Consider the following 47,156-nt stretch of genomic DNA (forward strand, 5'->3'; position numbering starts at 1 on the left):
AATCAACAGTAAAACTATTATCGTGGACGCTACACATACGAAAGCACGCTATAATCAAAAATCACCAAAAGAGTTTTTAATGGAGAAATCGAAAATTGTACGAAAAGCTGTGTATCAATTTGATGAATCGATGAAGGGGAAATTCCCACCTAAATCCACTTCTAACGAAATTGTAGATGAATTAACGTATTGCGAAGAAGTCATTTCAATAATTGAAAAAGAATCTAACCTAGTCAATTTTCCAGCGATCAAAGAAAAGTTAAATGTATTGAAAGAAGTCGTAGAAGACTATACAGAACAGCTCGATTACTCTGCTGATCCAGACGCACGGGTTGGTCATAAGACAGAAGACTCTTCTTTCTTCGGCTATAAAACGCATATCGCAATGAATGACGAACGATTAATCACAGCCGCAATCGTGACAACGGGTGAACAAAGTGATGGAAAATATCTACAAGACTTAATTGAAAAAAGCTTGGAAACAGGTATGGAAATTAAAACAGTACTTGGGGATACAGCTTATTCAGAAAAAGGGAATATTCGTTATGCAAAGGACAATCAACTTGAACTTATCTCCAAATTAAATCCGGTGATTACGCATGGTCATCGTACAAAGGAAGAAGAATTTGAGTTTAATAAAGATGCAGGTATGTATGTGTGTAAAGCTGGTCATATGGCATTTCGAAAAGAAAGTGATGGAAGACGGGGCAGACGAGAGAAAGGGAAGAATTCTAGAATAAAGTATTTTTTTGATATTGAAAAATGCAAGGTCTGTCCGTTTCAAAAAGGTTGTTATAAGGACGGTGCAAAAAGCAAGTCCTATTCCGTGACAATTAAATCGACTGAACATAAAGATCAAGAGGCGTTTCAAAATAGCGAAGAATTTAAAAAGAAGGCAAAAGCCCGCTATAAAATTGAGGCGAAGAATAGTGAATTGAAACATAGACACGGGTATGATGTAGCCACGTCCGCGGGTCTATTTGGCATGCAAATACAAGGAGCGATGGCTATATTTGCAGTTAATCTAAAAAGAATTAGGACATTGATGAGGGAATCGGAGTAAGAAATATGAAGGAAAAAGACGCTATTTTGTTCGAATCGAACAAAATAGCGTCTTTTTTAATTTACGTTCGCCAATGGGATATAAAAAACGCAAGTTTTTCAGTGCCCTCTTCAATTGAATAGGGGGTGTTTTGGTTTCTTATGAATTGTAAGTACCCAAATGACGCTTCGGGAACTTAAAACCAATAAAATCCACTTGTGGTAGTATTAAAGTGACTTTTTTAATAATATTAAATGGGGTGGAATTTTTGAAAAAATATTTTTACATAAGCATTTTATTAGGTTCATTGGTTTTATCAGGTTGTATTAATGATGAAGCTGATAACACAGAACCTACAGCAGAATCGTTGGTTACTGAACGTTCCAAAATAATTAACGAAGAGGATAATACTAAAATGACAGAAGAAGTAAAAGAAGTTGGAAAAAAGGAACCTGTTATCTTAGATGTCACGGATATGGAGAAAGTAGCACCAATAAGAGGTTTTTATCCTATTGCGATTGATTCAGAGATAACGTCACCTATAGGTCAAAGTGAATCTTATTTTACTCATTTGGGTGATAGTCCATTTAAAATAACCTTATCAAATATTGGTACTGAAAGTTTTTTATACAAAATTCAAAATCTAGATAAAGAAACAAATGTAGCAAGGGGTATTTTAAAAAGTAATGAAAGTTATGAGAAGATATTTGACGGATTCGCTGAAGGCGCTTATCTCATATCTTACCTAGTGGAAGAAGAAGGGTATCCTATGGATATAAAACTAAAGGTAAAGGTAAAGGTAGAGTTTCTTTACTAACTAATTTGGTTTTTAAGATGAAAATACAAAATTTTGTTCAACTAACTGTAGCATTAGTGAAACAAGGTTTTATAAAGTATACATAACTAAACCTAATAACGTTCCCAAACGCAAGCTTGGTAACATTTCAAACAGCGACAAACACTGATTTAACAGTGTTTGTCGCTGTTTTTATTAGAAAATAACGCTCTGAGACGCTGCGAAAAATAATTTTAAAGAAGACTGTTCGATCCAATTGTTCTGAATGGCTGTAACATATAAATAGACTCTCAATGAAATGTTACCAAAGGACGCTTTGGGAATGTTTATAAAGGGATTTAAGAGTGTTTTATTGAAAAGTATAGTTAGTAACAACCAAAATATTGAAAGTTAATATTTATAGAGGGAGTAAATATGAATAATATTAATGAATTAGAAGAAAGAATTAAGTATATTGAGAAAAAAGTTAATCACATTGATCGGCTTGATAGAACAGCCTATGAATTACAGCAAAAGTTAAATAAAACAACAGAATTATTAATTAGAATTATTGAGATGAACGAACAGATTGATAAAAATGATTTAGATTATCTACTTCTAAAATTAAGTGTAGATCCTATGAAATACCATGAAATCCCTTTATTAATCACTAAAACAGGAAGTACGTATAAATATACTGGCAAATATCCAAACTTCTACGAATTCCACCAAAACCTAACGGATACACTTTCTCTAACCGAAGAAGATAAAAAAGACTTTTCAATTGAAGTAACGGAAAACCTGTTAAAAAAATTTATGAAAATTGAAGTTGAAGGTAACTTTCTACTCTTACCAGTATGTGAAAAAATTCTTTTAACAAAATGATTTGGATTGTGGAGATTTCGACTCATTTACAGAATATACAAAAGAAGAGGTTTAGTTAGATTGTGAAACATTGCACTTAAACTAACGGGGGCTTTACTTCAAGAAGGGGTAAAGCCTTTTTTCTTATTGAACTAAAGGAGCAGGTTAGTTTAATAAGGACGATTCCAAGTTTGTATAGAACTAAGATGTTTAAGGTGCTAGATTATTAAAATCAACTGGAAAGTGCGTTTAAAACACAAGCTGTAAAGACAAGGACCAAGATGACTTAATTGTCATCTTGGTCCTATGCTACGTTATACTGAATTAACAATACGATCGCAAAACGTATAATAAAAGAGTCTCTAAATTATCTAACTAGCAGGGAAGACATATATCACCATTTAGTGTGTAGAGGAGTAGGCCCTGCATGCGATGGGAAGAGCGGTAGTACTTCCTCTGCCAACTCTTGAATCACATCAGCAGGTGGTCGGCTCGAAAACTGAATTCCGAGCGCTGCGTGGTTGACACCAACTGCCTCCCATTCTTTCAAAAGTTCAATCAAACCCTTTCGGCCTGTCCGTAAAATATATCCGCCACGGATCGGTGTTCTTGGATAATCGGGATCTTCCACAAGATCAATCCATTCATTAGTCATGTGCGGCTTGAATAATCCGTCTGGTATTTTTTTACGCCAGGAGTCTATTTTTTCCGAGAGCCTCTGGGGACCAGATGCATCTGCTGTTGCTCCAGGATAAGTGAGCCAACCATCGCTATTTTCCGCGATCCAGCCAACCGATTGTTGGCTGGATCCTGTAACAATAAGTGGAATATCACCGGTTGCAGGTTTAGGAAGCATTTCTACCCCCTTAACTTGCCCAAGCGACGATTGAATTGAAGGTCGCTGATGTCGAATGAGATTGCGGAAAAATTCAACTGTCTCCCGAAACCGCACATCACGGTGGTTAGCATCGATTCCGTAAGCCGGAAATTCTATTGATCGGTCACCTGAAGCAATTCCAAGAATAAGACGCCCACCGGACAGCACATCGATAGATGATGCTGATTTTGCCAAGTCCATGGGATGGCGTAGCGTGAAAATTGCACTTCCTGTTGCTAAGGATACATTCTTTGTCCTCGCAGCAAGATATGCTAAATAGACAAATGGATCGAAGACCTGTCCAGCATCCCCAAAATTAGGATCGAACAGGGGTACATCCCGTACCCAAATTGATGCAAAGTTCAGTTGATCGATCATTTCCACGATATCAGCTTGACCTTTTAAGTCATCCATCTGACCTGTATAGAACTTAATCGGCAGGAAAATACCGATTGTGAGTTTATTTGGGGCGAACATCCGGCGATAGCCTGGGTGTTCGTTGAACTTTCCTAATGTTAAAGTTGATTGCTGTCTCTCATGATGAGATTCTTTATTCTTTGATTTTGTTTCCAATTCATTCTCCTCCTAAACATTGGGTAAACCAATCATCAGATACAGGCACGCTGTTCCTTTACCATACGAGAGTTAACTACAGTCGTATATTTCTCTGGTAATGATATAATTGTAATAATCAACTGGAACTGTGAGTAGTGACAAATCTAAATGTAATTATGGGGTCAGTTTAGAGAGTAAAAGGAGGCTATCATGATCGAAATTACGTTATTACTAAAGGAAAAGTCTGAAGAGCCGTTATATTTCCAATTATATCAGCACATCAAAAAAGATATTATAAGAGGCAAACTGTCAGCTAAGACACGATTGCCTTCTATCCGTGCGCTTTCATCACATCTCCATATTAGCCGCAATACAGTAGAATCGGCCTATCACAGATTGATAGACGAAGGATATGTTCAAAGTAGACCAAGGAGTGGTTTATATGTAGTCGAATTGGAGTTGGACAAGTTACCTACGCTGTATTCAAATAGAAAAAAGCCTGTTAAATTAATCGAACTGGACATTGCTCCAATTCAATATGATTTTAGATATGGTGATGTGGATATTGCACACTTTCCGATTGCTACTTGGCGCAAGTTATCTAATCTAAGCTTACAACCCGAACAAGTGGAGTTGTTCTCTTATGGGAATCCTCAAGGGGAACAAGGTCTTCGTGTAGAAATTGCTAAATATCTGTATGATTCCAGGGGGGTAAACTGCTCACCTGATCAAGTTATTATAGGAGCAGGCATTCAGTATCTGCTTAGCATGTTATCTAGTTTAATGGGAAGTAATAACAACAACATTGCGATTGAGGAACCAGGCTACGATGGAGTTCGTACGATTTTTCGAAATAATGGATTCAGTATCAATCCTATACTTTTAGATAAGGATGGTCTTAACATTGACAAGTTATATGAGAGCAAATCTAGGATTGTCTATATTACCCCATCTCACCAGTTTCCATACGGAATGGTCATGCCAATCGCCAAAAGAATACAATTACTTAAATGGGCGCAAGACCTAGATGGCATTATCATTGAAGATGATTATGATAGCGAGTTTAGATATGTCGGGAAACCAATTCCTTCTCTCCAGAGTCTAGATGCAAATCAACGTACTGTCTATCTTGGAACATTCTCCAAATGTCTTCTGCCCTCTCTGCGCATCGCTTATATGATACTGCCTCCAGACTTAATGGCACTTTATAATAAGCAAGATTATAGATTGTATGATCAAACAGTATCATGGTTTCATCAGAAGACGCTAGAACTGTTTATGAGTAAAGGGCATTGGGAAGCTCACATTCGTAAAATGCGGAATGTATATCATAAAAAACAATCCAATCTGATTGAGACGATTCGGGAGTTAATGGGTGAAAAGGTTACGGTAATAGGAGAGAATGCTGGGCTGCATATTTTATTGCGTGTACATAACGGTATGGATGAAAAGGAGTTAATTAGAGCGGCAGCTCAAAAAGGAGTAAAGGTTTATCCTGTATCCCTCTATTGGGAGAATCAAACCCAGGCTGAGGCGTCAATGGTGCAAATCGGTTTTGGCGGATTAAGCAATGAAGATATCGTTTTGGGGATTCATTCTCTTTTCCGAGCTTGGTTTTAACCAGTCAATACTAGCCATCTTGGTAGATAAAAAACCAAATAAAGTATGCAAAGTAAAAAGGGCATTTAGAGCAAATTGATAATTTATAAAACGAATGGTTGAAAATTAGAAATACAATTTTTGCATTAGAAGATTAAACCGTACTTCGACCAAAATGTGCAATAGAAAAAAAGGACTTCTTCAACTAACGGGGGCTTTAGTTGAATAAGGATTGCTGATGTAGCCTTTTAATTAAGATTGATAATTTACAACAAAGTTCGATAATATATAATAAAGATTGATTACAATCATCTCCCCTCTAGAAATTTTTTAGTTGGGAGATGATTTTTTGAATTATGCTATTACAAGATATTGAGTTATTGGGAGTTAGAAGATGAAAAATAAAAAAAAAGAAAAGCAGGATGGTTTTTTTAAAGAAATTCTAAGTCAGCTTGGGGGCTATATCTTAATAGAAATCGTTTGGAACATTATTTGGAACATCATACTATTCATTCCAAGAATGGTAATTCGCCTAATAAAGAGTATTTGGTGAAGAGTTAGTGAAAATAGCGCTACCGGGGGCTTTAGTGAAAGTCCGTTGAGCTGCTTAAGCGTCTTTTTTTCTTCTTCAACTAACGAAGCAGTTTAGTTGATCAAGAATGAAACGAAATAGATGTCTAAACGAATAATTAGGTAGAGGGGGCATAATTTTGAAGTACTTTCTACTTGGAATAGGTTTATCACTAATCGGAATTTTAATATCAATATTTCTTTGGGGAATTGATAAAGCATATTTAGTTACAGGAAGTATAGGTTTCATCTTTATCGGTATATCGATGGTAATGTCAGGTTCAATTGCTAGTGGAGACAGAATGAGGGCAAATTTCGCTAATGAATCAGCAGAAGACAGAAAGGAAAGAACCAGAATAACATTAACCTCGATGCTTCTCGGTTTACCCAGCGTTTTAACAGCCGTTTTACTTTATTATTTAATTACCTAAAATTTGAGGTTTTCGATTATGCTTTTCAAATAGGGAGAACTTTTCGTTATTAAGCTACCGGGGGCTTTTCTTGAAAATCATTGAGTTGCTTTTGCAGCTCTTTTTTTCCTTAATGAACTAACGCAGCAGGTTAGTTGAATAAGACAAAAACAATTCTGATTTATAACAGTCTTACAAGAGAATAAAAAGGAGATGTGTTTATGAAACCATTTATGTTACATCATAAATTTGCTTGGCTGCCTACCAAATTACAGTACCGCAAAACCTATTCGATAGGATTTAAAGGTGTAGCACACGAAAGTTTTACCTTTAAGCTAACGAAGAATAGTACGCACGTTATTTTTAAAAATAACAGTAGGGAGATTGTTGTTAGTAAACGAGAACTGAAGAGTTATTTTAAAGATGGATGTTTAGAATTTTTAGCTGTTCAATATGAGTAATTTTAAATATAGGGTATTCCACTAATTACTAGTAATAAACAAAAAAAATCATACTTAAACTAACGGGGGCTTTAGTTTAACAAGTCCATCATTTCGATGGTCTATTTTTACGTCCAAAACATTAATGATCTATTGTGAAATGTTCAACTTAATCTAACGATGTAGGTTAGCTTTACAAGTTTTAAATTCAATGGTTTAAAGTTATAGAGCATTTCTTTGAATGAGGAATGCTTTTTATTTTTCGCTTAAAATATAAATTATCAATAAAAATTTCTTATTTATTAACAAAAATTTATTGATATTCGATAAAATATGTATTAAAATCAAAATAAGATTAAATAAGTGAGGTGTTTTTTATGGAAAAAGTAACAACGTTGTTTTTAAAAATAGCTGTCATTCTTTTAGGAGTCCCAGTTCTTGCTCTGTGCATCTTTTTGGTACCGGAGATAGCGAATCTTGCAGAAGAATTGGTTCCAGAGTTTGCTTTTATAAAATATCTCGTTTTCATCGTTTTTGATGCATCGGCTATCCCATTTTACTTTGCTTTGTATCAGGCTTTCAAACTCTTACGCTATATTGACAAAAATGAAGCTTTCTCCGATTTATCTGTAAAAGCTTTAAAGAAAATCAAATACTGTGCCATCACTATCAGTACTTTGCATGTGCTAGTTTGGCCGCTCTACTATATCTTTGCGGAAGTAGACGACGCACCAGGAGTTATATTAGTCGGATTGGTTGTTCCTTTTGCTTCGATGGTTATCGCAGTCTTTGCGGCTGTTCTCCAAAAACTTTTACAAGAAGCAATTACTATCAAATCTGAAAATGATTTAACGGTCTGAGGTGAATAACAATGGCAATTATAATCAATATTGATGTGATGTTAGCAAAAAGGAAAATGAGCGTAACAGAACTTACAGAGAAGGTTGGAATAACAATGGCGAACCTTTCTATATTGAAAAATGGAAAGGCAAAAGCGATTCGATTCTCCACTTTAGAGGCAATTTGTAAGGCTTTAGAATGTCAGCCTGGAGATATTTTAGAATACAAAAGTGACGAGGACAGTTAAACATTTTGGAGGAAACTTAATATAACAATTATTAAGGGAGGTATAACTATGGACATTAACAATTTGATTATTGAAAATATTGATAACCCTCATGAGCTGGAGAGAATGTATAGAAAAGACCCGAAAGCTTTTAAAAATTCATTCTCACACGCATGGGAACAAAATCCTGATTCTCAGGTTCTTCGTGTTTGGTATGAAAGATTGCATTGCGAGGATACGGCAAATACAGAAAAATCTTCTTTACTTCAAAAAGGATTCTTATTCATGGGCATTTTAGCCATTTTGGCCGGGGTAAGCACTAGGATCATTTTCCATTTTGTCGAACAGGAAGCAATTGCTCCAATTAACCTGGCTTTTGGTGTAATTCCTTTTATTACTGCTTATTTTGTTTACACTAATAGGCCGAAAAAAAGTGTTATTTATTCCATTGCAGCATTGTTCCTAATTTCCGGGATTTATCTTAATATGCTGCCATTTAATTATAAAGACAGTATTATTCTTGCTTATTTACACCTTCCCATTTTCTTATGGGTATTGGTAGGGCTTGCATTTGCAGGGAATGACTATTCAAAGGGCAGTACAAGATTAGCCTATATTAAATTTAATTTGGAATATGGTATTCTCTACGCCAGCATGGCAGTTAGCGGAATGGTACTCGCAGCATTAACTATGCAGTTATTTAGCTTTGTTGGCCTGGATATAGAAGAATTCTATTTTAGTAATGTCGTTTTATTTGGTGCTGCCGCCCTCGCTATTGTGGCTGCCTACCTGGTATCAATGAACCTTAAACTTGCTAAAAATATTACACCATATATAGCTAAAATTTTTAGTCCTCTTGTTCTAATCACATTGTTGGTCTATCTTATAACGGTTATATGGGTCGGTAAAAATCCATTCTTGGACCGCAATTTCTTGATAGCCTTCAACGGAATACTCCTTGGTGTATTGGCCGTAACCATATTTTCCATTACCGAAAGCGACTCAGACAAGAAAAAGAACATTTCAGATTATATAAATTTTGCCTTAATTGTTCTTGCGCTTATCATTGACAGTGTGGCTTTGTCAGCCATCGTGTTCAGACTTTCTTCTTATGGAATTACGCCTAATAGACTTGCTGTTTTAGGAGTAAACATACTAATCTGGGCAAATCTCATTTGGATTATGCTTTCCTATAAGCGTTTTCTACAAAACAAATCCGGACCTTCAACGATCCAAGATGCAGTTACTAAGTATTTGCCGGTCTACGGGCTTTGGGCAGCGTTCGTAATATTTACTTTTCCCATAATTTATTAATACGAAAGGTATTGTAAACGTAATGAGGAGCTAATCGTATATAACATATAAAAACCTTAGAGCTGATAGTATGCAACTTTTTATACAGAGTTGCATACTATCGGTTTATTTTCATTACTAAAGTTAAAAAGAAGTATTCAAAATAGAAGACATATTTTATTGTTGTAACGGGATTTCTTTAAAAAATGTCCAGTTTCATGTGCCAAAAGAATACGAAATGTATAGATTTTAGAAATTATTAATGGGATTGTTTTTGGCTTTCACATTAAAGGGGTGCATCGGGAGATAAGATGATTACTCTCCACGCGATGTTACAATTTTTACTGTATCAGCAAGCACGAATGAGCAATCACTCACAATTTCATAAATAGGTCAGATTCAAACGTTATCCTTTTTTATTCCAATTGGCAAGTAATAGGATAAATTGTTCGTAATCATCCCACCAATACGTAAACCAATACCACCTGGCTTTCCGCTAATTAAAAAGCTGCCAACCAACATTTCTCCTATTTGTTTGCCTTTTTCACTATGGAATGTTGTTTTTGGTTGTTCGATATATTGTTGATACACCTTTGTATACTGCTGATACGATTTTTGTACATCTTCCTTTAGCAAATGTCCATCTGCTTCATAAATCTCAATTGTATCGCCTTCACGACCGAATACAGGTTTTTTTACATAGCGCAGCCCTTTTTTGATAAACGGGTGTTCTTCTAAATAGGTCGGTAACAAATATTCGGCAATCCACTCATGCTCTTCCGCTGTAAAAAATGCATTTCCTTCCTCGTGTAAGCCCCAAATGACAGCCTGTACCGCTTTATTTTGTAGTAAAAAAGCAGAGGGTGGGTTAATAATCGTTAATAAATTTTGTTCAACGAGCTCTAATAGCCATAAGCCGATTTTATTTTGTGCTTCGTCTTCGTCTTGAATTAAATTTTCAATCGGGAAAGTTTGACGATACAGGACATCAATTTTCTTCCCATCCTCATCAAACAGCCCGACACCTCTTTGGATATGTAATTGATGTAACGGAGTAAATTTTGCTCCAGGTACAAATTGCATTAAGTAAAGCGATGTATAGTAGTCTTCTATATTTTGTTCATGCGCAGTAAAGACGATATGTGTTTTTTGAGAAAATTTACTATGTGTAATGCTTTCTTGAACCAGATCTTTTAAAACTTGCTCCGCTTTAGCATTCGGATTTTCCATTGCGAACGCATGGCAAATACGTTCGTTGACAAAAAATAATTCCTTAATAAACGTCGGTGTATCTGCATTCATTTCAATACATTTATAGCTGCCGTTATGTGGAATAAAGTCAAAGCGCGCAATGACACTTTCAGTCTCTAACGTTTTTAAACGAAGAAAACGGAGCGTTTCTTCTGGATAACCCATTTCAAGTAATGTCTCATTCGATACATTGCGTAATAATTGGGCTGTTTTAAAAAAAACTTTGCCTGTGCGTTCTGTCGCCAATCGGATTTTTTGAACTTCTTCCTCTGTTATTTCATATATATCATAGAGTGCATATTCTTCGCCGTATAAATCTGCCCAAAATTGTTCTATTTGCGCATAAAACTGTTGGCGCTCGCTTTTATACATGAAAATATTCAGCTCACTTTCAAATCAGTTACATAAATTACATAAACGCCACGGTCCTCATCAATTTCAGTAGAAGTAACAAGCATTTGTCCAATTTCAGGAATATCTACAACATTCTTTAATAAATAACGGATAACTTCAATATGCGTCTCACAAGGAATACGTAAGAGCAATCGATAATTTTCACGTTCATTTGGGCTTCTAAATTCGATATGAATGCCTTGTTCACGAAAGTTTCGCTCGTCCTCACCGGATAAATTACGCCCGATCTCTTTTAGTACGAGCACTTCCATATTCCCATCCATCTCATTCGATATTAGCTCATATTGTGTACCTCGCACGATAAAATAGGTACAAAGTTGTCGCGCATAAAATTCATCTAAACCAACATTGGTTTCCATATATTCATAAAACGGCTCAAAATGTCCATTTCCTTTATCGATATAATAAATTAACTGCTTCAGAGCTACTCCCTCCTCGAACTAATAAGATAAACATTTCGCAACTATCCATCCAACTGCTAATGACAGCGATAATAAAATCGTTCCGACTGCACGATTGTCTTCTTCAATTGCTTTTTGAATGCTAAAACGAATTGTTATTAATTCTGCTATGAAAAATACAACGACTTGCGCTACAATTCCAATTGCACCCCAAATGGCCATATCTACTAATGAAATCGAATACTCGGCAGCAGCGCCTAATACGATCGCTAGACCCATTACTTTACCACCTAATAGCATAGCAGCTGATACATTTTTTTGTGCGATTAATTGGAACTCTTTAATTTTTGGTGTACTTAACGTAAATAGCAACATACCGATTACTAATAAACTAATTGATACACCTAGATATGATAAAAAATTTAAATACACATTCATGTTTTTCCGCCTCTCTTATCCACCAAAACTTTTTGAGCCACTGCCAAACCCTGAGCTGGATTGACCTGTTTTAAAGCTGGTACTACTTTTATAATTTTTGTAGTCACTGCTACTCTGTAATTTTGACTTGGTGTTATAATATTTTCCCCCGTAATAGTAGGCTCCGTAATGCCCTGAACGACTTTCATCACATTGCCATACGCCATCTTCCTCTGACCAATCCCAATCGTTACAGCTTACATCTGTTGGCTGTGGTGGTAAGCTATTTGCTGTTGAGTTACAGCCAGCTAAGCTAAACGTTAATGCTGTTGCTGATATACCAACCATCAATTTCTTCGTTTTCTCCATTTCTATAATCCTCCATTTCCTTTCCTACTTTAATGTACGATAAAACAGAAGTAAAGATTCAAAAAATTTAATATCGAATACGCTATTGGAAATAAAACGCCATTCTTAAACTCCGACTTTACTTCAATAAAGAAAACGAGCTGCCAAATTGTTTGTTCTGCAGCTCTAAGCTTGCGATGCGGTGGAAACCTACAACAAAACACCGCAAACTAAGAGCTGAATTTTTGCCAAATCCCTCAACTACATGAATTAATGATATTCAACTCATACTAACCTATATAATTGATTTGAAAGTGAGGTCATGAAACGAAAAATAGTAATCGTGCTTATTATCTTTATTGTCATCTGTATTGGTCCTGTATTAGCAATTTCTATATCTCCAATAAAAGAGGTGGAAGAGATCACAATAAATTCAACAAAGAAACCCATTATACTAATAATTGTAGATTCATTAATGAGTGAACCATTACAAAAAGCAGTAAAAGAAGGAAAAGCACCAGCCTTTGCATTTTTGATAAACAATGGACATCTTAATGAGGAAATGATTAGCTCTTACCCGACGATGTCTGTCACCATTGATAGTACGTTACTAACCGGTACGTATCCAGATCAACATAAAGTTCCAGGATTGATTTGGTTTAAAGAAGATGAATATCGAATGATTAGTTATGGAAGTGGGATCAGTGAAATATGGAATAATGGGGTGAGAAATGTTGCGCTGGACAGTGTTGTACATTTTAATAAAAACCATTTAAGTAAAGAGGTTCAAACTATTCATGAAGAGCTAGCGCATCGTCAACTTTCATCTGCTTCGATTAATGGCCTTTTATACCGTGGAAGTTTTGAACATCAACTAAAAGTCCCAAAACTTGTTTCAATGGCCAATCTTTTGCCAAAAGAAATTGAAATAAATGGACCAACACTGTTTTCACTTGGTACGTTATCCAAATATAGTCCAGAGAATAATCGTTATAAATTTATATGGAACCGAATGGGGGTCAATAATAAATTCACTCAAAATGAGTTGAAATACTTAATCGAACAAAATAAGTTGCCTTCCTTTACACTGGTCTATTTACCAGATGCGGATGCTTCCGTACACTTACATGGCCCGGAAGATTTAAAGGGTATTGAAAAAACAGATCAGGCGCTTCAAAACATATTAAATAGCTTTTCGTCTTGGGAAGAATCAATTCAAGAGGTTACCTTGATTGTACTAGGAGATAGCGGCCAATCACTCGTAAATAAAGATAAAGAAACTTCTTTAATTGATTTAAATAATTCATTGAAGAGTTATACGTTTTGGAAAAGAAAAAAAAAGAATGCCCAACTGGCTATCGCGATTAATGAGCGAATGGCATACATTTACGTCAACGATCCAAACGTTGAATTATCTGAAATTGTGAACACTTTAAAAGAGGACGAGCGTATTGGTTTTATCGCATGGAAAGATGAACATACAAACTACGTTGTAAGCCCACTAAGTGATGAGGGATTAACATTTTCACCATATGGTACGTATGTTGATGATTATGAACAATCGTGGCGAATTGCTGGGAATGAAGCAGTCTTAGATTTGAAGGTAACTACTGGAAGACGCATTCAGTATCGAGATTATCCAGATGCCCTTGCAAGGCTACACGGAGCGCTTCATTCACATGAAGGGCGTGTCATTATCGTGGATGCCAAGCCCGCTTATGAGTTTATAGAAGCGCATAGTTACGACCATGCGGGTGGCGGAGCGCATGGTTCTCTTCATAAAGTAGATTCCATTGTTCCGATAATTATTACTGGAACGAATGAATTCCCTGAATTTAATCGACTTGTTGATGTGAAAAAGTGGCTTCTTCAACTATTGGGCGGTTCATAATTATGAACTGCTCAATTTTAATTATGTGGAATTATTAATTAAAAGGTGTATTATCGGAAGAGTAACCTACCTTAGACTAAAATTGAAGTAATAAATAGTACAGATTAAATTAAATCGCCATTAGAAGTTTAAAGTTAAGTTGTTTTGTTTACATTCGTCAATTTATGAAAGGTTAAAAGAATATGACTTGTCTGAGATAGGTAGAATATTTGAACAAAAAGGTTCAGAAGAAGGGTTGTCTATAACATTTCCCGATATTTAGTTCAAGCAATTGTTAAATTCTTTACCAACATACCTTCGTTAATAAGGAGTTAATATATTTTATTTTAGGGTTCACTTTATTAACAAAGTGAATCCTTTATTTGTATAGGAAAACTTGCAAGTTATCATTTTGATCGATTGTCGCTAATATGACATCTTTAATGTCAACGTTATATGTTGATGTAAGATTATTTTTTAGCCAATCCATAGAAAACTTAGATTTGTTTAACTCATGGTAATCAATTTTACCTTCTTTAATGAGTACAGAAGGGAGAGAAAAAGGCTCAGGTACTATTTTTATATCTGCCCGCGTTGGAGTTTGGTGTTGTGGATAAAGAAAACTTGAAATAGATCCGTCTGGTTCCCATAATGCGAGAGCGATTTTTTGAATATCTTCCATTTTTTCTTTTCTTAACTCTGATAAAAGAAAATCAACAGAAATTCTTGCCTTTCGTAAGTTTGCGGAAACAATTTGCCCATTTTTAATAAGTGGTATCGGAGGTGGGTCTATAAAATGTCGAAACGGTATCCATTTCAAACTCAAAAATACTCCGAGCATATATAAAATAATTAAAACCGACATAGTAATCATTGAACCCTTTAAACCTAATCCTTCATCAGACAAGGGATGCGCGATGATATTACCAAGAGTTATAGCCATAGCAAAATCGAGTAATCCCAACTGAGCAATAGAACGCTGTCCCATAATTTTTGTCGCGATGAGTAAAAATAAAAAAGTAATGATCGCTCTCAGAATCCATTGAATTTCTGTAAGTGATTCCTGACCATAAAAGAAATCCACAATGATACATCCCTTCCCATTAAATCTATATTTATTAACTCCTATAACATCATTATTATGTGTTTTTCTCAAAAGGCTATTCGCGGCAAAAAAATTTGTGAAGAAGCTATCGTAGATTTTTTATGGTAACCCTAAAACCTATGAATATTGGGGTGAAATGGATAGAAAATACAAAACAGCTAAGAGGCTATTTCCTACTTAATCTTCTATAATAATTGAATTTACATTAGCTATTCAAGAAGGCTTTTAAACACATTAAGAATCAATAATTATTTCAAAACTACAGTTGGTTAAGAAGTTTCTGATTTTATACTTTTAGTTATGAATGCAGTTGTTATTAAGAAATCCATGAAGCAAATAAAACTAAAAGGAATTTTAATTATTCGTTCGATAGAACATAAAGGTTTAATGAGTGTATGAAGGATCTACTTAAATATTTTGTTTAAGTAGTTACTGGAATCAGCTTTCGCGATTTGATAAGCTTACGATAATAGCAAACCATCACGATTGAACTACAGAGTTTAACGCGTTTTCAAAAGGGGGATTTACATGACAGCTTCAACTTTAGCACAGTGGATGTTGCAGTCCAATTCAACGCTCATATTAACGGGAGCGGGGATGTCTACTGAATCGGGGATTCCTGATTTCCGCTCGCGCAAAGGCTGGTGGAAAAATACCGATCCGCGAACGGTTGCAACGGTAGAAAGCTTGCAGCAAAATTACGAGCTGTTTCGTGAATTTTATCAAATGCGGATACAAAGCTTAATGGACTTTGAACCACATCGCGGACATGAAATTTTAGCAAATTGGGAAGCGCGGGGGCACCTATCACTCATTGCGACTCAAAATGTGGATCGTTTTCATCAGCAAGCAGGGAATCATGCAGTAGCGGAACTGCATGGCAATATTGTCACGATTCGTTGTCAGTCTTGTGGGAAACCACTGCCACTCGGGCACTTTGTAGATAATGCTGTGTGTACATATTGCAAAGGCAAGCTTCGTCCAAACGTCGTGCTTTTTGGTGAAACATTGCCACAAGAGGCATGGAATCGTTCGTTAAAGGAAATCCAAGGTGCGGATTTAGTCATTGTCATTGGGACGAGTTTGGAAGTGTACCCGGTCAATCAATTACCGGCGATGTGTAAAGGGAGACTCGTGTATATCAATCTTGATGTAGCTGGCAATAGCAGAAATTTTGATTTAGTCATTCAAGGAACCGCTGGAGAAGTACTTGCCGAGGTAGACAAGTATTTACAGGAACCTATTGTTGAATAGTGCTTATTAACTTTTCAGCAGCGTAAATTTTGTAAATCGTATTTGTATCGTTCACATTCATAATGGTCGCCGTATTATCCTGGTTTATCCACAAGTAATAGTTGTTTTCACCTAACTCTAATTGATAATGTGGGTCGGCTATGTCAGGTTTACCAGCCATTTTTTTCGCGGAATTTATCGCATTTGTAATAATTAAAATATCCTCTTCATTTGAAATTACTTGAAGGGTATTTGGCTTTTGTTCAGAAAAGCGAATCATTTCATGAATTTCAATTGGTTGAAGATTAATTGTTAAGAGTTCAATACTTTTACAAGTAGCTAGGTTGAATGAACAATGTATTGCTATGAAAAGAATTATGAATTTCAATTTTTCACCTCGTATGAGATTAGACGCGGGAAGAGCTGTGAGGTTACATTTTATTAAAATTGCCAAAGGAATTGTCGGAGCAGCTACAGCAAGAGATGCGAGCGGAAATACGAAAGGACGACGAAATCATGTTGGAGTCATTTAAAGGGAATTTACCACCAACACTTGCGGGTATTTTAGAGATGGAGCGAAAAGAAGGAATTGATTTGGGAATTGAGCGTGGTATTAAGCAAGTAGCAAAAAAAATAATGGCTAAAAGGAAAAGCAATGAAGATATTATGGATGCTACGGATTTAACTTTTGAAGAAATAGAAGCGTTAAGAACATCCGATTGAAAACATATCACATCGGACACACAATATGTTAAAAGCGACTAAATTGAATGAACAGAAGTTTGCTTCTTATTCCTTAACATCAATTTAACATTCATCCATGTATAATAGGGACAACGAGGTGATTTTTAAAATGAGAATTTTAGTTGCTGAAGATGAGTTGGATTTGCAGGAAGCGATTGCTGAGGGACTTCGAATGGAAGGCTATGCAGTGGATACTTGCGATAATGGAGAAGATGCCTATGAACTGGCGTTTGTTGAAAAGTATGACTTAATTATCCTAGACTTAAATCTTCCGAAAATGGACGGATTACATGTATTAGAAAAGATAAGAGAAGAAAATAAGGATGTAAAAATATTAGTATTAAGTGCTAGAAGTAGTGTTAATGACAAAGTAAAAGGATTAGATATGGGTGCGAACGATTATTTAACGAAGCCATTTGATTTTGCGGAATTGGAAGCAAGAATAAGAAATTTAATAAGGCGGAAATTTGTGCAGGAAAATAACTTGTTAACTTGCGGAAACCTCAATATGGATTTAACAAAACGCATTTCATGTGTGGGGGAACAGGAATTACTTTTAACTAAAAAGGAATTTGCATTGCTTGAATACTTCTTGCTTCACCAAGAACAAGTAGTTAGCCAAGAAGAATTAATGGGACATGTTTGGGATCAAAATGCCGATAGTTTTAGTGGTGTGATTCGCGTTCATATTGCATCATTGCGAAAAAAATTAAAGGCGCTTTTACAGGACGATCCGATACGCACAAAGATAGGTGAGGGCTATTATATTACGAACAATGAAGGTGACGCGTAATGTTTAAAAAAATGCCCATTCGGCTGAGACTTACTGCAATGATGGTCCTATTATTAACGATTTGCTGTGTAGGACTTACCGTCATTTTAAACTTCTCTGCTGGCATCATGGCAACACGAATTGATGCCGTTGCGGTAATGCCCGCACTAGAGGTCGGTGAGAAACCCCGAGTTAATAGTAATATCCAATCGCCGCCAACTCACGCCATGATGACTACACCATCTGAAGGGGCACAACAAGCAAAAACGGCTTTTCGATTAGAAAGTGTTATTTATTTACTTTTAATTATTGTTTGTGGTGGTGCATTGACCTACTATGTTTCTGGTAAGGTGCTAAAACCACTAGATACATTAAATAGTCAAATTAAAAATCGGACGGTGCATAATTTAGCGGAAACGATGGACATTCCTCCAACGAATGATGAAATCGCGGAGCTCACGCATTCTTTTAATGAAATGACAGATAAGTTAAATGATGCTTTTATGATGCAAAGCCGCTTTACTGCCAATGCAGCCCATGAACTTCGAACGCCACTTGCCGTTTTAAAAACTAAGGTAGATGTATTTAAAAAGAAACATGTCCATTCAACCGATGAATATGATGCACTCATTACCGTTTTTGAAAAGCAAATACAACGGTTATCCGAGCTTGTTATTGCTCTTTTAGAGATGACGAATATGAATGATGAATTTGAGCATGAACCGATTTGTTTGAAGGATGTTTTACAAGAAATGATTTCTGAGCTTACTCCAATTGCCAATGAAAAAGATGTTCAATTATATTTGGATTGTGATAATAGTATTGTTTACGGCAATCCAAACTTACTTTATCGTACATTTTATAACCTTGTTGAAAATGGCATTAACTACAATATAGCTGGTGGAAACGTAAAGATTGAAGTGAAATCGAATGACAAGCAAATCATAGTTGCCATTAAAGATACTGGTATTGGGATCCCCGATGAATTGAAAAAGACGATATTTGAGCCGTTTTACCGAGTAGATACCTCACGCTCTCGTGAGACTGGTGGTGTAGGATTGGGACTATCCATTGTGCAAAGCATCCTAAAAAAACATAACGGAATGATCGCCGTGACGGATAATGAAAACGGTGGTACATGTTTCGAACTTACATTTAGTAATACAAAATAAACAATTGAAAAAGGTTTTAAAATAGCAATAGTAGATTATTAAAGTTTGCAAAAAAATCGTTTTTGTAAAGTGATTGTTAGTTCCACAATCGGACCAGATGATGTTTCAGTAGTAATAAATAGGTATTCTCTGACGTAACAAATGACAAATTTGATTTTAGAAATCAATAATCCTTTATTCGACTAACGGGCACTTTTCTGGAGTAACTAAAAAATCCAATTTCTCAATTTTTAATATTGAGAAATTGGATTTTTTAATATTATAATTTGCTTAAAGCTGGAGTAGCTAAAAATCATGTGGAATATTTCTTTACAAACAAATTTTTTTGCATTAAAAGCAACTATTTAAGCGGCTCGTGTAGTAGAACTGGGATTAGCACCAATTATCTATTTTAGGAACGGATAGTTGAATATTTGAAAGGTGACAGGTTCTAAACTAGTCAAAATTCGATAAGAACCTGGCACTCATAGAAGTATTATAGGAACTTAACTTTATCCTCTATTGGAAGGCGTGTTGTCTGATAGGCTGGTACGTTTTCTTTGCCTAGCGTAATCAGTACAATTGGGAAATAACGGTCAGTTATATTGAAGCGCTCCGAGAACTTAACTTTATCAAAGCCGCCCATAGGTCCTGTAGCATATCCCCGTTCCTTAGCGATTAACATAAATTGCATTGCAGCCAGTCCGGAATCGAATGTTGCTAAGTTCTTGCGTGCCTCTTCAGGTGCAATTGGATAGACTTTTTTTGCATTGCCCACTAGTACTTCTTTGCTGGCGTCATTAATATAACCTCTTTGAGACATACTATCATAAACAGAATCTATATTTTTATAAAATTCTTTATCTCCTAAAACTGCGATGACTGCTGAAGCCGTTTCAATCTGTTCCTGATTGTACGCAATCGCTCTCAAGTCTTTTCTCACTTCAGGATTTTGGAAAACAATAAATTCCCACGGCTGCAAATTGCTTGTGGAAGGTGCAAATGTAGCCTCTTTTAACATTTCTAGAATTTCTTCTTTCTCAATTTTAAAGTTGGGATCGTACTTTCTCACTGAACGGCGTTCTTGAATTAATGTAGAAATCTTTTCAGACAATTAAATTCCTCCTAATATTTGAACTAATCTTTAGTAAGTACAACTTCAGCGTACTTTTAGTAAGTGCAAACTGTCAAGTGTTTTGTAAAATATGGTATTATGAAAAAAGAGAATTGAGGTTTTGGCTAATGAACAGGTATGAAATAGAACGGGAGCCAAGCAATGAATCATCGTGCCGAACGTATCGGCTAGTGATTGAATTTATCGGGAAACGCTGGACCGGGATTATTATTTATCAATTATTCGAAGGACCGAAGCGTTATCACGAATTGCTTAATTCCATTGACGGTATTTCGGACAGACTGCTGTCGGAGCGATTGAAGGAATTGGAATTAGAAGGTTTGCTTAGGAAGAATGTCATTGCAGAAGCCCCGAAAAAGGTGGAGTATGAACTAACACCCCCGGGTTATGAATTCATAGAAGTATTTAAAGCGATTATGAACTGGGCGAGGAAAAAAGAAGTATTTTTGAAAGGCGAAAAGTAAGCAAAAGAGAGGTGCCGAGTCTTAGAAATAACCACCCTACGTATCAAACTATAAGTGTTTGTCACTATAGATTTCGCATTTGGCAAGCTAACAGTTAAATTCATGGGCTTGAGATATTTCAGTGACAAATAAAAGGTGATCACAAAGGGATAATGTAGTCCTAATTTTAATAAGTGTTGATTAACCTGTTCCTCCCTTAAAGGTGACATCATATATTGAAAATTATCTAAAAATTTGAAATACTATTAAAATATATATTTTTAATGAAGGGGGAACTAGTTTGACAAAAATAGCAATTATTTCAGATATTCATGGTAATTTAACTGCATTAGAAGCGGTGCTAAAGGATATTGAAAAACGTGGTGTGAACCAAATATATTGTTTAGGAGATTTGGTAGGCAAGGGGCCACGTGGTTCGGAATGTATAAAACTTGTTAGAAATCATTGCGATAAAGTCATCTATGGGAATTGGGAAGTGTTTATCCGAGATGAGACGGATAATGAAACTATTAAGTGGTTTCAAAGTCAGCTAAATGAAGATGATTTTAACTACTTGACTTCTTTACCTTTTCATATTGAATTTGAGTTAAATGGGAAACTAATTCGTTGTTTTCATGCATCACCGAGGAGTGTTTTCGAGCGAATTGCACCTGAGTATCATCCAATAGAAAAGTGTTTGTCACTTTTTGAAAATAGTGAAGAAACCGAATCTCTTCACTTAAAGCGTACGCCAGATATTGTTTTTTATGGCGATATTCACTTAACTTTTTTAAGAACTTATGAAATCGGTATCCTCTGCAATGTGGGTAGTGTAGGTTTAGATGTAATTGATGCTACATATGTGATTGTGGATGGTTCGTATGGAACTAATTCGATTAATTTTATACGTGTTCCATATGATAGAGAAGCTGAGCTTAGCGCTGCAAGGGAACTAGGAATGGTTGGGTATGAGCAATATTATAAAGAGATTATGTACGATCAATTTATGGAAACGAAATAATAATAACGGAAATATGCTGTCTAGTAGGACATGGATTTGATAGGGAAAGTTAATATGAAGCGTTTATTTTTAATTATGGCGGTAATTATGTTGATTTTATTAGCTATGTGGAATTTAACTACAGTGTCACCAAGATAGCATGTTTTCGGTTCGTTAAACTATTCAGCTCGATTATAGGGCAACACAAATATAAAATGAGGAACCTTTTTAATAAAACTAAAACTGAAATCACTAGATAAGAATCCATTTTGATTATTTTTATTCAAAACGGATTCTTTTTATTTATCTTGAACTATGGGTTTCTGAGGTGATTTTGAGCATACTTTACTTCATAGCAAGAGCTGAAACCGTTGATTCAAAGCTTTTTCCATGGAGATTTTCAAGAAAAATTTCCCTTAACATGGATTTAACATGGCTTGTTATACACTGGAGTCATCCAATAGGGGCGATACATTATTGTTTCTAAACATCATTGGATAGAAGATAAAACATTTTAGGAGGAATTTATTATGAAGAGAAAATTAACAATTACATCAGTGATTCTAGGGTTAAGCGTGGTTGCTGGATCGGCCTATGCGGCGAGCAATACCAACAGTGAGGAAGCGGGCAAAACGATTTTAGCAAGTTCAATTGAAACAATCAGTAAAGAAGAAGCAGCGAAATTGGGAATAGACATTACAGACTACGAACAAATGGCGAAAGAAAAAGGAATTACAGTAGAGAAGTTATTTGAACAACTTGAAAAAGAAGGCAAAATGACAAAAGCAGTTCAAACTACGGAAGCAGTAAATGGTGAGAACACAAAAGAATCAATGGAATTCACAGATTCTAGTGAACCGGTAAACTTAGAAGAAATGGCAAAAGAAAAAGGAATCACAGTAGAGAAGTTAATTGCACAGCTTGAAAAAGAAGGTAAGTTAACAAAAGCCGCTAAAACTACGGAAGCCGTAAAATCAGACAATACGGTTAACTTAGACGAAATGGCGAAAGAAAAAGGAATCACAGTAGAGAAACTAATTGCGCAACTTGAAAAAGAAGGTAAGTTAACAAAAGCTGCAGACTTAACAGAAGCAACAGAAGCAGTACCAGCAAAAACAAGCGATAAGTAATTTATGAAAAAGGCTTTGAGTGGCAGTTGAAACTGTTGATTCAAAGTTTTTTTTATGCGAATTTTCAAGAATTAATCCCCTTAACAAGAAATTAACATCGTTTGTTATATACTAGTGACATCCAATTGAATTGGTTACTTTTAAAAATGTGATGAAGAACAGGTGGGAAAAATAAATGTTTGAACTAAGGAATGTATCAAAAAAATATAACGGTGAAATCACTTTGAATAATATTTCAGTTAAGCTAGGAAAAGGCCTCAATTTTATTGTCGGTGCTTCGGGTAGCGGAAAAACGACTTTGCTAAAAATTATAAGTGGGATGGAAAAGGATTTTGACGGGGATGTTACTTATGGTGGCAGAGACATTAAAGCACTAACAGAACAGGAAAAAAGTTACTTTTATAACAACGCGTTTGGTTTTGTCTGGCAGGATTTTAATTTACTAGAGGATTTAACCGTGCTTGAAAATGTTGTGCTACCACAGTACATAAAAGATGCGCAAAATATAAAACATGCCGAGAAAATACTGAAAGAACTTAAAATTTCTGATTATGCCAATCAAAAAGTGAAAAATCTTTCAGGCGGACAAAAGCAGCGAGTAGCTATTGCACGAGAACTGATGAAAAATCCACAAGTTGTAATTGCGGACGAGCCAACGAGTGCATTAGATGAAAAAAACGCTAAAGTGACGATGGACATTTTAAGAGAAATTTCTAAAACTAAAACCGTCATCATTGTTACGCATGATACCTCTTTGATTAGCAATAAAGACAATGTTTTTGAGCTTGATAAAGGTGAAATCGATTCGAAGGTGGGCAATCATCTTGTCGAAACGCCAGAACTTAGCATGTACAATCAGCATAGCCTATCCATTAAAAATGCTTTTACTATGGCGCGAACTGGGGTAAAAAGAAAAATTGGTCGATTTACAGTAGCGACACTTTCTATTATGATGGCGGCCCTCTTATTGCTTACAACACTCGGTGGAGCCATTAACAACAGTAGTCAAGAAGCGTTCAATGAATTATTTGAAACGTATGGCGAAGGAGTTTTAGACGTTAGTATTGTTGGAAGCTTTATGAGTGCAGCTGGGTCAGATGGCGGTGGAAATGATCAACCAAATGCAGATGTAACGCAAAATATTGACGGCTTGTATGACACATATGCAAAAGATAAGCGTGTTGACTTTACAGCCTTTTTACAAGCTATGAATGAAATCTCGATTACTGTTGACGGGGTAAATTACGATGTGGCAAGTACGGGTAGCGCACCTTCAATCAATAAACTCGTAGCGGGGAAAATGCCTTTAGGATCGGATGATGAAGTAGTTGTCCCAGAAAGCTTTGTCAAATCATTAGGCATTAAGAATGATCAAGCAATTGGCAAAGAAATTGAATTTAGCACTTCCATGTATAATTGGGATACAGGTAGTCCTGTACTGAAAGAAGCTAAAATCAATGTAAAAGTCGTTGGTGTAGCGGATACGACCGTTTTCTATGATTATGAAGGGAAAATGATGGAATACAGTGTAGATGACGCCTTCTTTTTCAGCAAAACAGCATTGGAACAATTGAGAAATCAAGCGGATATAACGGATAATGAATCCAATTTCGTTATTCGAGCAAAAACACCAGCTGATATGATTGCCATTAAGGATGAACTAAACGAAAATGGTATCGTTCCACTTGGTAGATTTGAGCTAGTGGAAGACATTATACGTTTAAATGACCAAACAACGGAGCAAACAGGTGCTGCAAGTTCGATTATCGGATTTTTAGCTATTGTGATGGTTACAGCCATTTTCCTAATTACGGGCGTTATGAGAAAACGAGAATACGCAATTTATAAAGTGAGCGGATTCAACAACAATCATTTACACCTACTGAATTTAGCGGAAACGATTTTCTTAGCGATTACTGGTATTGTACTCTTGCTCGTAACATCTCCACTAATTAATACAGCAACTGAAGCCATGTTTTCTGTCAATATTTTGAATGCGAAAATGCTATTTAAAGGTGTACTTCTCATTCTAGGTGTTGCAGTTATCGCGTATGTTATTACACTATTAACGTATGTAAAAACTAATATTACAACAGCTTTAAAACAGGGTGACCGATAATGATACAAATTAACAATCTTACAAAAACGTATGGTAACGCGCAAATATTTGATGACACAAGCTTTACGTTTCCAAATAGGGGGTTAGTGTGCTTACTTGGTGCATCTGGCAGTGGCAAAAGCACATTGCTCAATATGCTTGCAGGCTTTGATAGTGATTACAGTGGTGATCTAACGGTTAATGGCACATCCATTAGTAAAATGAATGCAGACGAGCTGTGTACTTATCGCAGAGATAATATCGGCTTTATTTTCCAAAACTATCATTTGTTAAGTGGCTATACGGTGCTTGAAAATATTCTGCTTCATTGTGAGCTTAATAGTTTAGATGAACAAAGCAATGTCGAGAGTGCCATGGAATTATTAAACCGACTCGGACTCGCGGAAAAAGCGAATGAGAAATCCGAAAATTTATCAGGCGGTCAAAAGCAAAGGGTTGCGATTGCAAGAGCTTTAATTAGTAATCCAAGCATCATCTTAGCTGATGAGCCAACAGGTGCGCTTGACCGTCGCAATTCTACTGAAATGATGACTTTGTTAAAAGAGATTGCAAAAGATCGATTAGTGATCGTCATTACGCACGATCAAAAAATATGTGAATTCGCTGATGATGTGATCTCGATTGTACATGCGAAAATCGTCGGAAAAGATGCCAACTCGCAAGAAGAGCAAGCAGGCGTACAAAGCCTCAAAATGAACCGAGCTGTAAAAGTAGCCTCTTTCAAAAGAGGGGTAAAAAATTTCAAAGTGCATTTTAAACGTTATATGGCGGTCAGTTTAGCGATTTCTATTGGGATTTTTTGCTTTATGCTGAGTTTGTCATCGGGCAATATGTTGCAACAATCAATAGAGGATTTCAAGGGGAAAAATACAGCTTACAACAATGGCTATATTAAAACTGAGGACGATGAAAAGGTTTTAGATTTACTGGAATCCGATGAACGACTCGAAAATGTTTACGTCCAACATAAGATTACCGATGTTCAATTAACGATGGGTGACAAAAACGAAACAATGACTGAAAAATACCCGATGCCTAAAGCAACGGAAAGTATGTCTTACGGCACAATGCCAAAAAAAGAGGCAAACGAAATTTCTCTAAGCCCAAGTTTGGCCAAAAAGTTTGCAAGTACGATAAGTGATTTAGTAGGGAAAGAAATAACACTTACTTTTAACAATCAAGCATATAAGCTAACTGTCAGCGGTATTTATAATGCAGGCTATGATGACTTTTTTGTAAGCTCCGATATTGAACAGGGGTTTTATACCGATAAGGATGAGCCTGTCTATTCCATCAGCTATGATGTAAAGGACTTTGAAAATATTGTATCTGTGAGTCAAATGCTTCAAGAAAATAAAATTGACAGTAAAAACGCAGCGAATGAAGTAGGTGCATTGCAAAGTACATTCAAAAGTTTAAGTCGCCTATTCCTGACGATTTCAATTTTGATTTTAGCAATCGGTTTGTTCATCAGCTCCGTATTACTTGTGAAGCTACAAAATTCAAGATATAAGGAATTGGGGCTATTAGCTGCATTAGGCTTTAATAAAAGCACGATACAAAAAATGATCTTGAGTGAAAATGTTCTATTATCCGCAATGGCTGCGATTTTCAATGCTGTTCTTTTCGTAGGGGCCTATTTCATTGCTAAGATTTTCGATGTAGCAATTAGCATTTCACCGTTGCAAATGTTCGTTTCAATAGCAGCGACAGGGCTTGTAGTTGTCATCTTTAGTATTATCGCAAGCTATAAACTGATCAACACTGAGCCTGCTGTTGCATTAAGGAAGTAAAGCAACGCCTTTTAACGTGAAAAAGAAAGATGAAGTACCACTTTAACATTAGTCACGGTTATTTAATTTATAGCTTTGTTAAAAAGATTAACAAAAACCATCTCACCTCTATAGATTTTATAGAAGGACGATGGTTTTTTTTTGGCTATTTATGCTAGTGTTACTACGATTGTGAAGAAGCGTTTTTAGAATGGAGTTCTTTACTCTCAAAACAAGATTTAAGAAAATTAAGTTAGATCACAACCGTGCTGAATGAATTACTTAATTGAAATTGTTATTGATAAAATCTAAAGTGGATGCGTATTTTTTAATTTCATGGTCTTTAAATCTAATTCCATCATCTGAACTAACTTCTATAAAATTGTATTCGACCAAAGCTTTTGGTGTAATCGTCTTTTCGAATAAATTGAAAATAGAGTTCAAATCTTTTTCTAGATTGAGATTCGTTTTAGTTAGGCTGTTATCTTTGAAATATACTGTTACAAAAATATGGGTACATGCCCACTTTTTCATTAAATCCCCAACAATTAAACCAATAATCGCTATATTCGGAATCAAAAGTGAATCGATCATTTTCAATTTTCTCTTTTTCAGATTCCCATTTTTTATTTTCATAAAAACTAGCAATGGTTGAGTTAGTTTGTTTCATTTTCAGCAAAAATTCATCTTTTGTATTTACATCCTTCAATGCCTTCATTTCGAATACAAAGGATCCACTTTCATGATTTGGTCTCATATCTGAGACAATAATCATGTCAAATAACGCCCCGCTTTGTTTTATTAATTTATATAATTCGAATAAGCGGTCTAAATCTTTTTCTTCAAAAATTTTTATTTCCATAGGAAGGGTAGAATATAAAAGACCCCAAATTTCTTTTCCTTCCTCCCCGAAAAACACTCTATTTTCATTATTGAATGATTCGCTAAATCCAAGTTTTTTGATATCTGGAATAACTTTATCTAATTTATGCAGTTCCGTATCCGCTGCTAATGCAGTTGTATAATTGTCCCTGATTAAATGCTTACCTCTGTAATTAAGATCAGGATCATCTTCCGTTAAATACGATTCTACAACGACAGAAAATTCCATTTTTTGATGGTCAACAGGAGAGACAACGTATAAATCCTCGCCTAATTCTAACAAATTTTTATTTGAATTTTTTATTACAATGTCAATTCCGTATGTATCTTTCACATAATCCTTTATTAATTGATTGTTTGAAAGTGAACTACATGCACCTAAAATCATTACTAAAAATAAAGAAAACATCGCAAATACTTTTTTCAATTTTTGTCCCCCAATTTATATTGTAAAATTACAAAGTAATTATAGCAGAGGAATATCTTTTTCAATAAAATTTCAATAATTTGAAAAAGCATAATGGAAAGGCTCTAAAATATAGTGACAAAAACACTTGGATAATTATCTTGAATTGTTCCATCGGTTAGCTGCTCCGTTTCAATACTTCTCTTCACTTATTTTTTGCTATAAAGTGGGAATTGGCTATAAAAAATTATTAATAGAATGTTACGTTTTGAGATATGAATCGTTTATTTAACTGGATAGATTAAATGGGGGAAGTGAATTGGATGTGAAGTTTGTTGAATTGTATGATGCTTATTTTGATGATATTTATCGGTATGTGTATGTGAAGACGAGTAATAAATGGGAAACAGAAGATTTGGTGAGTGAGGTGTTTCGGAAGGCGTTTGAAAAGTTTTCTTTGTTGGAAGGGCATCAGAATGATAAGGCATGGCTGTTTACGATCGCGAGGAATACGGTCATTGATTACTATCGGAAAAATAAAAGTGTGCTATTGGGAGATAATTTCGAACAGTATTTGAGTCCGCTTCCATTTGAAGATCCGTTTGATGGCAAAACGGAGAAGGAATGTTTACAGAGAAGCTTAAAGCATTTATCAGACGGAGATTTAGAAATTACGGAGTTACGGTATTTTGCGGATTTGAAATTTAAAGAGATGGCGGTCATTTTGAAAAAAGAGGAAGGTTCTCTTCGTGTGAAGTCTAATCGTATTACCAAAAAATTGGGTGTTTTAGTAAGGAAGTGTTTGGGGGGATTATGATGGAAAACGAAAAAATAGAGAAGACACTTTACGAGTTAAGAAATGAGATTGAAGTTGACACGGATTTAAAAAAACAATTGCGTAAAACATTTGTGAAGAAAAGTAGGGCGAGGAAATGGAAGCATGCATGGATTCCTTTACTTGCGGCAGCTAGCTTGTTTTTAGCCTTTTTATTGTCGAATGAACAAATGCCACACGTGAAGGCAAGTTCATTAAAGATTACGAATGCCATTTCGTTTCTCGATATTGGAAGCGGAGAGATAACGGCCTATACGTATCATGATGGACGGTTGTATCTTTCATTAGAGGGCAAAGGTATTTTTGTTTATGAAAATGAATTGAAACAAATTTTAGATGATACCGCGGATAGTTTTAGTCGTTCATCTAAAGGGGAGAAGCTACTTTTTACGTATGATGGAGATGTATTTTTATTTGATGTGAAAACGACGAAATCGGAAAAAGTGCTAGCTGGAACTTCAGATTCTAGTTATGTTTATCCAGAATGGAAAGATAAGAACCATATCTATTTAACAAAAGTAACGGATAAGGAAAAACAAATTGTAGAAGTGAATGTGCAAACCAAGGAAGAGACCTTTATTGTAAGTGGAGAAATGGCTTCTTTTGTGGAGAAGGATCAAAAATTGGTCTTCGAGCGCCATGGAGAAATTATTATTTATAACGTAAAGAATGGACAAGAAACCGTTGTGGATCGTGGTAAGAATCCATCTGTTACAAACGGTGGCAATTACATTTCGTATGTGAAAGAGCATTCCGGGTTTGAAGATGTATGGATTTCGGATATGGATTTGGAAACAAAAAATATGGTCACGACAAATCCATCCCCTCGCTTAGAGCCTTTTGATAAAGGGATGTATCATTATCAATTTCCTATTTGGGGTAAGGACGAACGTACATTGTATGTTATGAAAAAGAGAAACGATGTTGACAACGGACCTGCAAAAATTATGAAAATCGAATTGAGTGACCAATCGAGTACAGAGATTGAAACGGTGCAAAGTTATTTACAAGCTTTGATGGTGCGAGATGATGACTTTGCAAAAAGTTTACTAAAAGACCCTCCGGAATTTTTAACGTATTCGAATCCTAAACAGATTGGTTTTCAAATATTTGAGACGACAAAAAATGAACAGTCTACTTCAGTAAAAGCGGAAGTGTATTGGACAGATACAGCTCTTCCTTATTATAAAGTGTCCACGTATGACTTTACTCTTATGAAGGAAAATGAGCGATATGTGATTGAAACGGTGAAAGAGCTATCTGCCATAGAACTTTTGCCAAATGAACGAAACGAAATTGAATTAGTGAAGGATGGCAAAGGGGAGGTACTTTTTTCTATACAAGACATTCCTCAATCATATACTCAAACGGAAAATATTCGTTTTAGTTCCTTGCTCCGTACACATGATGAGAAAAACGTTATTTTTAGTTTACAGGGAATGGATGAACCGAGTGACGTAACTTTGCTTTCTTTCAATTGTGAAACAAAAGCCTTCAACTTGTTAGCTAAACTTGAAGGTGGCATTATGGAGAAAGTTGCACTTGATGCTACTGGACGCTATGTAACTACCGACTATTCTACCGACGCTTTTGATTCTAAATTGGTCATCTTTGATTTAGAAAAAGGAAAGCGAACAGACTTTACTAACGTCCATTCGGTATTCTGGAAGGGAGACAAACTCATCCTAGAGGAAGTCGCGGAAACACATTCTATGTACTATCAGTTTGATCCACAAACGGGAAGTAAAATAAATTACTAAGTTAACTTAATTTTTGCGGGAAAATCAGAAAGCAATCCTTGATTTCGTTTTATAGTTACAAATTTTCGTGTCAAAAGTAACGATCATTAGTATTTTCGCAAGCTATAAATTGATTAACACCGAGCTTGCTGCTGCCTTGAGGAAATAATGTAAACAATCCAATCTAAAAAAGACTAATTATAACCATCTCACTTCGATTGTTTTTATAGAAGTGAGGTGGTTTTTTTGTTGGATATTCATGTTAATATTTACTTGGATTGTAAAATAGATACAAGGTGATAACCGCGTTCGCTGAATTGGGTTATCTACATATTTATATCAAAATAGAATTCATTAATAGTGGACCTAAATTTGGGAATAGCAAATGAAATTAAAAACTGCTTTTTATTAAACTTCACGAGAGTTGGTGATCTATTCAACTCTTTTTTCATTCTATTTTTTAATTGTGCATCCTAAGTAGCCTTATCGTCGCCTAAAAGGTAGAAAACAGTAAAGGAGGTTTTCCTCATGGATCAAGAAGCACTAATGACACGGATTCGGAACGGTGAGGACGAAGCTTTTGCTCAACTAGTCAATCCATTGATTGAAAAGGGGTACAGAACCAGTTTCGGTATTCTCAATTCGAAGGAAATGGCAGAGGAGGTTGTCCAAACTGCACTAATTGAGGTATATCGGGACATTATGAGTGGAAAAGATATCATTTATTTTAGCACCTGGTTTTATAAATTGGTCTCGCACCGTTCAATTGATGCATGGAGAAAGAAGAGCCGCGAGAAGGAATTACCGCTTGAAATCGATGTGGTGACAGACGATTATGGCACGATGGAAAGTGTGCTAAAAGAGGAAACCGAAATTGAGATAAAAAATGGTATTTCATCCCTTGATAACAGCGACTATAGGAACGTCCTCATACTCTACTATTACCAAGATTTAGACATTCAGGAAATCTCAGATTTGTTGGGGCTGAAAAGTTCGACGGTCAAATCCCACCTTCGCAGAGCGAGGAACGCTTTGAAAAAAAGGTTGATCGAAAATCAATTTATAGGGGTGAATCCACAATGAAAATTGATGAATCGTTGAAGAAAGAAATCAATGAAGAGATGGAAAAAATCCAGGTACCATCTTCAATGTACGAATTTGCTAAAAATATTAAGGAAGAGTCAGAAAAAAGAACGGATATTAAAAAATCCACAGTAAGAAAAAGAGGTTGGAGAAAATCCCAGTTTGCAGTTGCAGCTGTTATTAGTCTTGGCGTTCTAACGGGTTCCGCATTCTTGAATCCAACAATGGCTGAAGTAGTATCAAAAATCCCATATTTAGGGCAAATATTCCAAAAACCTATCCCTGAAATAATTTGGGGAGTGTTGGAAAAAGAAGGGTATAAAACGGCGGGAATTGGCATGGGTATATGGGAAGGGAAGCCACAGTTTGACATACAGCTGCAAGGGACGGAAGAATACGTCAATCAAGAAAGGAAAAAAGTATTAACTATTTTGACTGAAACTTTAGATAAAAAGGGCTATGATAACTACGAGTTAAAGGTTTCTGATGTGAAAGAGGTATCTCCTGTGCTCGCTGAGATAATAAAACAACGGGGTGAACTTGGTGATAAGCTAATGCGGGATTTACAAGTTGCAGGCTATACAATTATGAATGTTATCGCATATAGTCCTGTAGTTGAAGTGTACATCCCGATAGCCGATGAGAATATGAAAGTAGAAATCTACAAGGCAGCGATTGAGATTTTGGAAAAAAACGGTACACCGAAACAGGTGCAGGTTATAACTCGAGACGTTTCGGAGGAAGAAATTGAGATAATGTGGAAGCCTCTCATGTTGAGCATTGAAGAAGAGTTTTTCCTAAAAAAAGAGTACAGGGTAGCTGACATTAAATATTCCTACAAGCTTGAAAAAGTGACTATTACCATTAGGACAAACATGAAATCGACGGATGTAAAGTCTAATGAGACAGTAACCAAAATTCGAAAAAGAATTACTGAGTTCCTGGATAGTGAAGAAGTAAAAATAAGGACAGAGAATCAAAAATATGAGCTAATTGTCCAAGACAAGAACGGCATTGATTTTCCCTTTTAAAAGATATGTTATATAAGTTCAAGAAAAAAATCTATTCCTTAATTGTAAGAATTCATATAAAGCATGCACTAGTTTTCTTTCTAAAAAGATGTATACGAGATTGGATGGGCCTTCAATCCGAAATATAATAATAAAGCATATGTTACTGAAGCAGCAAAAGTGGTTTTACAATATGGATTCCAGTCGGAAATGAGTGGTGGAGGAGTATTATTACGCTATTTTAGAAGAAGGATCAATTATTATTTTAGAATATAGAATGTAAAAAGATGCCCAAAACTAAATTGAGGGCATCTTTTTCATATTGTTTTGCACAGCACGAGCTGCCTAGTGGGGCCACAACCGGTCATGTAATGTCCTACCTGAACCAGACTCTAGGATTTGAAAGAGCGTTAAAGTTTAAACGTTGTACTTTAATGGAAGAAGAGCTTTGATAGTTGAACGTTTAACTGTAAGCATTGATCGTTGAACTTTCCAATCTGTTTGCAAAAGTTGCATTGTTTTTATAGGTTATGTGGCTTGTTAGATTGTTTTAACTCGCGGGAAAGCCACGAAACGCGAGCGACGTTACGTTTGCTGTTTTCGCTAGGCTATGCAAATAAATAAACTATAGTTCAATAAACGTTGTAGCGTTTGATTCGGATAAAACTGCATCTACCTCAGATTCAAATTCTTCAATTTGTGCAGTTAACATATCAATAATTTTTTTGACATTCATTGGATCAATAAGTTCGTACTCATTACGCTTCATGAATGTTTCGGTATGTAATTGAACCTCGTCAGGTGATTGTTTGTCCTTATTACCAAGGATGTTGACTAAATACGTTTCAAGTTTTTCAGGCAGTGCCTCGTTCGCTTCTGTTACTTGTGTAATGGCCCGTTGATATTGTCTACGTAATTTTTCGACAACTTCCTTTTCAAATTGAATGGACTGCTTGCGCTCGATTGCCTCAGCTACTGTCATTGTTACTGCGCCAACTTGTACGCTTGTTTGCGCATTCGATGCAACAACAAGCGCCTTTAAGCGGTTACGATACGCGATAAGGCTAATTACTTTGTCATATGAGCCTTGCATATCCTTTTTAAACTCTTCAATTGGCATCCCGTCAATTTTTTCGTTGCTTTTACGGTTAGAGCGGACGAGTACAACATTTTTAGTAGCAGCGTCAATGCGCTCGTTTAGCATTTTTAACTCAGATAGTGCGCGGTGTAGCGATAGTCTTTTCGTTTCCATAGCGTACCTCACTTTTATGAATTTATGTATTTTGTAATAATACTATATTCTAAAAGTTTTTGCCAATTTTAGCTTTGGCGGATAACTGCAAAACCCCACCACGTTAACTTTTGGTCAATGTGGTGGGGTTATTTGTGCCGATTTATTTCGCTTCTACACGATATCTTTCAAGCCGTAAAAGCGTTTTTGATGTTCCTTTAATTCTTTTTTCACGTCGTGCAATTCTGCCTCAAGTTTGGCTATATCTTGGCGCATCGTAACACTTGATTTTGAATATTCCGAGCGCTCGTTATTGAGTTCGCTCATGCTGTTTTGAATGGCTGCGTAGCGTTGTTGCTCTTGGTGTAAAATCGCGCAATCCATTGCAAGAAATTCTGCAACGAGCTGATTTTCCGTTTGATCTACCTCTTTTTCAAGGGCACGAATTTCGTTTTTTAAGGAATTTTTATCAAAGGCCGAAGTTAACGTATTCCAAAAGCCCGATTGCTTAGAATTGCTCATTATTTGGACTTCTATTGATGCAATTTGCTCCTTTTTACTCGCCGAAATTTCTAATAAACTTGTGTAAAGCGCCGATTGCTCATTAGGCTGAATGCTATATATCATTTGCTTAAACGAGCGGTGTAGATGCTCCATTTCTTCAATTAAATTGGCAATATTTTTAGAAATTTCACTCGATTTTTTCTCTAATGCTCGAGCATTTTTTTCGTTAAATGCAATTTCTTTTAATAATCGGTGCTGCAGTGTATTCAGTTCAATTTGTTTCTCGCGTTGATGTTGCCAGCGTGAAATAAACGCCTGAAGATTTTGCTGCTCCACTTCCTCATGACCAACCCCAACAATTAATGGCAAGGTCATCTGTAATAAGACAACCGGCACTAATTTTTTACGTAAATGTTTATTTTGACGGGTTAATAACCAGCCACCACCACCAAGTGCAAGTGGAATCAGAACAAATGGATTGATGATTAAGGATAAAAGGGTTGTTGCAAATGTATACACGCCAAACGGAAGTGTCACACCAACGATAGCCATCGACGTTGCAATCGCAGTCGTTAATGTTGTATACGCAGCAAAACCAGCGACCTCAACGATGATAGATAGAACGATAACGGAACCTTGTGTCACCATTATTTGTCGGACTGTGTCATTTGTTAACTCATCAATTTGCAGTTTTTCTTTCAGTTGTGCCTGTTTTTCAGCAGGTAAATCCATTAAAAATTGATGGATTTTCTCAGTGAAATCATTACGTTCTTTATCATTGAACTCTTTGAACTTCCCATCAAATGTTGAAAATACCTTTTGCATTTGATAATGAATCATGAATTGAAGTGCTGATTTATCATCGGCACTATGTACAAATTCCTTATATTCTTTCTCATCTTTAAGCATTTCCTCATGGGCACTTTGAATAATATCTGCACATTTTTGTTCAATTTCAACTGCTGTATCATAATGGGTGCCTTTTAGTTCATAGATTTCAGTGAGCTTTAAAAATAAATCAATTTGTAGTGCTTCATCTGAAATATGTGCGAGCTTTTCGATTTCTTTTTCGAGTGAAGCATTAAAATGATCGACATCCTTATTGAATAAATCTTTTGTTTTTGCGCTAATAAGGCTGACGATGTTTGTTTTAAAGAGCAGTGAATAAATCATCCGTAACTCTTGTCCTTTTAAATGGACTAAAGAAGATGTCAGTAGTTTACCATCCATGTGTGCATTCCCCCTCTATGTAACTCTATTGTATGATGAAATGAGCTGACAAGCATTATGAAATTTAAAAAATTTAATTTTCAGAAAACTATTGACTTCTTTTCTGGAACACTATAAACTTGCTTTCAAGATAACAAAACAAGCCTTGATTGGAAATAGTAGAAATGCCGTATGCTTTTAGAGAGCCAGTGGGTGGTGTGAACTGGTACATACAATTTCGAACTCGTCCATGAGCTACAACCTGAACTTTAAGTAGGGAAGTCGGAAGCCACCGTTAAAGGGCAAGACAGTGTATGCTGTCGTTAAGGGGAACGGATTTCAGCAATGACCGTTCAATTTAGAGTGGTAACGCGAGCAAACCTCGTCTCTATTGGATTAAATAATCCTTTAGAGACGAGGTTTTTATATTTTTATTGCTTGTAAATGACATAAATAAATCAAAATGAACTGGAAAAGGGGTTTTGGAAATGAGTAGAAAAATTTGGGTGTTTGATACAACGTTACGTGATGGCGAGCAAGTGCCAGGGGCAAAACTAAATTTATATGAAAAAGTAGAAATCGCTCAACAACTCAAAAAGCTTGGTGTCGATATTATTGAAGCTGGTTTCCCTGCTTCTTCACAAGGTGATTTTGATGCGGTAAAAGCAGTGGCACAGAAGGTCGGTAATACATCGGACATCATGATTACCGCTTTAGCACGCGCGGTGAAGTCGGATATTGATTCGGTATATAACGCAGTCAAATATGCTGAAAATCCAATGATTCATATGGTACTAGGCACTTCAGATATTCACGTCGAAAAGAAATTTAGTAAATCCAAAGATCAAATTTTACAAATTGGTGTAGATGCTGTGAAATATGCGAAAACGCTACTACCACAAGTACAGTATTCAACGGAAGATGCATCTCGATCTGATTTTGAATACCTTTGGAAAACAATTGAAGCTGTCATGAAAGCTGGGGCAACAATGATTAACGTGCCTGACACAGTTGGTTATGCAGAGCCTGAGCAATGGGGCGAGCTAATTTACAAGCTGAATGACCGCATGAAAAACTTAGATGATTCGGTATTACTGTCGGTACACTGTCACAATGACTTAGGGATGGCAACAGCGAATACACTGGCTGCAATTAAAAATGGTGCGGACAAAGTGGAATGTACAATTAACGGTATCGGCGAACGTGCAGGTAATGCGGCTTTAGAAGAAGTTGTGATGGCGCTGAAAACACGTGGGGATATTTACGATGTCTTTACGGATATTAATACGAAGGAAATTATGAATACATCGCGCCTAGTATCAAGCTTTATGGGGCTAGATGTGCAGGTTAATAAAGCAATCACAGGAGATAATGCGTTTGCCCATTCTTCTGGTATTCACCAAGATGGACTTTTAAAATCACGTGATGCGTATGAAATTGTGCATCCAGAAGATGTCGGTCTAGATGATATGGAACTTGTGCTAACGGCGCGTTCTGGTCGACATGCAGTGAAAAATGCATTATCGAAGCTTGGCTTTAAAGATTTTGCAGATGAAGAATTTGAAGGCATTTTTGAAGGCTTCTTAAAACTGGCCGACTCGAAAAAAGAAGTGTACAACCACGATTTATACGTCATCGTGGAAAATTATTATGAAAAAGCAGAGAAAAACAATCCAAATAAGGAAAGCTATTCGGATCAATTTTTCGATCTAGAGGATTTACAAATCATTTCGAATGCAACGTTCCCATCTGCAAGTGTGAAAATCCGTCGCGGGGAGGAAATTCTTAAATCAAGCGCGGTCGGTTCAGGTCCAATTGATGCATTATATTCTGCCATTGCGGACATTACAGGCATTGAAGTGAAGCTGATTGAATATAATATTAGCTCGGTTTCTCGTGGTCAAGAAGCACTTGGTAAAGTAAAAATCATCGTCGAGCATGAGGGCGAAAGGTATATTGCAAAAGCAGCGGATACGGATATTTTAAAAGCGTCTGCACTCGCATATATTAATGTCATCAACAGCATTGTCGTTGCGCAAATACAGCCACAACGAGTTGAAGTGAAGGCAACAGTTTAGCCTATTGTATAGGGTGTGTGAAAGACCATATTAATTCCCATGTTATTTATAAAAATGCAATAACTAATGTGAATGCTCCTCATGGCTACGTGCTGTGAGAAGCATTTTTTTAGGTTAATAAAATTTGCTAAGGAAGTAAAGAGGGGATAGAGCAAAGTAACTCACAATATGAGTGCTATAGAAAGGCGACTCCTCCTTCTGTACAATAAAAATGTTAAGAAATCTAAATTTGAGGTGGTATCATGTCTATAAAAGGTCTAAATCATTTGTTGTTTTCGGTATCAGATTTAGAAGAATCCATTCAGTTTTATGAAAATGTATTTGATGCAAATTTGCTAGTTAAAGGTAGAAGCACAGCTTACTTTGATTTAAATGGTATGTGGCTTGCGCTAAATGAAGAAAAGGATATACCTCGCAATGAAATCAGCCAATCCTACACACATGTTGCGTTTTCTATAGAAGAAGCTGATTTTGATCAAAAGTATGAGAAGCTACTGGGGTTGGGTGTCAATATTCTATCAGGTCGCCCTCGAGATGAAATGGATAAAAAATCGATTTACTTTACCGATCCAGATGGTCATAAGTTTGAATTTCATACGGGAACGTTACAAGTTAGGTTGGATTATTATAAACAGCAAAAAACGCATATGGAATTTTACGATTGAAACTTTTACAAATAATGAATTCAAAAAACAAAAGGATTTGAGCACATCCACTCAAATCCTTTTTCTAATAAATAATCGTCAATGTTTGTCCAGCTTCAACAAAATTGGAGTTTAGTTGATTCCATTGTTTAAGTGAAGTGACAGTAACATCATTCGCTTCCGCAATTAACGGCAGTGAATCGCCATCTTCTACTTGAATTGTTTTTTTACTTTGTACCGGTTTGTCATATTGAGCTAAATCGTACTGTGCAATCAACGCATTCAGTTTTTCATTATATTTGGAATCCGTCGCGTAGGAGCCCGTTAAAAACTGGGTCGCAACTTTATAGGAAGCTGCATTGCTTTTGAAAACGCTCGTATAATAATGTTTATTCCAGGACACACCGTTACGAAGCAAGTTCACATAATCCTTTAAAGACTCTTCATAGGAAGCATACTTGCGGAACTCTGCCTGAATCGTTGTCATATTGCCCTCACCATCATCTTCTAACGTTTCAAGCAAAACGGAATCATTTTGATGCTGTCCTTTTATACCAAATAAATTATAGTTTGGGGATGCAGCAAGTCCACTTTGTCCGCTGTTGCTTTCAAGAATGGCTTGGGCAATCATAACGGATGCATATAAATCATGATCAGCACCAAGCTTGCGCGCTGTTTCGGCAATTTCGCCTATGAATTGTTCAACAGCTGGGCCTTCCTCGATATGTTGTGGAGTAGCTGTGTTCGTTGGTGTCGACAAAAAATGGATGAGTCCGAAAATCAAGAGCCCGAGGACGGTCCCTAAAAATAGGGTCGTTAGTATAATCTTTCGTAAAAATGACATGCAAATTACTGATGTTGAAAGCTTACAACATCTTCCTCCTTTCTATCGTAATCAAATTTAGTAATGAAAAGCTTTTAAGTGCTTGAGAAGAGTTTATCATTCTTTTAACGAAATTGGGTGTGAAATAGTTTCAGAGAATAAAATTTTACGATAAAACCGCACTCTTATATGAAGAACAATGGAAGAATTTGAATTGAAATGGTCATTGTTGTAACATTGTAATTTCAAAAGTTAAATTATTATTAAGTACAAACAAAATGCGGGGTGGACATATGTACGAGCCAAAAACAAAAGAAACTGATGAAAACGTTATTGAATTTATTGAAAAGGTAGAGAGTCCTAAAAAACGGGATGATGCGTATAAATTGCTCGAAATATTTAAAGAAGTAACCGACTTTGAAGCGAGAATGTGGGGGCCGAGTATTATTGGATTCGGTGCGTATCATTACGTATATAAAACTGGTCATGAAGGGGACGCACCACTTGTTGGTTTTTCACCACGGAAGGCGAAAATTAGCTTGTATTTTGCACCAGGTGATAGGGCACGTGAAGCGCTCCTTGAGAAATTCGGCAAACATACGACAGGAAAAGCGTGTGTCTACATTAATAAAGTAGATGATATTGATATAGACGTATTAAAAGAATTGATTCGTCAATCGATTTTGTTTTTACAAAGCCAGTATCCTGAAAAATAGGAGAGCGGGTGTACGAAATAATCTGTAGCATGCACACAATTCTCATGCAAATTATAAACTAGAGGATAAAGAAAACATGAATCTTTTTCAACATGGAAAGAGGTGTTTTTGTGTGCTAAGTGAGACAATTCGATCACTAGAAAATGGCTTTCAATTATTTGATTGGTATCACCTTAGCTGGCTGATGTTGACGGTGTTTGTTATTTACATCATGTCTAAAATATATCGTGGCGCGGATTTAGCAGGGCAAATAAAGATAAAAATCCGATGGGCGCTTGCCATTTTGTTATTGGAGAGCATCAAAAATGTGTTATTAATTGGGCAGGGAACATTTTCGTATGATTCATTGCCACTGCATCTTTGCGGTTTGGGTATTTTTATCGTATTGGCACATTCTTTGCTAAAAGGTCATCACATGGATATGCTGCTTTATTGTTTAACGATGCCAGGTGCATTTATGTCGCTTATAACACCGAATTGGACGGATGTTTCAGCGTTTAATTATTTGCATTTTCATAGCTTTTTCTTCCATCTTCTTTTATTTGCCTACCCTGTAACAATGCTGTTATCAAAAGAATTAAAGCTGTCGATAAGTAAAATATGGCAGCCCATTTTATTTTTATGTGTGACCGTTCCAATTATTTACGTCTTGAATGTATTGTGGGGGACGAATTTTATGTTTCTCAACAAAGCGGCGGAAGGAACACCATTGATGCTGCTTGAGCAATATTTTGGAGAGCAGTATTATATTTTAGGCTTCATTGGGCTCGTTCTTATTTTTTGGCTCTTCTTACTTTTGCCAATTGTACTTTTTAAAAATATCTTCTATCGCTCAAATGACGAGTTTCGATAGTTGATAGGACACCTAATATAAGGGAGAAATCATCGTTATTTTAAGTAAATGAAAAGTGGATGCGACAATTTTGTGGCATCCACTTCTTTTACGTTTTACCGATTATGTCCGTAATGCCCTTGGTTGGCAATTGCACCAATTGTACTGACCCAGCGATTTGTATAATTGAAGAAGCCTGCAACATACGCCGCTTCTAATACTTCATGGTCATTAAAACCAGCTGCTCGCAGTAATTCTACTTCCTTCGTTGAGATTTCATTTGGATAACGCGTCACACGATAGGCATAATCACATAAGGCACGCTGCTTTTGTGTTAATTCTGCTGAACGATAATTATATGTTAACTGATCGACCCAGCCTGGATTTTTCGTTAGCCCACGCAAAACATCGCTATGTGACGTTAAGCAGTAACTACAATTATTTGTGGATGATACAACAAGCCCAATCATCTCTTTATCCGCCGTTGATAAATAGCAGGTTTCGTCATTAAATAACGAATATTTAAAGTCTAAAAAGCCTTTGTACTGCGCAGCATTAAGCGGAAGTATTTTAAATAAGTTATTGATAAAGCCGTTTTGTTCTAGCTGCTTTTCGACATGTCCATCGAATAATTCCTGCAAGTCTTGTGGAATTTCTTCTTCGTTTGGCTTTTGTAAGTAAGAGAGCTGTTCATTATATTTACTCATTGTCTTCACCTCCTACAGGCGCAATCGCAAAGCAGCGCGCTGGAAAACCTGTTGCATTTTTAGCTTTCGGGAATGTTGCAAAAATAATCGCACCAACTGGAGGCACTTGATCTAAGTTGGCCATTACTTCGATTTGGAATTTATCTTGTTGCAATACATAATCCTCACCAGCAAAGCCGATTTCCTGCTGTAATAATGATGGATCTGTATCAAATGGCTCGTGTCCTACTGCACCAACATTACGCACTTCAAATAAGAATTTCAACGCATCCACTGACCAACCTGGATAACGTGAAATCCCGTTTTCATCTTTATTTAACATCGCGTCTTGATCTGGCCAACGCTTTGACCAATCTGAACGCATTGCGACAAAAGCACCTTCTGGAATTTGACCATACTCCGCTTCAAATGCTTCAACATCTTCAATCGTTAGGGCATAGTCATGATAATTTGCCACTTTTTCATGCACATCTATGACGGCTAACGGATATGCAAATTCATCCACACGAATTTCATCGACTAAGCGTGCATTTGGCACAAAATGTCCCGGTGCATCAACATGTGTACCGTATTGTCCTGGAAATGCATAATGATTTACCTTCATAGGTGCTTCTGGAAAATCAAATAATACGGTGTTTTTTAATGGTTCAAAGCCCGGCCAACGTGGTGTATCTTCACCAAAGCTTTGCGTTAAATCAATCCACTTGTATTTTGGTGACTGTAAATCTTTTAATTGATTCCATAAAGTTAAGTTTGTCGCAACTGTCATGAATAAATCCTCCTTAGAATGAGTTTTCTGAATTTACTATAAACTATAATTCATTCCAATTCAAACTATTTTAATAGGAATAATACGATAAATTTCGACATAATAAACTTTAAGAAAAGTATATACCTTTCCTCGAGTGTGTGATTACATTTGAAATGAACAACCAATTCAATTTGAAAAAATAACATTAGCAAGTGAGGATCAACAACATGAACATCACAAGAGAACAATTAGAAAAGAATCAAATTTGGCTATTTGCTATAGCTCTTCTAATTGGAGGAATAGTAGGAATTTCAAAAGAGAGTTTAGGTACTAGTTTAGAATGGATGATTGCTCCGCTTATTGCGATGCTCATGTATGGCATGTTTACCCAAATTCCATTTTTAAAATTACGTGAGGCCATTTCAAATGTACGATTTATCGGGGCATTATTAATCGGAAATTTTATAGCGGTTCCGATTATTGTATGGCTTTTAATTACGTTATTTCCGCTATCCCCACCTATTTTAATCGGTGTTTGTTTTGTTTTACTTACACCATGTATTGACTACGTAATCGTCTTTACGCAACTCGGCAAGGGCAACGAGAAATTAATTTTAGCTGCTACACCCATTTTATTTGTCGTACAAATGCTGTTACTTCCATTGTATTTATGGCTATTTATTGGGGAAGAAATGGCGGGGACTGTACATATAAAGCCTTTCTTAGAAGCGTTTTTACTGTTAATCGTTGCACCTTTAATTTTAGCTGTCATGACACAATTTTGGGCTAAAAAGAATGCATTAGGGGAGAAGGCATTAGATTTAACAGCGTGGTTGCCCGTTCCATTAATGGCAATTGTTTTAATGGTTGTGGTCGCGTCACAAATTGGAAAGGTATATAGTGATTTCAAGCTCATTTTACCTGCCATTCCGATATACATTTTGTTTTTAATCGTTACCCCGTTTGTTTCACGTTTTATTGCATATGCATTCCGTTTAGATACGGAAGCTGGGCGAGCATTAATGTTTAGCACAGGCACAAGAAATTCACTTGTCGTTCTTCCGTTAGCACTCTCTTTACCCGAGTCATGGGCAACATTAGCTGCGGCTGTAATCGTGACACAAACGATTGTAGAGCTAGTGGGAGAATTAATTTATATTAAAGTTATCCCTAAAATGATGTAAGAGTGTACAACGAAAAAACGAGGTGGATGGTGGTATTGGCCGCCAAAAGTTATATGAGAAAAGTGATTGAACCATTTATTAAGAATGAAATTGTAAAAGAAGTACAGGATGGGGATATGATTTATTTTTACGGAACTGCTGAAGAATTGCTTGCAGAGGTTTATTTGGAGGAGCACAAAATAAGTGAAATTACTTTTTATCACAAGGAACTGAACACAAAAGTAGTTTCACGGGAGCAATTACAAGCAATCATTAATCAAGTGCAGCAAGTTTTTCAAAAGGAAGATTATTTTCTATATCACATTTGGGACCTGGATGACTCTTATAATATAGAGTTAACCTTACAGGAGCCTCGTTTTCAGTTACCGATTCATTCAACTGGGATGAGGTTGGATATTACGAAGGTCGGACAGCTGGAGGAAATCCTCTTTTTACAAGATGAAGTCGAAATTACATATCCAGACAAAATCATTTCGAAAGAACAAGCCCGCCAGCTGTTAATCGAGCAACCGTTAATGAAAAAATGCATCCTGCCTGCGAATGATTGGCAATATGGCTATGCGCCAAATCATGAAGTTATGGGTGTTGAAGTGGATGGCAAAATGCGATTTACACGTGATCTCCCTGAAATGAAAGGTGCCGCTTTTAAAGAATTACCAACAGTAGAGCGGGCAACTTATTTACAAGCGTTTTTATTAGGGGGACGAGCTTGTTCAATTGAACAGTATGAACGTGGAGATGGCGAGAGGATTTGGGAAGTGGATGATGAGCTTTTCGAACAAAAAATTGAAGGGAATCCATTTGACCGCGCTTGTATCGTATTAAAAACGATTGTTGGTGACGAATACGCGAATTACTTTTTAGAATCAGTACCGAACCTTTATGCCACACTTGGTATGAAGGATTTGGAAGAAGACATTATTACGTATCGCTTTGTGTATGTAATTGACGACAGCTCATTCGATTTTTTAGCTGTATCTATTTCGGTCCATCAAGCAACGAATCAAATTTGCTCGGTCATGGTTCCGTATATTCCTTATGAAAAATTGAAACGTGCGACACAACCAAAAATTTCGTTAGAAGAAGCGAATGTGATTGCAAAGGGGTTAGTTGATGTAGAGTTGACGTTAGAGCGTGAAGGGTATGGTTCGAACCGCTATCAATTCATTTATTCAATTGATTATCCGACTTCTCCAACACAAGGACACATTCACAATATTGATGGTGAAACAGGGAAAGTCCATTTTGTGGAGACAGGGTTTTAAATTTTGCTGGAACGATTCGTATTTAAATATTGGTAACTATCGGCAATCATAAAATGCGCTACCTCATATGAATGGTGGCGCATTTTTCCGTACAAAAGTCTAATTTTCATTCCACAATTAGGATACTATAATGGAATGAAAGGAGAGTTTTAATTATGGAAATCAAACGCTTGACGTTGCAAACGGATAAATTACAAAGTATGAAGGAATTTTATACGAATGATTTAGGTTTTTCGCTTTGTGGTGAAAGTCCAACTAGTTTTCGAATTCAAGTAGGGAAAAGTGTATTAGAATTCACAAACAGCAATGTAGTAGGGAAACCTTATTATCATTTTGCACTGAATATTCCATCCAATCAATTTCAAGAAGCAAAAACTTGGTTGAAAAGAAAACAACCGCTTCTATTAGAAGATGGTGAAGACGAAGCGGATTTTCCGTTTTTTCCAGCACATTCTTGCTATTTTGAAGATCCAGCAGGCAATATTGTGGAATTGATTGCGCGTTATCATGTGAATCCAATGAGTGAATTGCCTTTTTCAATTGATAGCATTTTAAATATTAGTGAAATTGGGTTAATCGTAAAAGATGCGCCAGTAGTTGGTGAGCAATTAAAAAAGATCAATCTTATTAAAAGTGATAACGCACCAATTACTAACGCAACACTGAGTTTCATGCAAGATAGTAAAAATGGCGTCTTTATCATTTTAACGGGAACAGGTAGGAGATGGCTGTTTTCTAATAAGGTATCTAAAGTTTTCCCTATGAAAATAAACATGGATAATCATTATTGTTTAGGGATCGATGGAAATAATGGATTTTTTATGAAAATAAATACGGATTGAATCTATTCTGAATAGGTTGCACGAACTAGTATAGTATCATTTGTCACGCCGAAATAATCGCCATGTATCATGATATGGAAAAATGTGAGTGTCCAGACAGATTGACTTTAAATCTTCGGACAATTTATTAATTCACGTAGGCTATGGACGGGGCTTCACATTCTAATTGTCAGTGCAGTCGTTTTCATCCAATTGATAATTTTACAAACCTAATCCCCTTCCAACAAGCTAAGAGTTGGAAGGGGTTTGTTTTTTCTGGATTGTCATAGTTACTTGATTAATAGTTTGAAATACTTTTTAATAACGGAAATATCAGGAAAATGTTTTTTTTAATAACAATTGTATAACATCTCTTATTTCTTGCTATTTTTACCTCTATTTGCAAAAGATATTAAGTGGAGCAGAAGCGCAAGGGAAGGGGGCGAATGAGAGCTCACAAGCAATGAGTGAAATGACAATTGGTATTTAACAAGTAGCAGAAGCAACGTCCTCTGCATCAGAAGAACAATTGGCGTCAATGGAGGAGATTGCTACTTCCACATCTGCCTTATCTAAGATGGGCGAAGATTTACAGAACCATGTGAATAAATTTAAAGTATCATAGGGTGTTACTTCATGCTATAAGGAAGTGTAGCGCTGTATAGAATTCAAATCGCTTATTTTTAGCAAATAGAAAAAATACAACCTTAAGAATAAATAACTTAAGGTTGTATTTAATTAGGTTGTGTTTTTAAGATTAAAAGAATTTTCATTACCGAATTCGATGAATGGACCAAACGATCCCACCAGAGTTAGCCCCCCCTAAATTCAGTGTCAAAGTTAAGCCATTTGATTCGTAAAAGAGGTCAATTGTATCCCCAGCGGTTAATTCGACATCACCTGTTAGTGTAACCGTACCATTCCCTAATATCGCACGTAAAGTTAAAACAAGAATGATGTTCACGTTTAATAATGGAAATAAGCCGCTAATTAAATTGGACGTTCCATTTCTACGAATAGCGAACGAAGGGTTAATACTTGCCCCTAATGTAAGGCTAATCGCTACACTTGTAGAGTAGTTAATGGTCGCTTCTAAACAATACCTTCCAGTAGTCGGAACTGTGAATATTCCTGTCGCAGCATTGAATGTAGGTGATGTGTAAAAAGGAGATGCCACACTCCAGTTATTTATAGTAGTAGATGAACTAACGGATAAAGTTTGCTTGAAAGCCGAGAAACCTTCTATAAAAGCAGGTCCGGTAGCGCCAGTAGGTCCAGTGTTCCCAGTAAATCCGGTAGCGCCAGTAGGTCCAGTAGGTCCAGTGTTGCCGGTAAATCCGGTAGCCCCAGTAAGTCCAGTGTTGCCAGTAAATCCGGTAGCGCCAGTAGTTCCAGTGTTGCCAGTAAATCCGGTAGCGCCAGTAGGTCCAGTGATTCCAGTAAATCCGGTAGCGCCAGTAGGTCCAGTGATTCCAGTAAATCCGGTAGCGCCAGTAGTTCCAGTGTTCCCAGTAAATCCGGTAGCCCCAGTAGGTCCAGTGATTCCGGTAAATCCAGTAGCTCCAGTAGGTCCAGTGATTCCAGTATATCCGGTAGCCCCAGTAGTTCCAGTGATTCCAGTAAATCCGGTAGCCCCAGGT

General features: G+C 36.3%; 48 protein-coding genes, 2 pseudogenes and 1 other annotated feature. Of the genes and pseudogenes, 34 read left to right on the forward strand and 16 right to left on the reverse strand.

All coding sequences use genetic code 11. The annotated features are described in order from the left end of the window. The 3 genes from ACQKIH_RS06740 to ACQKIH_RS06750 all read left to right on the forward strand — a co-directional run. Positions 1–1,063 (forward strand): transposase (locus ACQKIH_RS06740; RefSeq protein ID WP_427764336.1); only part of this gene is annotated, 1,063 nt, incomplete at its 5' end. Between the two features lie 247 nt (positions 1,064–1,310). Continuing rightward, the gene (locus tag ACQKIH_RS06745; RefSeq protein WP_427764339.1) at positions 1,311–1,859 is read left to right on the forward strand and encodes a hypothetical protein; all 549 of its coding nucleotides are present in this window, start codon (positions 1,311–1,313) and stop codon (positions 1,857–1,859) included. Between the two features lie 393 nt (positions 1,860–2,252). Continuing rightward, the gene (locus ACQKIH_RS06750) at positions 2,253–2,702 is read left to right on the forward strand and encodes a hypothetical protein (protein WP_427764342.1); all 450 of its coding nucleotides are present in this window, start codon (positions 2,253–2,255) and stop codon (positions 2,700–2,702) included. 373 nt (positions 2,703–3,075) lie between these two features. Here the strand turns inward: ACQKIH_RS06750 and ACQKIH_RS06755 are convergent, their stop codons facing one another. Beyond that, entirely contained in the window at positions 3,076–4,131 is a 1,056-nt protein-coding gene (locus tag ACQKIH_RS06755) for an LLM class oxidoreductase (RefSeq protein ID WP_236706969.1), read from the reverse strand. 192 nt (positions 4,132–4,323) lie between these two features. Here ACQKIH_RS06755 and pdxR point away from each other — a divergent pair, with 192 nt between their 5' ends. The 7 genes from pdxR to ACQKIH_RS06790 all read left to right on the forward strand — a co-directional run bounded on the left by pdxR (position 4,324) and on the right by ACQKIH_RS06790 (position 9,512). Next, positions 4,324–5,733, forward strand: a complete 1,410-nt coding sequence (pdxR, locus tag ACQKIH_RS06760) for a MocR-like pyridoxine biosynthesis transcription factor PdxR (protein ID WP_427764344.1) — start codon at positions 4,324–4,326, stop codon at positions 5,731–5,733. A gap of 373 nt (positions 5,734–6,106) precedes the next feature. Continuing rightward, positions 6,107–6,265: a hypothetical protein gene (locus ACQKIH_RS06765; RefSeq protein ID WP_427764346.1), complete on the forward strand. Its 159-nt coding sequence runs from the start codon at positions 6,107–6,109 to the stop codon at positions 6,263–6,265. 157 nt (positions 6,266–6,422) lie between these two features. Then, a complete protein-coding gene (locus ACQKIH_RS06770; RefSeq protein WP_427764348.1) occupies positions 6,423–6,713 on the forward strand; it encodes a DUF5316 domain-containing protein in 291 nt (96 codons plus the stop codon). Between the two features lie 200 nt (positions 6,714–6,913). Continuing rightward, complete coding sequence (locus tag ACQKIH_RS06775) at positions 6,914–7,153, forward strand: hypothetical protein (protein WP_427764350.1); 240 nt, start codon at positions 6,914–6,916, stop codon at positions 7,151–7,153. 356 nt (positions 7,154–7,509) lie between these two features. After that, positions 7,510–7,992, forward strand: a complete 483-nt coding sequence (locus tag ACQKIH_RS06780) for a DUF2975 domain-containing protein (RefSeq protein ID WP_057989681.1) — start codon at positions 7,510–7,512, stop codon at positions 7,990–7,992. Positions 7,993–8,003: 11 nt separating this feature from the next. Continuing rightward, on the forward strand, positions 8,004–8,219 hold the full coding sequence (locus ACQKIH_RS06785) for a helix-turn-helix domain-containing protein (protein ID WP_057989683.1): 216 nt from the start codon (positions 8,004–8,006) through the stop codon (positions 8,217–8,219). A 48-nt stretch (positions 8,220–8,267) separates the two neighbouring features. After that, a complete protein-coding gene (locus tag ACQKIH_RS06790) occupies positions 8,268–9,512 on the forward strand; it encodes a DUF4153 domain-containing protein (protein ID WP_427764354.1) in 1,245 nt (414 codons plus the stop codon). 378 nt (positions 9,513–9,890) lie between these two features. Here ACQKIH_RS06790 and ACQKIH_RS06795 read toward each other — a convergent pair whose 3' ends face one another. From ACQKIH_RS06795 to ACQKIH_RS06810, 4 genes are all read right to left on the reverse strand, one after another. Then, positions 9,891–11,114: a glutathionylspermidine synthase family protein gene (locus tag ACQKIH_RS06795; RefSeq protein WP_427764357.1), complete on the reverse strand. Its 1,224-nt coding sequence runs from the start codon at positions 11,112–11,114 to the stop codon at positions 9,891–9,893. An 8-nt stretch (positions 11,115–11,122) separates the two neighbouring features. Beyond that, positions 11,123–11,515 carry an RNA helicase gene (locus tag ACQKIH_RS06800; RefSeq protein ID WP_427764360.1) on the reverse strand — a complete coding sequence of 131 codons (393 nt, stop codon included), beginning with the start codon at positions 11,513–11,515 and terminating at the stop codon, positions 11,123–11,125. A gap of 81 nt (positions 11,516–11,596) precedes the next feature. Then, positions 11,597–11,995 carry a DUF350 domain-containing protein gene (locus tag ACQKIH_RS06805; RefSeq protein WP_427764363.1) on the reverse strand — a complete coding sequence of 133 codons (399 nt, stop codon included), beginning with the start codon at positions 11,993–11,995 and terminating at the stop codon, positions 11,597–11,599. A gap of 15 nt (positions 11,996–12,010) precedes the next feature. Further along, positions 12,011–12,343 carry an aminotransferase yhxA gene (locus ACQKIH_RS06810; RefSeq protein WP_427764365.1) on the reverse strand — a complete coding sequence of 111 codons (333 nt, stop codon included), beginning with the start codon at positions 12,341–12,343 and terminating at the stop codon, positions 12,011–12,013. 301 nt (positions 12,344–12,644) lie between these two features. On the opposite strand from ACQKIH_RS06810, the gene ACQKIH_RS06815 reads away from it, so the two are divergent. Further along, positions 12,645–14,213, forward strand: a complete 1,569-nt coding sequence (locus ACQKIH_RS06815) for an alkaline phosphatase family protein (protein ID WP_427764367.1) — start codon at positions 12,645–12,647, stop codon at positions 14,211–14,213. Between the two features lie 358 nt (positions 14,214–14,571). Here ACQKIH_RS06815 and ACQKIH_RS06820 read toward each other — a convergent pair whose 3' ends face one another. Continuing rightward, the gene (locus ACQKIH_RS06820; RefSeq protein WP_427764707.1) at positions 14,572–15,276 is read right to left on the reverse strand and encodes a DUF421 domain-containing protein; all 705 of its coding nucleotides are present in this window, start codon (positions 15,274–15,276) and stop codon (positions 14,572–14,574) included. A 549-nt stretch (positions 15,277–15,825) separates the two neighbouring features. Between ACQKIH_RS06820 and ACQKIH_RS06825 the strand changes: the two genes are divergently transcribed. Further along, positions 15,826–16,551, forward strand: coding sequence for an SIR2 family NAD-dependent protein deacylase (locus tag ACQKIH_RS06825; protein WP_427764369.1), 726 nt, complete (start codon positions 15,826–15,828; stop codon positions 16,549–16,551). Here the strand turns inward: ACQKIH_RS06825 and ACQKIH_RS06830 are convergent. Further along, positions 16,538–16,918, reverse strand: a complete 381-nt coding sequence (locus ACQKIH_RS06830; protein WP_427764371.1) for a YhfM domain-containing protein — start codon at positions 16,916–16,918, stop codon at positions 16,538–16,540. The two genes, ACQKIH_RS06825 and ACQKIH_RS06830, sit on opposite strands and share 14 nt — an antisense overlap. Before the next feature lie 59 nt (positions 16,919–16,977). On the opposite strand from ACQKIH_RS06830, the gene ACQKIH_RS06835 reads away from it, so the two are divergent. The 3 genes from ACQKIH_RS06835 to ACQKIH_RS06845 all read left to right on the forward strand — a co-directional run bounded on the left by ACQKIH_RS06835 (position 16,978) and on the right by ACQKIH_RS06845 (position 19,218). After that, a complete protein-coding gene (locus tag ACQKIH_RS06835; RefSeq protein ID WP_427764374.1) occupies positions 16,978–17,253 on the forward strand; it encodes a hypothetical protein in 276 nt (91 codons plus the stop codon). A 130-nt stretch (positions 17,254–17,383) separates the two neighbouring features. Next, a complete protein-coding gene (locus ACQKIH_RS06840; protein ID WP_427764377.1) occupies positions 17,384–18,067 on the forward strand; it encodes a response regulator transcription factor in 684 nt (227 codons plus the stop codon). Further along, on the forward strand, positions 18,067–19,218 hold the full coding sequence (locus tag ACQKIH_RS06845; RefSeq protein WP_427764379.1) for a sensor histidine kinase: 1,152 nt from the start codon (positions 18,067–18,069) through the stop codon (positions 19,216–19,218). The genes ACQKIH_RS06840 and ACQKIH_RS06845 overlap by 1 nt, the downstream gene beginning before the upstream one ends. Positions 19,219–19,693: 475 nt before the next feature. Here the strand turns inward: ACQKIH_RS06845 and ACQKIH_RS06850 are convergent, their stop codons facing one another. Continuing rightward, positions 19,694–20,311, reverse strand: coding sequence for a nitroreductase family protein (locus ACQKIH_RS06850; protein WP_427764382.1), 618 nt, complete (start codon positions 20,309–20,311; stop codon positions 19,694–19,696). A 128-nt stretch (positions 20,312–20,439) separates the two neighbouring features. Here ACQKIH_RS06850 and ACQKIH_RS06855 point away from each other — a divergent pair, with 128 nt between their 5' ends. From ACQKIH_RS06855 to ACQKIH_RS06875, 5 genes are all read left to right on the forward strand, one after another. Then, positions 20,440–20,796 carry a winged helix-turn-helix transcriptional regulator gene (locus ACQKIH_RS06855; RefSeq protein WP_427764385.1) on the forward strand — a complete coding sequence of 119 codons (357 nt, stop codon included), beginning with the start codon at positions 20,440–20,442 and terminating at the stop codon, positions 20,794–20,796. A 280-nt stretch (positions 20,797–21,076) separates the two neighbouring features. Beyond that, positions 21,077–21,796, forward strand: coding sequence for a metallophosphoesterase family protein (locus ACQKIH_RS06860; RefSeq protein ID WP_427764388.1), 720 nt, complete (start codon positions 21,077–21,079; stop codon positions 21,794–21,796). A 509-nt stretch (positions 21,797–22,305) separates the two neighbouring features. Then, positions 22,306–22,905 carry a hypothetical protein gene (locus tag ACQKIH_RS06865; protein ID WP_427764391.1) on the forward strand — a complete coding sequence of 200 codons (600 nt, stop codon included), beginning with the start codon at positions 22,306–22,308 and terminating at the stop codon, positions 22,903–22,905. A 175-nt stretch (positions 22,906–23,080) separates the two neighbouring features. After that, positions 23,081–25,024, forward strand: a complete 1,944-nt coding sequence (locus ACQKIH_RS06870) for an ABC transporter ATP-binding protein/permease (protein ID WP_427764393.1) — start codon at positions 23,081–23,083, stop codon at positions 25,022–25,024. After that, positions 25,024–26,817, forward strand: a complete 1,794-nt coding sequence (locus ACQKIH_RS06875; RefSeq protein ID WP_427764396.1) for an ABC transporter ATP-binding protein/permease — start codon at positions 25,024–25,026, stop codon at positions 26,815–26,817. Before ACQKIH_RS06870 ends, ACQKIH_RS06875 begins: the two co-directional genes overlap by 1 nt. Positions 26,818–27,078: 261 nt before the next feature. Here the strand turns inward: ACQKIH_RS06875 and ACQKIH_RS06880 are convergent, their stop codons facing one another. Beyond that, a complete protein-coding gene (locus ACQKIH_RS06880) occupies positions 27,079–27,330 on the reverse strand; it encodes a hypothetical protein (RefSeq protein ID WP_427764398.1) in 252 nt (83 codons plus the stop codon). Continuing rightward, positions 27,278–28,105, reverse strand: a complete 828-nt coding sequence (locus ACQKIH_RS06885) for a hypothetical protein (protein ID WP_427764400.1) — start codon at positions 28,103–28,105, stop codon at positions 27,278–27,280. Before ACQKIH_RS06885 ends, ACQKIH_RS06880 begins: the two co-directional genes overlap by 53 nt. Positions 28,106–28,409: 304 nt before the next feature. Here ACQKIH_RS06885 and ACQKIH_RS06890 point away from each other — a divergent pair, with 304 nt between their 5' ends. From ACQKIH_RS06890 to ACQKIH_RS06910, 5 genes and pseudogenes are all read left to right on the forward strand, one after another. After that, on the forward strand, positions 28,410–28,901 hold the full coding sequence (locus ACQKIH_RS06890; protein WP_427764710.1) for an RNA polymerase sigma factor: 492 nt from the start codon (positions 28,410–28,412) through the stop codon (positions 28,899–28,901). Further along, a complete protein-coding gene (locus tag ACQKIH_RS06895) occupies positions 28,901–30,679 on the forward strand; it encodes a hypothetical protein (protein ID WP_427764403.1) in 1,779 nt (592 codons plus the stop codon). Before ACQKIH_RS06890 ends, ACQKIH_RS06895 begins: the two co-directional genes overlap by 1 nt. Before the next feature lie 507 nt (positions 30,680–31,186). Then, complete coding sequence (locus tag ACQKIH_RS06900; RefSeq protein WP_427764405.1) at positions 31,187–31,741, forward strand: RNA polymerase sigma factor; 555 nt, start codon at positions 31,187–31,189, stop codon at positions 31,739–31,741. Further along, positions 31,738–32,772, forward strand: a complete 1,035-nt coding sequence (locus tag ACQKIH_RS06905; RefSeq protein ID WP_427764407.1) for a DUF4179 domain-containing protein — start codon at positions 31,738–31,740, stop codon at positions 32,770–32,772. The genes ACQKIH_RS06900 and ACQKIH_RS06905 overlap by 4 nt, the downstream gene beginning before the upstream one ends. Positions 32,773–32,865: 93 nt before the next feature. Continuing rightward, positions 32,866–32,955, forward strand: a pseudogene (locus ACQKIH_RS06910) (GNAT family N-acetyltransferase); the annotation flags it as partial. Positions 32,956–33,376: 421 nt separating this feature from the next. Here ACQKIH_RS06910 and ACQKIH_RS06915 read toward each other — a convergent pair. Beyond that, on the reverse strand, positions 33,377–34,003 hold the full coding sequence (locus ACQKIH_RS06915; protein WP_427764410.1) for a hypothetical protein: 627 nt from the start codon (positions 34,001–34,003) through the stop codon (positions 33,377–33,379). A 153-nt stretch (positions 34,004–34,156) separates the two neighbouring features. Next, positions 34,157–35,716 carry a hypothetical protein gene (locus tag ACQKIH_RS06920; protein WP_427764413.1) on the reverse strand — a complete coding sequence of 520 codons (1,560 nt, stop codon included), beginning with the start codon at positions 35,714–35,716 and terminating at the stop codon, positions 34,157–34,159. 136 nt (positions 35,717–35,852) lie between these two features. Further along, positions 35,853–36,088 (forward strand) — a binding site (T-box leader). Between the two features lie 95 nt (positions 36,089–36,183). Between ACQKIH_RS06920 and ACQKIH_RS06925 the strand changes: the two genes are divergently transcribed. Together ACQKIH_RS06925 and fosM are read left to right on the forward strand one after the other, a co-directional pair. Continuing rightward, positions 36,184–37,773 carry a 2-isopropylmalate synthase gene (locus tag ACQKIH_RS06925; protein WP_427764415.1) on the forward strand — a complete coding sequence of 530 codons (1,590 nt, stop codon included), beginning with the start codon at positions 36,184–36,186 and terminating at the stop codon, positions 37,771–37,773. Between the two features lie 242 nt (positions 37,774–38,015). Beyond that, a complete protein-coding gene (fosM, locus tag ACQKIH_RS06930; protein WP_427764418.1) occupies positions 38,016–38,438 on the forward strand; it encodes a FosM family fosfomycin resistance protein in 423 nt (140 codons plus the stop codon). A gap of 64 nt (positions 38,439–38,502) precedes the next feature. Here fosM and ACQKIH_RS06935 read toward each other — a convergent pair whose 3' ends face one another. Next, positions 38,503–39,177 (reverse strand): glucosaminidase domain-containing protein, encoded by a 675-nt coding sequence (locus tag ACQKIH_RS06935; RefSeq protein WP_427764421.1) that lies wholly within the window; start codon positions 39,175–39,177, stop codon positions 38,503–38,505. 356 nt (positions 39,178–39,533) lie between these two features. Here ACQKIH_RS06935 and ACQKIH_RS06940 point away from each other — a divergent pair, with 356 nt between their 5' ends. Beyond that, positions 39,534–39,956 carry a DUF1801 domain-containing protein gene (locus tag ACQKIH_RS06940; RefSeq protein WP_427764423.1) on the forward strand — a complete coding sequence of 141 codons (423 nt, stop codon included), beginning with the start codon at positions 39,534–39,536 and terminating at the stop codon, positions 39,954–39,956. Positions 39,957–40,068: 112 nt separating this feature from the next. Continuing rightward, complete coding sequence (locus ACQKIH_RS06945) at positions 40,069–40,809, forward strand: YwaF family protein (RefSeq protein ID WP_427764426.1); 741 nt, start codon at positions 40,069–40,071, stop codon at positions 40,807–40,809. 95 nt (positions 40,810–40,904) lie between these two features. On the opposite strand, the gene ACQKIH_RS06950 is transcribed toward ACQKIH_RS06945, so the two are convergent. Both ACQKIH_RS06950 and ACQKIH_RS06955 read right to left on the reverse strand, forming a co-directional pair. Further along, positions 40,905–41,495: a peroxidase-related enzyme gene (locus tag ACQKIH_RS06950; RefSeq protein ID WP_427764428.1), complete on the reverse strand. Its 591-nt coding sequence runs from the start codon at positions 41,493–41,495 to the stop codon at positions 40,905–40,907. Continuing rightward, positions 41,488–42,264: a cyclase family protein gene (locus ACQKIH_RS06955; protein ID WP_427764431.1), complete on the reverse strand. Its 777-nt coding sequence runs from the start codon at positions 42,262–42,264 to the stop codon at positions 41,488–41,490. Before ACQKIH_RS06955 ends, ACQKIH_RS06950 begins: the two co-directional genes overlap by 8 nt. A 209-nt stretch (positions 42,265–42,473) precedes the next feature. On the opposite strand from ACQKIH_RS06955, the gene ACQKIH_RS06960 reads away from it, so the two are divergent. From ACQKIH_RS06960 to ACQKIH_RS06975, 4 genes and pseudogenes are all read left to right on the forward strand, one after another. Further along, the gene (locus tag ACQKIH_RS06960) at positions 42,474–43,430 is read left to right on the forward strand and encodes an arsenic resistance protein (RefSeq protein WP_427764434.1); all 957 of its coding nucleotides are present in this window, start codon (positions 42,474–42,476) and stop codon (positions 43,428–43,430) included. Positions 43,431–43,465: 35 nt separating this feature from the next. Beyond that, on the forward strand, positions 43,466–44,695 hold the full coding sequence (locus tag ACQKIH_RS06965; RefSeq protein WP_427764436.1) for a hypothetical protein: 1,230 nt from the start codon (positions 43,466–43,468) through the stop codon (positions 44,693–44,695). A gap of 155 nt (positions 44,696–44,850) precedes the next feature. Next, positions 44,851–45,537 carry a VOC family protein gene (locus tag ACQKIH_RS06970; RefSeq protein WP_427764438.1) on the forward strand — a complete coding sequence of 229 codons (687 nt, stop codon included), beginning with the start codon at positions 44,851–44,853 and terminating at the stop codon, positions 45,535–45,537. A gap of 487 nt (positions 45,538–46,024) precedes the next feature. After that, positions 46,025–46,141 (forward strand): annotated as a pseudogene (locus ACQKIH_RS06975) (methyl-accepting chemotaxis protein); the annotation flags it as partial. Positions 46,142–46,288: 147 nt separating this feature from the next. On the opposite strand, the gene ACQKIH_RS06980 reads toward ACQKIH_RS06975, so the two are convergent. Continuing rightward, positions 46,289–46,693: a hypothetical protein gene (locus tag ACQKIH_RS06980; RefSeq protein ID WP_427764441.1), complete on the reverse strand. Its 405-nt coding sequence runs from the start codon at positions 46,691–46,693 to the stop codon at positions 46,289–46,291. A gap of 46 nt (positions 46,694–46,739) precedes the next feature. Between ACQKIH_RS06980 and ACQKIH_RS06985 the strand changes: the two genes are divergently transcribed. Further along, on the forward strand, positions 46,740–47,156 hold a 417-nt coding region (locus tag ACQKIH_RS06985; protein ID WP_427764444.1), incomplete at its 3' end, for a hypothetical protein.

Origin of the sequence: Solibacillus cecembensis, assembly GCF_050272495.1 — a bacterium.
In the GTDB taxonomy this organism is placed as follows: Bacteria; Bacillota; Bacilli; order Bacillales_A; family Planococcaceae; genus Solibacillus; species Solibacillus cecembensis.

Bases quoted from the DNA above. Each gene is read 5' to 3' on its own strand.
- ACQKIH_RS06750 (WP_427764342.1), top strand. From the start codon at position 2,253: ATGAATAATATTAATGAATTAGAAGAAAGAATTAAGTATATTGAGAAA.
- pdxR (WP_427764344.1), top strand. From the start codon at position 4,324: ATGATCGAAATTACGTTATTACTAAAGGAAAAGTCTGAAGAGCCGTTA.
- ACQKIH_RS06765 (WP_427764346.1), top strand. From the start codon at position 6,107: ATGAAAAATAAAAAAAAAGAAAAGCAGGATGGTTTTTTTAAAGAAATT.
- ACQKIH_RS06775 (WP_427764350.1), top strand. From the start codon at position 6,914: ATGAAACCATTTATGTTACATCATAAATTTGCTTGGCTGCCTACCAAA.
- ACQKIH_RS06780 (WP_057989681.1), top strand. From the start codon at position 7,510: ATGGAAAAAGTAACAACGTTGTTTTTAAAAATAGCTGTCATTCTTTTA.
- ACQKIH_RS06785 (WP_057989683.1), top strand. From the start codon at position 8,004: ATGGCAATTATAATCAATATTGATGTGATGTTAGCAAAAAGGAAAATG.
- ACQKIH_RS06790 (WP_427764354.1), top strand. From the start codon at position 8,268: ATGGACATTAACAATTTGATTATTGAAAATATTGATAACCCTCATGAG.
- ACQKIH_RS06795 (WP_427764357.1), bottom strand. From the start codon at position 11,114: ATGTATAAAAGCGAGCGCCAACAGTTTTATGCGCAAATAGAACAATTT.
- ACQKIH_RS06800 (WP_427764360.1), bottom strand. From the start codon at position 11,515: ATGGAAACCAATGTTGGTTTAGATGAATTTTATGCGCGACAACTTTGT.
- ACQKIH_RS06805 (WP_427764363.1), bottom strand. From the start codon at position 11,995: ATGAATGTGTATTTAAATTTTTTATCATATCTAGGTGTATCAATTAGT.
- ACQKIH_RS06810 (WP_427764365.1), bottom strand. From the start codon at position 12,343: ATGGAGAAAACGAAGAAATTGATGGTTGGTATATCAGCAACAGCATTA.
- ACQKIH_RS06815 (WP_427764367.1), top strand. From the start codon at position 12,645: ATGAAACGAAAAATAGTAATCGTGCTTATTATCTTTATTGTCATCTGT.
- ACQKIH_RS06825 (WP_427764369.1), top strand. From the start codon at position 15,826: ATGACAGCTTCAACTTTAGCACAGTGGATGTTGCAGTCCAATTCAACG.
- ACQKIH_RS06840 (WP_427764377.1), top strand. From the start codon at position 17,384: ATGAGAATTTTAGTTGCTGAAGATGAGTTGGATTTGCAGGAAGCGATT.
- ACQKIH_RS06845 (WP_427764379.1), top strand. From the start codon at position 18,067: ATGTTTAAAAAAATGCCCATTCGGCTGAGACTTACTGCAATGATGGTC.
- ACQKIH_RS06855 (WP_427764385.1), top strand. From the start codon at position 20,440: ATGAACAGGTATGAAATAGAACGGGAGCCAAGCAATGAATCATCGTGC.
- ACQKIH_RS06865 (WP_427764391.1), top strand. From the start codon at position 22,306: ATGAAGAGAAAATTAACAATTACATCAGTGATTCTAGGGTTAAGCGTG.
- ACQKIH_RS06870 (WP_427764393.1), top strand. From the start codon at position 23,081: ATGTTTGAACTAAGGAATGTATCAAAAAAATATAACGGTGAAATCACT.
- ACQKIH_RS06875 (WP_427764396.1), top strand. From the start codon at position 25,024: ATGATACAAATTAACAATCTTACAAAAACGTATGGTAACGCGCAAATA.
- ACQKIH_RS06880 (WP_427764398.1), bottom strand. From the start codon at position 27,330: ATGAAAAAGTGGGCATGTACCCATATTTTTGTAACAGTATATTTCAAA.
- ACQKIH_RS06895 (WP_427764403.1), top strand. From the start codon at position 28,901: ATGGAAAACGAAAAAATAGAGAAGACACTTTACGAGTTAAGAAATGAG.
- ACQKIH_RS06900 (WP_427764405.1), top strand. From the start codon at position 31,187: ATGGATCAAGAAGCACTAATGACACGGATTCGGAACGGTGAGGACGAA.
- ACQKIH_RS06905 (WP_427764407.1), top strand. From the start codon at position 31,738: ATGAAAATTGATGAATCGTTGAAGAAAGAAATCAATGAAGAGATGGAA.
- ACQKIH_RS06915 (WP_427764410.1), bottom strand. From the start codon at position 34,003: ATGGAAACGAAAAGACTATCGCTACACCGCGCACTATCTGAGTTAAAA.
- ACQKIH_RS06920 (WP_427764413.1), bottom strand. From the start codon at position 35,716: ATGGATGGTAAACTACTGACATCTTCTTTAGTCCATTTAAAAGGACAA.
- ACQKIH_RS06925 (WP_427764415.1), top strand. From the start codon at position 36,184: ATGAGTAGAAAAATTTGGGTGTTTGATACAACGTTACGTGATGGCGAG.
- fosM (WP_427764418.1), top strand. From the start codon at position 38,016: ATGTCTATAAAAGGTCTAAATCATTTGTTGTTTTCGGTATCAGATTTA.
- ACQKIH_RS06940 (WP_427764423.1), top strand. From the start codon at position 39,534: ATGTACGAGCCAAAAACAAAAGAAACTGATGAAAACGTTATTGAATTT.
- ACQKIH_RS06950 (WP_427764428.1), bottom strand. From the start codon at position 41,495: ATGAGTAAATATAATGAACAGCTCTCTTACTTACAAAAGCCAAACGAA.
- ACQKIH_RS06955 (WP_427764431.1), bottom strand. From the start codon at position 42,264: ATGACAGTTGCGACAAACTTAACTTTATGGAATCAATTAAAAGATTTA.
- ACQKIH_RS06960 (WP_427764434.1), top strand. From the start codon at position 42,474: ATGAACATCACAAGAGAACAATTAGAAAAGAATCAAATTTGGCTATTT.
- ACQKIH_RS06970 (WP_427764438.1), top strand. From the start codon at position 44,851: ATGGAAATCAAACGCTTGACGTTGCAAACGGATAAATTACAAAGTATG.